At 61.4% G+C, this 56,817-nt stretch carries 54 protein-coding genes (1 of these 54 running past the window's edge); 24 read left to right on the top strand and 30 right to left on the bottom strand.

What is annotated here, in order from left to right:
* Positions 1–203 precede the first annotated feature (203 nt).
* Positions 204–644: a thioredoxin family protein gene (locus tag AB7C87_RS18255; protein ID WP_369730936.1), complete on the bottom strand. Its 441-nt coding sequence runs from the start codon at positions 642–644 to the stop codon at positions 204–206.
* Between the two features lie 160 nt (positions 645–804).
* Here AB7C87_RS18255 and AB7C87_RS18250 point away from each other — a divergent pair, with 160 nt between their 5' ends.
* Positions 805–2,850, top strand: coding sequence for a heavy metal translocating P-type ATPase (locus tag AB7C87_RS18250; RefSeq protein WP_369730935.1), 2,046 nt, complete (start codon positions 805–807; stop codon positions 2,848–2,850).
* Between the two features lie 135 nt (positions 2,851–2,985).
* Here the strand turns inward: AB7C87_RS18250 and AB7C87_RS18245 are convergent, their stop codons facing one another.
* A complete protein-coding gene (locus AB7C87_RS18245) occupies positions 2,986–3,351 on the bottom strand; it encodes a thioredoxin family protein (RefSeq protein ID WP_369730934.1) in 366 nt (121 codons plus the stop codon).
* Between the two features lie 287 nt (positions 3,352–3,638).
* On the opposite strand from AB7C87_RS18245, the gene AB7C87_RS18240 reads away from it, so the two are divergent.
* Positions 3,639–3,992, top strand: a complete 354-nt coding sequence (locus AB7C87_RS18240; protein WP_369730933.1) for a DsrE family protein — start codon at positions 3,639–3,641, stop codon at positions 3,990–3,992.
* 304 nt (positions 3,993–4,296) lie between these two features.
* Here AB7C87_RS18240 and AB7C87_RS18235 read toward each other — a convergent pair whose 3' ends face one another.
* Positions 4,297–5,133: a universal stress protein gene (locus AB7C87_RS18235; protein WP_369730932.1), complete on the bottom strand. Its 837-nt coding sequence runs from the start codon at positions 5,131–5,133 to the stop codon at positions 4,297–4,299.
* A 459-nt stretch (positions 5,134–5,592) separates the two neighbouring features.
* Between AB7C87_RS18235 and AB7C87_RS18230 the strand changes: the two genes are divergently transcribed.
* The 8 genes from AB7C87_RS18230 (at position 5,593) to AB7C87_RS18195 (ending at position 12,138) form a co-directional block, all read left to right on the top strand.
* Positions 5,593–5,742, top strand: coding sequence for a DUF7512 family protein (locus AB7C87_RS18230; RefSeq protein WP_369730931.1), 150 nt, complete (start codon positions 5,593–5,595; stop codon positions 5,740–5,742).
* Positions 5,742–6,779, top strand: a complete 1,038-nt coding sequence (locus AB7C87_RS18225; RefSeq protein ID WP_369730930.1) for a sulfite exporter TauE/SafE family protein — start codon at positions 5,742–5,744, stop codon at positions 6,777–6,779. The genes AB7C87_RS18230 and AB7C87_RS18225 overlap by 1 nt, the downstream gene beginning before the upstream one ends.
* 85 nt (positions 6,780–6,864) lie before the next feature.
* Positions 6,865–8,715 (top strand): cation:proton antiporter domain-containing protein, encoded by a 1,851-nt coding sequence (locus AB7C87_RS18220; protein ID WP_369730967.1) that lies wholly within the window; start codon positions 6,865–6,867, stop codon positions 8,713–8,715.
* 453 nt (positions 8,716–9,168) lie between these two features.
* Positions 9,169–9,444 carry a hypothetical protein gene (locus AB7C87_RS18215; RefSeq protein WP_369730929.1) on the top strand — a complete coding sequence of 92 codons (276 nt, stop codon included), beginning with the start codon at positions 9,169–9,171 and terminating at the stop codon, positions 9,442–9,444.
* A 94-nt stretch (positions 9,445–9,538) separates the two neighbouring features.
* Complete coding sequence (locus AB7C87_RS18210; protein WP_369730928.1) at positions 9,539–10,339, top strand: IclR family transcriptional regulator; 801 nt, start codon at positions 9,539–9,541, stop codon at positions 10,337–10,339.
* 396 nt (positions 10,340–10,735) lie between these two features.
* Positions 10,736–10,909, top strand: coding sequence for a DUF5786 family protein (locus AB7C87_RS18205; RefSeq protein ID WP_369730927.1), 174 nt, complete (start codon positions 10,736–10,738; stop codon positions 10,907–10,909).
* Between the two features lie 50 nt (positions 10,910–10,959).
* Positions 10,960–11,094, top strand: a complete 135-nt coding sequence (locus tag AB7C87_RS18200) for a hypothetical protein (RefSeq protein WP_369730926.1) — start codon at positions 10,960–10,962, stop codon at positions 11,092–11,094.
* A gap of 72 nt (positions 11,095–11,166) precedes the next feature.
* Entirely contained in the window at positions 11,167–12,138 is a 972-nt protein-coding gene (locus tag AB7C87_RS18195; protein WP_369730925.1) for a deoxyhypusine synthase, read from the top strand.
* A 49-nt stretch (positions 12,139–12,187) separates the two neighbouring features.
* Here AB7C87_RS18195 and AB7C87_RS18190 read toward each other — a convergent pair whose 3' ends face one another.
* Positions 12,188–13,468, bottom strand: a complete 1,281-nt coding sequence (locus tag AB7C87_RS18190; RefSeq protein ID WP_369730924.1) for an RNA-guided endonuclease InsQ/TnpB family protein — start codon at positions 13,466–13,468, stop codon at positions 12,188–12,190.
* Between the two features lie 652 nt (positions 13,469–14,120).
* Between AB7C87_RS18190 and AB7C87_RS18185 the strand changes: the two genes are divergently transcribed.
* Positions 14,121–15,431: a polysaccharide deacetylase family protein gene (locus AB7C87_RS18185; RefSeq protein WP_369730923.1), complete on the top strand. Its 1,311-nt coding sequence runs from the start codon at positions 14,121–14,123 to the stop codon at positions 15,429–15,431.
* Between the two features lie 98 nt (positions 15,432–15,529).
* Here the strand turns inward: AB7C87_RS18185 and AB7C87_RS18180 are convergent, their stop codons facing one another.
* The 7 genes from AB7C87_RS18180 to AB7C87_RS18150 form a co-directional block, all read right to left on the bottom strand.
* The gene (locus AB7C87_RS18180; protein ID WP_369730922.1) at positions 15,530–16,558 is read right to left on the bottom strand and encodes an NAD(P)/FAD-dependent oxidoreductase; all 1,029 of its coding nucleotides are present in this window, start codon (positions 16,556–16,558) and stop codon (positions 15,530–15,532) included.
* Positions 16,555–16,914 carry a thioredoxin gene (gene trxA / locus AB7C87_RS18175; protein WP_369730921.1) on the bottom strand — a complete coding sequence of 120 codons (360 nt, stop codon included), beginning with the start codon at positions 16,912–16,914 and terminating at the stop codon, positions 16,555–16,557. Before trxA ends, AB7C87_RS18180 begins: the two co-directional genes overlap by 4 nt.
* Positions 16,915–17,308: 394 nt before the next feature.
* Entirely contained in the window at positions 17,309–17,671 is a 363-nt protein-coding gene (locus AB7C87_RS18170) for a hypothetical protein (protein ID WP_369730920.1), read from the bottom strand.
* A 26-nt stretch (positions 17,672–17,697) separates the two neighbouring features.
* The gene (locus tag AB7C87_RS18165; protein WP_369730919.1) at positions 17,698–18,534 is read right to left on the bottom strand and encodes a VOC family protein; all 837 of its coding nucleotides are present in this window, start codon (positions 18,532–18,534) and stop codon (positions 17,698–17,700) included.
* A gap of 500 nt (positions 18,535–19,034) precedes the next feature.
* Positions 19,035–19,244 carry a HalOD1 output domain-containing protein gene (locus tag AB7C87_RS18160; protein ID WP_369730966.1) on the bottom strand — a complete coding sequence of 70 codons (210 nt, stop codon included), beginning with the start codon at positions 19,242–19,244 and terminating at the stop codon, positions 19,035–19,037.
* Between the two features lie 29 nt (positions 19,245–19,273).
* Positions 19,274–19,882 carry a DsrE/DsrF/DrsH-like family protein gene (locus AB7C87_RS18155; RefSeq protein WP_369730918.1) on the bottom strand — a complete coding sequence of 203 codons (609 nt, stop codon included), beginning with the start codon at positions 19,880–19,882 and terminating at the stop codon, positions 19,274–19,276.
* A gap of 1 nt (position 19,883) precedes the next feature.
* On the bottom strand, positions 19,884–20,129 hold the full coding sequence (locus AB7C87_RS18150) for a sulfurtransferase TusA family protein (RefSeq protein WP_369730917.1): 246 nt from the start codon (positions 20,127–20,129) through the stop codon (positions 19,884–19,886).
* Positions 20,130–20,376: 247 nt separating this feature from the next.
* Here AB7C87_RS18150 and AB7C87_RS18145 point away from each other — a divergent pair, with 247 nt between their 5' ends.
* The 4 genes from AB7C87_RS18145 to AB7C87_RS18130 all read left to right on the top strand — a co-directional run bounded on the left by AB7C87_RS18145 (position 20,377) and on the right by AB7C87_RS18130 (position 23,403).
* Positions 20,377–21,570: an MBL fold metallo-hydrolase gene (locus tag AB7C87_RS18145; RefSeq protein ID WP_369730916.1), complete on the top strand. Its 1,194-nt coding sequence runs from the start codon at positions 20,377–20,379 to the stop codon at positions 21,568–21,570.
* A gap of 17 nt (positions 21,571–21,587) precedes the next feature.
* On the top strand, positions 21,588–22,145 hold the full coding sequence (locus AB7C87_RS18140) for a YeeE/YedE family protein (protein ID WP_369730915.1): 558 nt from the start codon (positions 21,588–21,590) through the stop codon (positions 22,143–22,145).
* Positions 22,146–22,147: 2 nt separating this feature from the next.
* The gene (locus AB7C87_RS18135) at positions 22,148–22,609 is read left to right on the top strand and encodes a YeeE/YedE family protein (RefSeq protein ID WP_369730914.1); all 462 of its coding nucleotides are present in this window, start codon (positions 22,148–22,150) and stop codon (positions 22,607–22,609) included.
* A 194-nt stretch (positions 22,610–22,803) separates the two neighbouring features.
* Complete coding sequence (locus tag AB7C87_RS18130; RefSeq protein WP_369730913.1) at positions 22,804–23,403, top strand: nitrous oxide reductase accessory protein NosL; 600 nt, start codon at positions 22,804–22,806, stop codon at positions 23,401–23,403.
* Positions 23,404–23,426: 23 nt separating this feature from the next.
* On the opposite strand, the gene AB7C87_RS18125 is transcribed toward AB7C87_RS18130, so the two are convergent.
* Genes AB7C87_RS18125 through AB7C87_RS18115 form a run of 3 tightly spaced genes read right to left on the bottom strand, consistent with a single transcriptional unit; the run spans position 23,427 to position 27,042 of the window.
* Complete coding sequence (locus AB7C87_RS18125) at positions 23,427–24,326, bottom strand: ABC transporter permease (RefSeq protein WP_369730912.1); 900 nt, start codon at positions 24,324–24,326, stop codon at positions 23,427–23,429.
* Positions 24,323–25,117, bottom strand: coding sequence for an ABC transporter ATP-binding protein (locus tag AB7C87_RS18120; protein ID WP_369730911.1), 795 nt, complete (start codon positions 25,115–25,117; stop codon positions 24,323–24,325). The genes AB7C87_RS18125 and AB7C87_RS18120 overlap by 4 nt, the downstream gene beginning before the upstream one ends.
* Positions 25,114–27,042, bottom strand: a complete 1,929-nt coding sequence (locus AB7C87_RS18115) for a NosD domain-containing protein (RefSeq protein ID WP_369730910.1) — start codon at positions 27,040–27,042, stop codon at positions 25,114–25,116. The genes AB7C87_RS18120 and AB7C87_RS18115 overlap by 4 nt, the downstream gene beginning before the upstream one ends.
* Before the next feature lie 111 nt (positions 27,043–27,153).
* Here AB7C87_RS18115 and AB7C87_RS18110 point away from each other — a divergent pair, with 111 nt between their 5' ends.
* Both AB7C87_RS18110 and AB7C87_RS18105 read left to right on the top strand, forming a co-directional pair.
* Positions 27,154–28,407 (top strand): glycosyltransferase, encoded by a 1,254-nt coding sequence (locus AB7C87_RS18110; protein WP_369730909.1) that lies wholly within the window; start codon positions 27,154–27,156, stop codon positions 28,405–28,407.
* Between the two features lie 84 nt (positions 28,408–28,491).
* A complete protein-coding gene (locus AB7C87_RS18105; protein WP_369730908.1) occupies positions 28,492–29,391 on the top strand; it encodes a universal stress protein in 900 nt (299 codons plus the stop codon).
* Positions 29,392–29,412: 21 nt separating this feature from the next.
* Here the strand turns inward: AB7C87_RS18105 and AB7C87_RS18100 are convergent, their stop codons facing one another.
* Complete coding sequence (locus AB7C87_RS18100) at positions 29,413–30,387, bottom strand: nucleotidyltransferase family protein (protein WP_369730907.1); 975 nt, start codon at positions 30,385–30,387, stop codon at positions 29,413–29,415.
* A gap of 364 nt (positions 30,388–30,751) precedes the next feature.
* Here AB7C87_RS18100 and AB7C87_RS18095 point away from each other — a divergent pair, with 364 nt between their 5' ends.
* Positions 30,752–31,192: a DUF7522 family protein gene (locus AB7C87_RS18095; RefSeq protein WP_369730906.1), complete on the top strand. Its 441-nt coding sequence runs from the start codon at positions 30,752–30,754 to the stop codon at positions 31,190–31,192.
* Between the two features lie 68 nt (positions 31,193–31,260).
* Here AB7C87_RS18095 and ppsA read toward each other — a convergent pair whose 3' ends face one another.
* Positions 31,261–33,537, bottom strand: a complete 2,277-nt coding sequence (gene ppsA, locus AB7C87_RS18090) for a pyruvate, water dikinase (RefSeq protein WP_369730905.1) — start codon at positions 33,535–33,537, stop codon at positions 31,261–31,263.
* A gap of 202 nt (positions 33,538–33,739) precedes the next feature.
* Between ppsA and AB7C87_RS18085 the strand changes: the two genes are divergently transcribed.
* Positions 33,740–35,128, top strand: coding sequence for an ADP-dependent glucokinase/phosphofructokinase (locus AB7C87_RS18085; RefSeq protein WP_369730904.1), 1,389 nt, complete (start codon positions 33,740–33,742; stop codon positions 35,126–35,128).
* Between the two features lie 4 nt (positions 35,129–35,132).
* Here the strand turns inward: AB7C87_RS18085 and AB7C87_RS18080 are convergent, their stop codons facing one another.
* A complete protein-coding gene (locus AB7C87_RS18080) occupies positions 35,133–36,491 on the bottom strand; it encodes a sulfatase family protein (RefSeq protein WP_369730903.1) in 1,359 nt (452 codons plus the stop codon).
* A gap of 204 nt (positions 36,492–36,695) precedes the next feature.
* Between AB7C87_RS18080 and AB7C87_RS18075 the strand changes: the two genes are divergently transcribed.
* Positions 36,696–37,187: a pyridoxamine 5'-phosphate oxidase family protein gene (locus tag AB7C87_RS18075; RefSeq protein ID WP_369730902.1), complete on the top strand. Its 492-nt coding sequence runs from the start codon at positions 36,696–36,698 to the stop codon at positions 37,185–37,187.
* Between the two features lie 497 nt (positions 37,188–37,684).
* Complete coding sequence (locus AB7C87_RS18070; protein ID WP_369730901.1) at positions 37,685–40,513, top strand: cation-translocating P-type ATPase; 2,829 nt, start codon at positions 37,685–37,687, stop codon at positions 40,511–40,513.
* Positions 40,514–40,583: 70 nt separating this feature from the next.
* Here AB7C87_RS18070 and AB7C87_RS18065 read toward each other — a convergent pair whose 3' ends face one another.
* Positions 40,584–40,988 carry a helix-turn-helix domain-containing protein gene (locus tag AB7C87_RS18065; RefSeq protein WP_369730900.1) on the bottom strand — a complete coding sequence of 135 codons (405 nt, stop codon included), beginning with the start codon at positions 40,986–40,988 and terminating at the stop codon, positions 40,584–40,586.
* A gap of 791 nt (positions 40,989–41,779) precedes the next feature.
* Here AB7C87_RS18065 and AB7C87_RS18060 point away from each other — a divergent pair.
* The gene (locus AB7C87_RS18060; protein ID WP_369730899.1) at positions 41,780–42,415 is read left to right on the top strand and encodes a vitamin K epoxide reductase family protein; all 636 of its coding nucleotides are present in this window, start codon (positions 41,780–41,782) and stop codon (positions 42,413–42,415) included.
* Positions 42,416–42,646: 231 nt separating this feature from the next.
* Here the strand turns inward: AB7C87_RS18060 and AB7C87_RS18055 are convergent, their stop codons facing one another.
* The 3 genes from AB7C87_RS18055 to AB7C87_RS18045 form a co-directional block, all read right to left on the bottom strand.
* Positions 42,647–42,862 (bottom strand): hypothetical protein, encoded by a 216-nt coding sequence (locus AB7C87_RS18055; protein WP_369730898.1) that lies wholly within the window; start codon positions 42,860–42,862, stop codon positions 42,647–42,649.
* 101 nt (positions 42,863–42,963) lie between these two features.
* Positions 42,964–43,518, bottom strand: a complete 555-nt coding sequence (locus tag AB7C87_RS18050; RefSeq protein WP_369730897.1) for a class I SAM-dependent methyltransferase — start codon at positions 43,516–43,518, stop codon at positions 42,964–42,966.
* A gap of 771 nt (positions 43,519–44,289) precedes the next feature.
* Complete coding sequence (locus AB7C87_RS18045; protein ID WP_369730896.1) at positions 44,290–44,595, bottom strand: Rieske (2Fe-2S) protein; 306 nt, start codon at positions 44,593–44,595, stop codon at positions 44,290–44,292.
* A 750-nt stretch (positions 44,596–45,345) separates the two neighbouring features.
* Between AB7C87_RS18045 and AB7C87_RS18040 the strand changes: the two genes are divergently transcribed.
* Positions 45,346–46,719: an MATE family efflux transporter gene (locus AB7C87_RS18040; protein ID WP_369730895.1), complete on the top strand. Its 1,374-nt coding sequence runs from the start codon at positions 45,346–45,348 to the stop codon at positions 46,717–46,719.
* Between the two features lie 41 nt (positions 46,720–46,760).
* Here the strand turns inward: AB7C87_RS18040 and AB7C87_RS18035 are convergent, their stop codons facing one another.
* The 5 genes from AB7C87_RS18035 to AB7C87_RS18015 form a co-directional block, all read right to left on the bottom strand.
* Positions 46,761–47,156, bottom strand: coding sequence for a VOC family protein (locus AB7C87_RS18035; RefSeq protein ID WP_369730894.1), 396 nt, complete (start codon positions 47,154–47,156; stop codon positions 46,761–46,763).
* Positions 47,157–47,360: 204 nt separating this feature from the next.
* Positions 47,361–48,119 (bottom strand): ABC transporter ATP-binding protein, encoded by a 759-nt coding sequence (locus AB7C87_RS18030; protein WP_369730893.1) that lies wholly within the window; start codon positions 48,117–48,119, stop codon positions 47,361–47,363.
* On the bottom strand, positions 48,112–48,936 hold the full coding sequence (locus AB7C87_RS18025; protein WP_369730892.1) for an ABC transporter ATP-binding protein: 825 nt from the start codon (positions 48,934–48,936) through the stop codon (positions 48,112–48,114). Before AB7C87_RS18025 ends, AB7C87_RS18030 begins: the two co-directional genes overlap by 8 nt.
* Entirely contained in the window at positions 48,936–50,927 is a 1,992-nt protein-coding gene (locus AB7C87_RS18020; protein WP_369730891.1) for an ABC transporter permease, read from the bottom strand. Before AB7C87_RS18020 ends, AB7C87_RS18025 begins: the two co-directional genes overlap by 1 nt.
* A 94-nt stretch (positions 50,928–51,021) precedes the next feature.
* Entirely contained in the window at positions 51,022–52,269 is a 1,248-nt protein-coding gene (locus tag AB7C87_RS18015) for an ABC transporter substrate-binding protein (protein WP_369730890.1), read from the bottom strand.
* Between the two features lie 539 nt (positions 52,270–52,808).
* Between AB7C87_RS18015 and AB7C87_RS18010 the strand changes: the two genes are divergently transcribed.
* Positions 52,809–54,236 carry an FAD-dependent oxidoreductase gene (locus AB7C87_RS18010; RefSeq protein WP_369730889.1) on the top strand — a complete coding sequence of 476 codons (1,428 nt, stop codon included), beginning with the start codon at positions 52,809–52,811 and terminating at the stop codon, positions 54,234–54,236.
* Between the two features lie 33 nt (positions 54,237–54,269).
* Here AB7C87_RS18010 and hcaB read toward each other — a convergent pair whose 3' ends face one another.
* From hcaB to AB7C87_RS17990, 4 genes are all read right to left on the bottom strand, one after another.
* Positions 54,270–55,067: a 3-(cis-5,6-dihydroxycyclohexa-1,3-dien-1-yl)propanoate dehydrogenase gene (gene hcaB, locus AB7C87_RS18005; RefSeq protein WP_369730888.1), complete on the bottom strand. Its 798-nt coding sequence runs from the start codon at positions 55,065–55,067 to the stop codon at positions 54,270–54,272.
* Positions 55,068–55,916: a VOC family protein gene (locus AB7C87_RS18000; RefSeq protein WP_369730887.1), complete on the bottom strand. Its 849-nt coding sequence runs from the start codon at positions 55,914–55,916 to the stop codon at positions 55,068–55,070.
* A 249-nt stretch (positions 55,917–56,165) separates the two neighbouring features.
* On the bottom strand, positions 56,166–56,630 hold the full coding sequence (locus tag AB7C87_RS17995; protein ID WP_369730886.1) for a hypothetical protein: 465 nt from the start codon (positions 56,628–56,630) through the stop codon (positions 56,166–56,168).
* A 2-nt stretch (positions 56,631–56,632) separates the two neighbouring features.
* On the bottom strand, positions 56,633–56,817 hold the end of the coding sequence (locus tag AB7C87_RS17990) for an aromatic-ring-hydroxylating dioxygenase subunit beta (protein ID WP_369730885.1). It continues 340 nt past the right edge of the window; the window shows 185 of its 525 coding nt (coding positions 341–525); the start codon falls outside the window, past its right edge; its stop codon occupies positions 56,633–56,635.

The following is a 56,817-nucleotide window of genomic DNA, read 5'->3' as shown; positions in this document are numbered from 1 at the left end:
ATCCACCGTGCAAACCGGGACTGTGATATAATATCGAAATGGAGATAAATTGGGATAGGTGTATGAATTCTATTAATTCTATCTCAATACTCTTGGAACTGACAAAAATCACAACGGCTGAACGATTGACACACCATCAAAATTACGGTAATGGAGAAGACGCCAACGATCCGTTTGCCGATTGGGAGGCGGACGATCTCTGCTTACTCGAGGTCGTCGTGTCGATCGATCAGCTGTTCGAGTTGGCCCTTGCTCTGTGCACCAACCGTCCGCTCGACCGGTTCGCCACCGGCATAGAGGATCAGCGTCGGCACACCCTGTGCACCCAGTTGTTGGGCCAGTCGCTGGTGACGGTCGACGTCGACCTTCGCGACCGCCGCCTCGCTCTCTTCGGCTAGGGTCTCGATCGTCGGCTCGAGCATCTGACACGGACCACACCAGTCGGCATAGCAGTCGACGAGGACGACGTCGTACTCCTCGATGACCTCCTCGAGATGGGCGTGGCCCTCGATCGAGATCGGTTCGGATGGTGTCGTTTCGGTGGTCACCTCACCCAGTGCGTCCTCGTTGTCGAGGCGTTGCTGAAGATCTCGCTTTTTTCGTTCGCGAATCCGTTCCCGTTCATCCTCGAGTGAGTCACTCATCTAGTCCCCGTACGGACTCGACACGGATAAATTGTGCGGAACATACAATACTGACGGTTGGACGGGTATCGATCCTGCTGTTATCGTCGGGTACAACCAGCCGTTCCCACGCTGATACAATTTCGTGAACGCTTATCCAAGATGCGTTCAAATGTCCCGTATGGAGGCGCAATCGAGTCCGGCGTCAGCCACCATCGATGAGCCAACGGCGCTAGTGGAGCGTTTGGAGATCAAGCGCCAGGGGCTCTTCGTCGTTCTCACGTTTCTCGGAATGGCTGGTGGACTCCTGGGCAGTTGGAGTGGTGCGCCATCGTGGTTCGTCTGGGGCTGTTACGGGGCCGCCTACGTCTTCGGCGGCTGGGACGGATTCAAAGCGAGCGTCGAAGCGCTGCGAGTACCCGAAGTGGAGATCGACCTCCTGATGATCGTCGCCGCACTCGGTGCGCTCTACATCGGCGCGCCGTTCGAGGGGGCGATGTTGCTGTTCCTGTTCTCGCTGTCTGGAGTCCTCGAGGAGTACGCCATCGGCCGTTCGCGGACCGCGATCGAGTCGCTCGTCGAGATGCGACCGGAGTCGGCCCAGATTCTCCGGGACGGGACGGAAGTAACGACCGACGTCGACGAGGTCGAGGTCGGCGACGTGTTCGTCGTTCGCCCCGGTGATCGACTGCCGCTCGACGGTGTCGTGGAGGCCGGCGAGAGCACGGTCGATCAGTCGTCGCTCACCGGCGAGTCGGTCCCCGTATCGAAGGAACCGGGAGACGAGGTGTACAGCGGGACGATCAACGAGACGGGCAGTCTCGAGATACGGGTCACTCGAGCGGCCACGGAGTCGGCGATCTCCCGACTCATCGCCATGGTCGAGCGGGCCCAGGAGAAGCGAGCGCCGACCCAACAACTCATCGATCGGTTCGAACAGCCCTACGTTCTCGGCGTCTTCGCGATGACCGTGATCGCGATCGTGGTCCCACTCACGGTCCTGAATCACACGTTCGAGCCGACGTTCTACCGGGCGATGACGCTCATGGTTGCCGCGTCGCCGTGTGCGGTCATCATCTCGACACCGGCGGCCGTTCTCTCGGCGATCTCCGCCGGCGGTCGACAGGGTGTCCTGTTCAAAGGCGGTGAGCACATCGAGACGGCGGGGAACGTCGATGCGATCGCGTTCGACAAGACCGGAACGCTGACCGAGGGGAACACTCGACTCACTGACGTGACCGCCCGCGAGAACGCGTTTACCGTCACCGATGGCGGTTCCCTCGAGAGCGACCTGTTCGACGGGTCGGCCGAAGACGGAACGCTGACCGACGATCAACTGCTGGCGCTCGCCGCGGCCGTCCAGTCCCGATCGGAACACCACCTCGCCGAGGCGACCGTCGAAGCCGCCGAAGACCGCTCGCTCGAGATTCCCGCCGCGACCGAGTTCGAGGCAGTCGTCGGAAAGGGCGTCAATGCGACTGTCGGCGGGCAGACGATCCACATCGGCAATCCGAGATACGTCAAAACCGTCTTAGACGGACGGCCGGTCGACGGCAAAGCGGCTGGACTCGAGGTCGTCCGTGACCTCGAGGCCCACGGGAAGACGAGCGTCCTCGTCGTTAGCGAATCCGCTGACGGCGCTTCCGTCGACGACCCGCTCTCCGTTCTCGGCTGGCTCGCGTTCACCGACACGATTCGGCCCGACGCGGCCGAGATGATCGAGAAACTCCGCGAGCGCGGCGTCGAACAGCTCGTCATGCTCACCGGGGACAACGAACGGGTCGCCCGGTATATCGCCGAGGAACTTGGGATTGACGAGGTATACGCGGAGTTGCTTCCCGAGGAAAAAGTCGCCCACGTAGAGGCGCTCCAAGAGCGCCACGAGGCCGTCGCGATGGTCGGCGATGGAGTCAACGACGCACCCGCGCTCGCGACGGCCGATATCAGCGTCGGCATGGGCGGCGCCGGGACCGACGTTGCCCTCGAGACGGCCGATATCGTCCTCATGTCGGACAAACTCGATCGACTGCCGTACGCGTTCGCACTCAGCAAGGAGACGCGACGAACCCTGTACATCAACTTCGCCATCGCGTTCGGAGCGATCGCGATCATGGTGATCGCGATTCTCACCGCCGGGATTCCGCTCCCGGTCGCCGTCATCGGCCACGAGGGATCGACCGTCCTCGTCAGTCTGATCGGCCTACGTCTGCTCCGTTTCGACGGCTGACGACGCGACCGCCCGGACAAACTCGAGGATCTGTCACGGTACCGATTCGGTTCGCGCGAGCGACTGCTCGAGATGCTTGCTCTCGAATTCGACGTCGTTCCCGATCTGGGGGATCCGAAGCCAGTCTCTTATGCATCACGTGTGTGTCTCGAGTAGTTCCACGAGCGTCTCGGCGGGCTGAAATCCGTCGTCCAGCCGATCGACCTCCTCGCCGTCTTTCACCACGACGAGGGTGGGGACGCGCCGAACGTCGAACTCCTCGGCGAGGTCGAGCGCGTGACCGGCATTGAGTATCCCAACTGTGCCTGGGGCGCTCCGTGCGACCGATCCGAGCACCGGCTCCATCGACGCACAGATCCCACACCCGTCGGTGACGAACTCGAGTAATACGAGGTCACACGTCTCGAGGAGGGCCGTTGCATCGGCTGTGTCCTCGAGTCGAACCGGCGTCTGCGATGCGTTCGTCTCGGTCTCCATAGGTTCGTCCACGTCGTCGGTCATTGGTATTCCTTCGTGCCGAACGCATTTTAGTATTGTGGTGGAAACACAATTTGAACTTCGAGATGCCGTCTCTCAGCTGTGTCTCTCCTGGCCTGTCACTCGAGGGTGCCGTTGCGAGCTAAGAGATGGCGGTGTACAGTTTCACCCCCTACGAACGGACCGAAATCGGGAATATCGTGGTTCAGGCGGAGTAGAGATCTCGCTTCGCAACCGGGCGTTCTCCGCCGATTCCACTCTCACAGTTGAGCAGTCGAGCGTTTTATGGTGTTGTAGGAACACCACAATATATGAGTGATTATTCCCAGCGGTCAAAGATTGACAGTATCGGAATCGTCCTCGAGACGGCGGATCCAGAACGTGCCTGGAACGCGTTCCGGTTCGGGATCACGGCCCTCGAGGATGGCCACGAGGTGTCGGTGTTTCTCCTCGGGGAGGGCGTCGAAGCCGAGGAGATCACCGACGACGAGTTCGACGTACGCGACCGAATGGCGGCGTTCGTCGACGCTGGTGGTGATCTCGAGGCGTGTGGGACCTGTCTCGAACTCCGCAACAGCGAGGAGAGCGAATTCTGTCCGATGTCGACGATGACGGATCTCCTCGAGGTCGTGACGTCGTCCGATCGAGTGCTGACCGTCGGCTGATCGAGTGACGCCCCCTCGCGATCACTCGTCGCGTCTCGGTTGCTCGCGTCGCCGTTCGGACTCTTCGCCTGAGGAGGTTGGCGCCGCACCTGTGTTCCTCGAGTACCGAATCTTCGGCGTCCACAGAGCGACCGGCGGCTCTGTCCACGAGCTATCCTCCGACGACGAGCAGTTGGAACGGGAGCCAACTGATCAGCCACATCACGGTCCGTTCCACACGGCATCGGTCTTCGTGTAGCCGCCCCAGGGGCCCGTTATTCGAGTGTGCCGGGGGATCCGGAGCGTCACCAGTTGTCAGACCGTCTTAGGTTGGTGGAACGAGCATCACGTTTCCGTTCGCTCGAGCGACGAGATCCTCGGAGACGCTGCCGAGCAACAGCCTGCGAAGCCGGCTGTGCCCGCGCGAGCCGACGAGAATCGTCGTCGGGTCGACGGCGTCTTCGACGGCGAGGATTTCGTCGGCGGGGTCGCCCTGACGTACATCGATTCGCGTGTCGATGTCCCACTCCTCGAGCCGGTCGGCGAGCGATGCGAGCCGTGTTTCGGGGTCCGCACTGTCCGACGGTTCCGGATCCTTGGGCGTCTCGACGTGGACGAGCGTCGCCTCCTGGGTCGCGTGGCGGAGATAGGAGAACGTCTCGAAGGCACGCTCGGCGTTTTCGGAGAAGTCAGTCGCGTACAGCATGCGCTGGAAGAGGTGCTGTCTGACGACGGACGGTTCGTCGGCCTCGCGTTCGACTCTGTTGACGAGCAGCGGCGTCTCGGTCGTCCGCGCGAGGTTGCGCGCCGTCGAGCCGATGACGCGGTTCTCGAGGGGACTTTTCCCACGCGAGCCGACGACCGTGATGCTCGCACCGACCGTCTCCGCGATCCCCCTGATGCGTCGGTGGGGTGTCCCGCGGACGACGTGTACCTCGACGTCGAAGCCGGCGGCCTCGATGACGCGCTCGTAGCTACTGATCGCATTTCGACGACGCTTCTCGAAGTCGATTCCGGGCATGCCCGCGTGGACGTTCGATGGGATCACCGTCACGAGGTGCATCTCGTCGACGCCGATCCGACTCAAACACTCGAGACAGGTTTCGTTCTCGATGGTCGCCTCGCTGGCGGCCGAGAGGTCGGTGGCGAGTACCGCTTTCATACCGGTAGTAAGGGCCGACGGTATAATATTGTTTGGGTATCCCAATATAGCGCCGCCTCGAGACGGATATCTCCGTCGAACTTTCTGTAGATCGTTCCCCGGGGTCGTTCGGCCGTGATTCAGTAACAGTTGTCGAGAACACCATATTGGTTCGTTCGATACCGTCACGAGGTGATCGAATGTCGCGACAGTGGCCGTCCCAACGGTGACCGTCCGGACAGCGACCGTGCCCAAACACGTATCACGCGCATGAAAGGAAATGGCGGCGAAAATCAGGCCATCTCTGGGCCGTCGATATCTCCATAACGTATACAGATATTCTCGTTGGATAGCGGTGCCATATCTTGCAGTAATATTGTACACCAGTCCCAAAAGCGTTATACATGCCCTCCGGGTAGAAGAGAGTGAGTAGAAATCCATGACCCGCACACAACTGAACGCCGACGGAAGGTGGAGGGGATGATCGAACCCGTGGCGCTCCCCGCACCGATACAGGCGACGCTCCTCGTGGGCGTCATCCTCGTTCAAGCGGTCGCCCTCTACGCCGGCTATGGCGTCCTCGAGCGAGTTGCAACACCACTGATCGAAACGATCACAGACGCACGATAATGGAGATACTGGGACTTAGCCTGACCCTGTTGGTGCTGTTCGTGAGCTTCGGCTTCATGGTCGGGGTGTTGTTCGGATTCTTCGGGATGGGCGGTTCCTTCCTGATTACGCCGACGTTGTTGATCCTCGACTACCCCGCCTCCGTCGCGATCGGGAGCGGGTTGGCGTTTTACTTCGGGACCTCCGTGATCGCCGTCTTGAAACACTACGACATCGGCCAGGTCGACTACAAACTCGGTGCGATCCTGTTCGTCGTCCTCTCACTCGGGATCGAACTCGGCAGTCGGCTCGTGTTCGGCCTCGAGGCGCTGGGCGTTGCGAACCTCATCACGGGCGTCGCGTACGTCGTCTTGCTGGGGGGGATCGGCGCGCTGTTCCTGCGCCGAGCCGCAAATCTGGACGCCGAGGACCCCGACGGCGAGGGCGACGAAGAGGACGTCGACGACGACGATATTCCGGCGATCGGCCAGAAGATCCAGTCGTACACCGTTCCGCCGATGATCTCGTTGACGTCGGGCGGCCGGGCGTCGCTGTGGACGATTTCGGGCGCTGGGGGGAGCGTCGGCCTCGTCTCGGGGCTGATCGGCGTCGGCGGCGGCTTCATCCGCATGCCCGCGATCTACTACCTGATCGGGACGCCGCTTTCGGCCGCTGTCGGGACCAGCCTCTTCGCCGGATTGTTCTCGGGCGCGTTCGGGACGTTCACCTACGGCATGTCCGGCAGCGTCGACCTGACGGTCGTCTCCCTGTTGCTGGTCGGGAGCGCACTCGGTGCGCGGATCGGCTCGGCGGCGACCACGATCGTCGAGGAGGACGACGTGATCGTCTACTTCGGGCTGATGATGGTGCTCGCGAGCGCTGGAATCGCGCTGTCCGAACTCGCGAACTGGCTGGGCACGGGCGCGCTCGATCTGGTGAGCGTTTTCTTACTCGTCGGCTCGTCGTTCGCCGTCGCATCGATGATCCTCTATCAGGTCGTCACATCGGTCGGCGGAGACGACATGGACTCCCAGCCAGCCGCCGACGGAGGTGACTGAGTTCAGTGGCGCCTCGCCAGTACCGTTTCGAACTGCTCGCACTGCGTGTGCCTGAACTCGGCGTTTCGACCCAACGACGGCCATGATGCTCGTCGCCACCGTCGCGCTCGTGCTCACCCTCGGCGTCGCCTCCCGCGTCCTCGCGGACCGACTGCAGATTCCGAGCGTCCTTTTTCTGATCGTCGCCGGAATCGCGATCGGTCCCGAGATGCTCGGACTCGTCTCCCGGGAGACGTTCGGCGGCGGCCTCTCGGCGATGGTTGGTGTCAGCGTCGCGATCATCCTCTTCGAGGGCGGCTACCACCTCCGCCTCGAGAAACTCCGCGAGAGTCCCACGGCGCTCACTCGCCTCGTCACCGTCGGCGCCGCGATCACGTGGCTCGGGACGGCCGCCGCCGTCGTCGTCTTCCTCGAGACGAGCCTCGAGGTCGGTCTCCTGGTCGGCGCGCTGTTGATCGCGACCGGGCCGACGGTGATCGGCCCGATCCTGCAGGTCGTCACCGTCCGAGATCACGTTGCGAGCGTTCTCGAGGGTGAGGGTGTGATCAACGACGTCACGGCGGCGATTCTGGTCGTCGTCATCTTCGAGGTCTTCGTCGCCGGGAACGGGACGCCGGCCGCGCTCGTCGGCGACTTCGCGATGCGGCTGTTCGTCGGCCTCGCGGTCGGCGCGCTCGTCGCTGGGGCCGTGTGGCTGGTACTCGACCGCGCACGCTCGCGACCCTGTGCGGCAGCGCTTCACGGTCGGTTGATCGTCCTCGCGGGCGTCGTCGTCGCCTACGCCGGCGCCGAGACGATCGCCAGTGAAACGGGAATCGCCGCCGCCGCGATGGCCGGCTTCGTCCTCGGGAACGTCGACCTCCCCTCCCACGAGGAGATCATCGATTTCCTCGACGACCTCTCGGTCGTCGTCCTCTCGTTTGTCTTCGTCGCGCTGGCGGCGTTGATCGACTTCGCGGACATGCGCGCGCTCGGACTGGCCGGTCTCGCCATCGTCGTCGCGATCACACTAGTACTCCGACCGGCCGTCATCTACCTCTCGACGACCGACGCGCGGTTTACGCACAACGAGCGGCTCTTCCTCTCTGCGGTCGGCCCGCGCGGAATCATTCCCGCGAGCGTCGCGACGCTGTTCGCCGTCGAGTTGCAGGCGATCGGCCGGCCACGGGAGGCCCAACTACTCGCCGGCACCGTCTTTCTCATCATCTTCGCGACGGTCGTCCTCCAGGCCGGCCTCGCACGACAGATCGCGGACTCCCTCGAGGTGTCACCAATGCGCACGATAATCGTCGGCGGGGGCCGAGTCGGCCTCTCGCTCGCACAACGACTCGAACAGGACGGAGAGAACGTACTGCTGGTCGATCACGATCCGGGTGCGGTCGAGAAAGCCCGAAAACGCGGTCTTCGCGCGCTCGAGGGCGACGGTACTGATGCCGACGTTCTCGAGGACGCGGGCGCGGACGACGCGAAGACGGTCATCGCGACCACGCCGGACGACGACGTCAACCTGCTGGTGTGCCAGCTCGCGAAGACGACCTTCGACGTCGGCGAGGTCGCGTCGCGAGTCAACCAGCCCGACAACGTCGGCGCGTTTGAATCGCTCGGCGTCCACGCGATCGACCTCTCGATGGCGACCGCGTGGTCGCTCGAGAACGTCCTCGAGCGACCGTCGCTCTCGGCGTGGATGAACGAACTCGGTCGCACCGGCGACGTCCAGGAGATCGAAGTGACGGCCACGGACCTCGTCGGCAAGACGATCGCCGATCTCAACGCCGAGATCCCAGAAGGCGTCATCGTCGGCTTGCTCACCCACCGAAACGGCACGACCGAAGTCCCAACGGGCGATCACGAACTCCGCGATGGCGACCGCGTGACGTTCCTCGGCCAGACCGAGGCCGTCGATCGTGCCACCAAGCGGTTCCATCCCCACGACTGATCCGATCTACTGTACCGAGATCTTGGTTGGAATCACAGGACGGATCGCGGTCGCGCCGGAACTGCCGGACAGCGCCTCGTCTGACCGGGCCATTGTCACAACGGTTTTCGAGTCCCGAGTCGGAGTCCGAACAGCTCGTGGCGCATCCTCTGGCTCGGAGTCGAGTAACGTGAAATTCTGAACCGGTCAGTATGGGGCTCTCTCGAGCGTACCGTTTCATAATAGACCAACGGTACCGTGCCGAGAGTATCGTAACAACTGCAAGATGTACACGCTGATCGCAGACCACTCTGGCGATCAGGTGTGCAACGACGTGCAGTGGCTACGATACTTCTCAGACAGCCGTCCGGAGCGAATGTCGTGGCTCGCCGCCACCAACATCGTTTTGTTCGTTCGGGGAAACTCACCGGTAGGCGCGCTCGAAGCTGTGCCCACCGGAGACTCTTCGCTATCATGAACGAACTCCCCGCTCGATTACAGTCGTTCGATATTTCGCACGCGGACGACGTCGTGTGTGAGTACCTGCAAACGACGTACCTGAATCATCCGACGAGAGGCCCCTACATCAAATCGAGAGTGCTGTACGAGGGTGTCGAAGACGACATCGACGACCGATTCTCACTGGAACTGTTCGGACTCTTCTGTGAGAGTCGACCGTATCTCGAGAAGTGGTCGAGAGGCTACGGCGGATCGTACCGATATCGCATCCTCGAAGAACATCTTCGGTGATCGTCGGTTCCGGATAGGGAGTGACGAGCGTTAGACCTATATAAAAGTCCCACTGTAGCGAACGTTTATACTGTCCGATCCGATACGAACAGCTATGACTAGACTGACGGCGAAAACGACGAAACGATCGCTGGACGTGATCGATACGATCCAGACGTTAGACGGTGCAACACTCGAGGAGTTGACCGGTGAACTGGAGATATCACGAAGTACGATCCACCTTCACCTCCGGACCCTCCTCGAGGAGGGGTACCTCACGAAGGAGGGTGCGGTCTATCACGTTGGATTGCGATTTCTCAACCACGGTGAGTACGCACGTTCACGGAAGACGGCGTACACGCTCGCGAAACAGACCGTAACGGAACTGTCGGACGAGATCGACGAGGAGGTAGAATTCGTCGTCGAGAACGATAACCGTGGCATCCTGGTCTACGAATCCTTCCACCCGGACAGCCACTTTCCGTCCAAGGAACGTCATATCTCGACCGCCCAAAGTTCCGCGGGAATCTACTACTACCTCCACTGCGTCGCGACCGGCAAAGCGATTCTCGCCTCACTCCCCGACGACCGCGTCGAAGCGATCCTCGACGATTGGGGGCTTCCCAGACAGACAGCCCAGACGATAACGGATCGAGACGACCTCCTCCGGGAACTCGAGCAGGTTCGCGAACGAGGTGTCGCGTTCGCGGACGAAGAGTACGTCGACGGTCTCAGAGAAGTCGGGCGATGCGTCAGGGGACCTGGCGGGCGCGTACTTGGGGCGATCGCGATCATCGGACCGAAGTATCGGTTTACGGACGACCGGTACACCACCGAACTGCCCGCCATCCTCGCAGAGTCCGTCGACGACCTCGAGGAAGAGATCCAGGACTCGTATCTCGAGGAGTTTCGGTAACGCCCTACGGTCGTATGGGTGGAATACGTCCGTCACTCTCCGGATAGCGCCGGAGGTGAGCCGGTACTCTCGATTGCGTAGCGGACTTGCCTCCAGTACCCGTTATTTGAATCCGGAATACGTGGATCTTTATATTATCGACGGCTTATAGACGCCGTGTTCGGCGTCCGGTCCAACGCTGTACCCTGCGAAATAGACCGAACATAGTCGCCCTATGATTACAATCATACACCTGTAATACACCATCGGACGAATCCGGTCGAGGCCGATGAATCCGACCATATTGGACTTTTATGTTTGCAAGTAGAATCTACCGCCACGGAGTCTGTATCGTTGCTCTCCCAGTGACCGATATCTTGATTACGACTCTCGACAACGTATCCAATTCACATGGGAATGGGTAACTATGACCAGCGTGAGTACGAGCGTCGTGAACGAACGATCTCGGAGTTCGAGTCGGACTCGGAGGACCAGCCGACCGAGTACCGGGGGGAGATGACGTTCGACGAGGGCAGTTCGATCGGCGAACTCCTCGAGAATCTCGAAGAAATCAGGTCGGACGAGTCGTGATCGCGGCGGAGACCAAACGCTTTATCTCGGGTTGCTTGCTAGTATCGACTATGGCGCTCGACGAAGTGCTTAGCGGTGACCAGCTTACAGGCCGTCAAGCAACAGTGATCTTCTTCGCATGGATAACGATCGTGATCGCGGTTGGCATTCTCCTGCTCGTCTATACGAGAGCGACGATCGGATAGCCGCGATCGTCTCGGCGCGTCCACTCGTCTCGAGACGAGGCATTCAAATCAGTCGTCGCACAACGAGCGCGTATGACCGACGACGACTCTCGCGAACACGTCCTTCCGGGGAGCGACGACGAACTCTCCACGGCGGACGTCCGCGGATACGATTTCCGCGGCGAGTTCGACTTCCAGGACCTCATGGCGTCCTACGAGACGACGGGGTTCCAGGCGACGCAACTCGCCGAGGCCGTCGATATCGCCGAACGAATGCAAGAAGACGACGCGACGGTTTACCTCACGTTCACCTCGAACATCGTCTCCTCGGGGCTACGCGAAGTGGTTGCGTACTTGGTTCGGGAAGGGTACGTAGACGTACTCATCACGACGTCGGGTTCGTTGACCGAAGACGTCATCAAGACCGCAAAGCCGTTCAAGATGGGCGAGTGGGACGCCGACGAGGCGACGCTTCGCGACCACGGAATCAACCGTCTCGGGAACATCTTTGTTCCGTCCGACCGATACGTGTGGCTCGAGGAGTACCTCTACGACTTCTTCGAGGACTTCTTTGCGGAAGAAAAGTTGCGGACGCCGACGGCGTTCGCTCGGGAACTCGGGGAGACCCTCGACGACGAGGATTCCGTCCTGAAACAGGCCGCGGACAACGACGTTCCCGTCTACTGTCCGGCGCTGACGGACGCGGAGGTCGGGAACTTCCTCTATTATTACCGGCAGGGGTACGACTCGGCGGTCGGTATCGAGATCTTAGACGACTACGACTCGCTCATCGAGGACGGGTTGCTCGCGGATACGACGGGACTGATCGCCGTCGGCGGCGGGGTGCCGAAACACCACGCGATTATGACGAACCTGTTCCGGGGTGGCGCCGACTACGTCGTCTACATCTCGACGGGGATGGAAGGAGATGGGTCGCTCTCGGGTGCACCACCCAACGAAGCGGTGTCGTGGGGCAAGATCAAAGAACGGCGGACGAACTACACGCAAATCGAAGCCGAAGCCACGCTCGTGTTCCCGCTTTTGGTCGCGAGTGCGTTCACTTGACATCCTCCCCGCCCAGAAGGGCGAGGATTCCCACTTGGGATATTGTGGTTTACGACGTGACCTGTTCTTGAGGTGCATACGCACCAATTTCCTTGTCAAACAGGAACGTCGATGGCTGTGCCAACCAGCCGTTACTCCTATCACCGCCATCCGTGGCGGGACTCGGAGATACTTTCTGCCGAATGTTCTCAGCACCGTTCACATCAGCGTTCACCACCAAACCGCACTCATCACACACGTACAATCCACGTTCAACACGGTTCGCCTTGCGTTCCCGACCACAACACGAACACGACTTCGACGTACCCCGCTCGGATACATCCTCAACCGCGATTCCTTCCATCTCGGCCTTGTATTCAAGGAGGTCGGTGAACCGGTCGAACGCCCACGAGTGCAAGTCCAAATTACCGTGTTTGCCCCAGTTTTTCGACTCGCCGTCCTCTTCGTCCTCGCGGATTCCAGAGAGGTCTCCCACTACAATCGTTCCAACACCCTCCTCAACACACCGTTGAACGATGTGCTTTGAGAGCGTGTGGAAGTAGTGGGTTCGCCGTCGAGACTTCTTCTGGTTCAATCGTGTGGCCTGCTCGGAGTCTGAGTCGTCACAGCGAGCGATTCGCTTGCTGAAGTAGTAGTCGTCCTGCTTCAAGCAATTCAACGGGTATAGTTCGCTGTGACCGTCCTCGTAGGCGAGTGCCGCGAAGTTGTTGATTCCGAGGTCAACCCCTACGGTCTTCTCACCGGGTGACTCGGCCACTTCGATTTCGACTTTGCAGACGAAGTGCAGCTCCCATTCATCCCCTGTCCAAACACCCCTGACTTGTTGAACGTTATCCACCGTGGAGAGGTCAATATCGGGGCGGGTCTGGTACTCGCAAAGGATGAAGTCCGACCAGTATTCCTTGAGGTTTGAGCCTTTGGAGAGTCGGACGCGGTTGTACTGGGTGTCGAGTTTGAAGCCTTTGTTCTTGAACGTTACTGTGCTTCGTGGATGTTCGTCGCCGTGTTTGCGGTAGCCGGGCGGGTTCGCTCTCGTATCTCCGTTGCGTCGTTTACCGTACCAGCCGTTGAACGCCTCAGCGAGTTCTTGAAGGACTCGCTGACTTGACTGAGAATGCAGGTCATCGTAGCGTTTGTGGCTCTTGAGGTAGGCGGTGAGTTCGTCGTGTTCAGGGATGTGGTCGATTTCATCCCAGATACGACTGATTGTCCACCGTCCAACGTTCCAGAGCTTCGACGCGGCGAACCCGAGGGCGTCGAGGTCGTCTTGCACCTGTTGCTGATTCCTGATGGAAGCAGTGATGGTGCGGGTGACGACCTGTTTCGCCATACGTAACCTATGTTGATAAACCTACTTGAAGGGATGGATTACGCGGCGTAGAATATCCAGCCGTGCCATCGAACGTGGCTTGTAACGCCGGCGATCGAACTGCACAGTGAGCATGACCAGGAGGGGGCGAGTGTCTACGATCCACACGTCTCCTACTGGAATTTGCCATCAGGCGAAAACTAATTGCGACGATGTCGCCGTACGCGAGAGCACGCTCGAGAAACGTCAATGTACACCAGACCGCATCGAAACTGTTCGATCGGGGCATAATTGTCGACGTCGTTACGGTTGTACACCCACTCCGGTGAACTCCTCGAGAGTTACTCGCTATCGTCGCTTCGCACTGTCGACCGACCGCTACGGAAACCACTGCAACGAATCCGTACTGATCGGCGATCCGTCTGGCGGTCAGGTGTGTAATGACGGAAGTGCTACTATAGTATCGGTTCCGATATATCGATCTCCTACTGTGTGGCGGTACAACCGTTCGTACTACGTGGCAGGAATTCACAGATCGAAGCTGTTGAGTCTGAGTAGACAGTTGGCTCTGTTCATTCCGGTTACCGATAATAATCTTCGGTGACAGAGACGGACACGAGAGATATTTTGCTCATAACAATTCGTATCAGCAGAAGCGTTTCGTACCACAGAGATGAGACGGCGAACGTACCTTACGACGACGACTGCAACGATAGCTGGACTCTCCATCGCGGGATGTGTGGGCGACGAGGCGACTGACGACGACCCTGAGGGCAACGGTGATCGTGACGACGACGACGACGAGAGCGAGGCTACCGACACGGAAGAAGACGACGTTGAAGAGGACGAAGCGGACGACGAGGAGGAACCGACTCCGGGGCTGGTCGGGACCTTCGACGACTTCGAACACCTCGAGGAGTGGATGGCATTTCAAGACATCGGCTCGCTGGAGGCCGATACGGACCGAGCATACGATGGCTCGCAGTCGGCCCTTCTCAGACCGCGTGAGGACGACGGCCAGGTCCGGATTCGGCGCTCGCTCGACGAACCGATAGACGTCCGCGACGTCGCGCCTGGACTCGCGATGACCGCCGACAACAATGGGATCGTGCGAGTCCAGCTTCAGGACGAAGACGGGGACTACATCGAGTACAGCCAGCAGGTGATGCCTGAGATGCCACTCGTTCGTAAGAACTTCGGGATCACACGTATTCATGGAGATCCCGATCCGAGCGAGATCATCGTTCTTCAGGTCATCTGTTGGTTTAGCGAGGACACTGACAGTCAGTTGTGGGTCGACGACTTCCACTTCGTTCCCACTCCCGACTCGGGGAAGGTGATGCTCCAGTTCCACGGTGGCTACGAAACGCACTATACGGACGCATTCCCGGTTCTCGAGGAGTACGATCTCCCGGCAACCGCGTTCGTCCCAACGAATCGGCTCCGTCCCGATGCCGCGGTCGCGGGAGATCGTCTCCTGTACGATCAGGTCGAAGAGCTCGACGACGCCGGCTGGACGATCGCCAGTCAGTCCGCCCGCGGCGTTCATCTCGGAGGTGTCGATGCGTCGGAGCTAGAATCGAATCTTTCTGACTCGGTCGACTGGCTCACGGAAAACGGCTACGAGGACGGTGCGCGTTTTTTCGCCTTCCCCGGTTCGGAGTATACGGCCGACTCCTACGAACTCGTACAGGAGCACTTCGATCTTGCGTTCGCAGGACAGACGCAATCGCAAGGGTACGCAGGGAACCCGCACCTCTGTTCGCTCGTCGCCGACCCCGACCCCGAGGAAGCGGCCGACCTAATCGACTGGACGGCCGAGTGGGGCGGAATCACGTCACTCGCCTTCTATCAACTCGAGGAGGGCGATGCACTGACTAGCGTCGAAGAGGCGGCTTCCGCCCTCAACGAGCGCGCGTCAGCAGGCGACGTGGAGGTGATCACTCCCGCCGAGATGGCAGACAACTACGTGTTCGAGGGCTGATTCGAACTGCTGTCGGTTCCCTCGTCCGGTCTGGCGTCCGTCAGTGCCGCCGCGACACGGACGGCGGTCGTGCCGGTAAATCGGTACAGTAACCCGTATCAGTCGTCGGCCGTCGCTTCGGCGACTGCTGGGGTTTCGCGAACGGCCTGTTGTTCGAGCCACGCTTCCGCGTCGAGGGCGGCCATGCTCCCGGTGCCTGCGGACGTGATCGCCTGCCGGTAGTCGGGATCAATCACGTCGCCGGCCCCGAAGACGCCCTCGACTGTCGTCTCGGTCGTCAGTCCCTCGCTGGTGAGGAGGTGGCCGCTGTCTGTTAATTCGATCGATGCGTCTACGAGGAAGTCGGTGTTGGGGACGTGGCCGACAGCGTAGAAGATGCCGCCGGCGTCGACCGTCTCGCGGGAGACCGCGGGTCCGTCGCGTTCCGTCGGATGGCCGTCGGGGTGAGAGACCAGCGTCGCACCGGTGACTCCCTCCGCTTGCGAGCCGTGGATTTCGACGAGTTCGGTGTTCCAGCGGAACGTGATCGCGTCGTGGTCCCGCGCTCGCTCGGCCATCACTTCGGAGGCGCGTAGCTCGTCTCGGCGATGGACCATCGTGACCTTGTCGGCGAACTTCGCGAGGAAGAGCGCCTCTTCCATCGCGGAGTCGCCGCCGCCGATCACGAGGACGTCGTTGCCCCGGTGGAACGCGCCGTCACAGGTTGCACACGTCGAGACACCGTAGCCCATCATCTCGTCCTCGCCGTCGGCGCCGACCCAACGCGCGCTCGCGCCGGTCGCGACGATCAGCGCACGCGTTCGCAGGGTGGTGCCGTTCGACAGATCGAGTTCGAACGGCCGATCTCCGAGCGTCGCCTCCTCGACGGTAGCGTGTACGAACTCGGCGCCGAAGCGTTCGGCCTGTTCCTTTCCGCGCTGGATCAGTTCCATGCCGCCGACGCCGTCGGGAAAGCCCAGAAAGTTCTCGACGTCGGTCGTCAGCGTTAGCTGGCCACCCGGTTCCGGTCCCTCGAGGACGATCGGCTCGAGGTCGGCTCGTGCGGCGTAGACCGCCGCCGAGAGTCCCGCAACACCGGAGCCGACGATCACGACTTCGGAGACGGAGTCGGTTGTGGCCTCGTTCATTCGGTGTATCCCTCGATCAGGTCGCGGAGTTGCTCCGCTGGCAACGCGCCGGTGTGCTGTTCGACCTGTTCGCCACCTGCGAAGAGGACGAGCGTCGGGACGCCCCGGACGCCGTAGGCACCGGCGAGTTGCTGGTGGTCGTCGACGTCGACCTTCGCGACGACGGCGTCCGTCTCGTCCGCCAGCGTCTCGAGGACGGGCTCGAGCATCTGACACGGTCCACACCACGTCGCGAAGAAGTCCACGAGCACGACGTCGTACTCGCCGACGATCGTGTCGAGGTGGTCCGCGCCCTCGACGGGGAGCGGGGCGTCGATCCTTGCGTCGGTCGATCCGGTGTGGGTCTCGGTTGTCATCACGCAATCGTACGTACCGACGATGTTTAAAGGTTTTGGACACACTGTACAATACTGTGGGGCAAGCGATTGCGACACCCTCTCCTCCGAGAGCGAATGCGCTGGCGCGGACGCCGCGACCACGACCTCCCACTCGCTTTCCAGGACCTCTATCGTAACAACTGAAACGGGTAACACACCGCTCACAGACAGCTTCCGGAGACCGAATAAACGGACCGGTCTCCGGGCCGACTATCGTGAGCGGGTTGCAATGACGCTCAGTGGCTACTATAGCAGTCGGTCGACGTCGCCAGCAGTGTTTACCGCGTGGACGGACGCTCGTATGGCGTTCGGCGAGGGTAACGGTCGAACGACGATTCCGTCGGCTATCGGGCGGTGGACGGTGGCGGCCGAGTCATCGACGAGGGCGAGTCACCGGTGTCATGAGCGACGTCGACCAGTTCGGCCACGGGAAGCGACGTTCCGGGGACCACGTCACCGCGCTGAAACAGACCGGGTCGACGCCGGAAACGGCTTCGACGAACCGATCGTGATCGATCCGAGCGCCGTCGGTGACGACGACGCGAACCTCGATGCCCTGGCGCTCGAGGCGTTGCCAGGGCAAGATGCCGGCGGGATGTTGGAGTACAAGTACGGACGCGATGGCATCTCCTTCGTCACCGCCGATCCAGCCGGAACGACCGGTGAATGTACGCCGTGCGTATCTCGACGGACAAACCGTTGTGGGCGTACACTCCATCCCATCGTACGGGTCCACCGCTGACAGGGAGAGAGAAACGACGTTCAGGCTCGAAACCGAACCTCGATCTCGTCCGGACCTGTGACGGCGAACTCCTCATCTGTTTCAGTCACCGAATACTGACTGTCCGCGGTTCGCTCACGAATCATCTCGAGTGCGTCTCTGTTGGGAAGCACTACTTCGAACCAAGAGAGGCCTCTGGATTCGACTGGATTGGACCGATGGTTCCACGTGTTCGCCGCGATGTGATGGTGATACCCACCAGCAGCGACGAAGAGCGCGGCCGGTATCTCCGTTTGTACGTCGAACCCGACGGTTTCCACGTAGAAGTCGCTGAATGCCGCAAGCGAGGACACCTCGAGGTGGACGTGCCCCACGTCCGTTCCAGCAGGAACACTCGAGGCGCCGGCGCCAGCAGCGTCCACCGACACCAGATTCAGGTGATTGGTCACCATTCGAATGCGGCCGTCGTCGCGAGGCCAGTCCTCACGCGGGTAGTCGCGGTAAATCTCGATGCCGTTCCCTTCCGGATCGGCCAGGTACAGCGCCTCACTGACGCCATGGTCGGATGCGCCCCCGAGTTGCCAGTGTTCGCGAACGCGAGCTAACGCATCACCCAACGCCGCACGCGACGGGACCCTGAACGCGTTGTGAAAGAGCCCGGTTCCCGACCGGTGTCGAGTAGGAGCGCCCGGGTCGTGCTCTAGGACGAGCAACGGAGTTCCCTCGACACCGAGAACGGCTGTCGTGTCGTCGTGGCTGAGCACGGAAAGTCCGACGGCGTCCCGATAGAAGTCGGTCATCTCCGTAAGCACCGACACCGTGAGTGCAGTCCGTCCGATGTGGGTCTCCGGAGGCAGTGTCCCTTCGTCTACGTGCATAGTGGCTCGATATGGGGTGTTCGAAGCGTCGTCAAGTTGGCCATTAGACCACCATCTCCGACTGCCTATCTGCGATATGGATTGTTTGACTAAACGTACGGGCCATCCTCTTGCCAAAATTGTACGCGACCGTGGCACCGTTTTGTCGTTCGATCATAGTACGTAGGCTGGTAGTAAATCCACTTATAGCTCAGGAAACACTCGTGTGAGTTGTCTATATCGACTAAACCACCCGACGTTACTGATGAGGGCAAACAAATCACTGAGTTGTTAAAGTCCGATATCTATAATCTAGTTGGAATAACCGAGCGAATCGGATCGAAGTAGAAATCCGTCGTGCTCGACGACTTACGAGATAGCCAAAAGAGTCTCAACGAATGTAATTATCCACTGGTGTAGGACCGTGATTAATCAGATAATGGACATATCTGGGGAAGTATGAGCTCCGCCGGTGATCCTCCCTCGAGTGAACGGTAAGACGACCGCGTTACGTATCGGAGTTAGCTCACGTCGGTGGTTCCATCGGACGAAACCGTCACGTCGTACCCCCAACAGTTGAACGCTATGCACCCACGCCGCGTCGAGCCGGCGGTAGCGGTCGATTCGAACACCCGGTCTGACGAAGTCGGATCGACCAGGTCGTTGAGCGGCGCCTCGAGGGAATCGGGAAGGACACCCTCCGCGTCGGCGACCTGTTCGACGACGCGCAGACTCGGTTTCGAGCGAGCGAATCCATGGACTATATCAGCAGTTGAACGTCGGATTCGGCCATGTGCTGTACTGCGGTCGCCGCGCCGACGCCCGTGGTGACGCCGTCGTAGAAGTCGTCCTCGTCGTAGTCCATCAACTCGATGGTCATCTGGCACGCCTGGAGATCGACGCCGCTCTCGAGTGAGAGTTCGATCAACTCCTCGATGGTGGCGGTTCCGTTCTCGTCGATCCGTTTTTCCATCATGCGCGTGGCCATCCGATCCATGCCGGGAATCGCGGCAACGGCGTTCGGAACCGGCATATTCGGGTTGCCGACGGCGCTCAGTTTGAGGTTCTTCGAGTTCTCCTCGTGGAGGATGTCGAGTCCCCAGAACGTGTGGAAGACGACGACGTCCCAGTCGAAAGCGGCCGCGGTACTCGCGAGGATCAACGGCGGGTAGGCCATGTCGAACGTCCCCTGGGTGGCGATGATCGTCATCTTCTTGGCGCCGTCTTCCGCGTCGCTCTCGGCGACGGACTCCTCGAGTTCGTCGACGCGTTCGCGCAGTGCCCGTAACTCCTCGGGGTCGATCTCGGCTTCGGGTTCCGGTTCGTCCTCGGCCTCGTCCGCTGGTGTCGCTTGTCTGTCCGTGCTCATGTTATGCCGTCTTCTCGACGTAGTGGGTGTAGCGGTCGTCTCCCTCGACCTGATCGAGGAGTTCGACGCCGCTGGTCCCATCGGCCCAGCCCTGGATGTCACTCATACTGCCCGAGTCGGTCGCCACAACCTCGAGCACGTCGCCGGCTTCGAGGTCGTCGATGGCCTGTTTGGTTTTGACGATGGGAATCGGGCAGGACTGTCCTTTCACGTCGAGCGTTTCCGTGGTATCGTATTCTGAACTCATGATCGATCTCTATGCTCTGTATTGGAGCTATCACACAATATCGGTGCCACCCATAAAAGCGTGTCGATTATTGCACTGTACTCAAACATCCGATGGCCGCCAGAGGGGATCAATTGGAATAGATTCAGACATCCAGCCTAGTCCAAACCGGTTTTTCCTTATCTCGTCGCGCCATGAGTATTGTGGTGTGTGGGAAATACTATACAAATCCTTAAGTGCCCGTAGCCAGTACTGGGCAGTGTACAACATGGACGAAATGGACTTTCCAACGCCGGCGGTCGAGATCGAATCGGTGACGCCGGACGGGTTGAAAGCACGTATCGACGCAGGGGAGGACGTCACGCTGCTCGACGCGAGGATGGAGTCGGACTACGAGGAGTGGCGGATCGACGGCGAGAACGTCGATTCGATCAACGCTCCGTACTTCCACTTTCTCGAGGACGAGATCGACGACGACGTTCTGGCAGCGGTGCCGAACGACCGCGAAGTGACGGTTCTCTGTGCGAAAGGCGGTGCCAGCGAGTTCGTCGCCGGTTCGCTCGCCGAGCGTGGCTACGACGTCAACCACGTCGAGGAGGGAATGAACGGCTGGGCACGTATCTACGAGCGCGTCGAGGTCGAACGCTACGACGGCAGTGGGACGCTCTATCAGTACCAGCGTCCCTCGAGTGGCTGTCTCGGCTACCTCGTCGTCGACGGGGACGAGGCGGCCGTGATCGACCCGCTCCGCGCGTTCACGGACCGATACCTCGAGGACGTCGACGAACGAGGTGTCGATCTGAAATACGCCATCGACACGCACATCCACGCGGACCACATCTCGGGCGTTCGGACCCTCGTCGAGGAAGGCGTCGAGGGCGTCATCCCCGAGGCGTCCGTCGATCGCGGCGTGACCTACGCCGACGAGATGACCCTGGCCGCGGACGGCGACGAGTTCCAGGTCGGGTCGGCGACGATCGAGACCGTCTACACGCCCGGTCACACCTCCGGAATGACCTCGTACCTGATCGACGGTTCGCTCCTTGCGACCGGCGACGGGCTGTTCGTCGAGAGCGTTGCCCGCCCCGACCTAGAGGAGGGTGACGACGGCGCGCCCGAGGCGGCGAGCCAGCTCTACGAGTCGCTCCAGGAACGCGTGCTCACCCTGCCCGAAGACACGCTGATCGGCGGCGCACACGCAAGCGACGCCGCCGAACCTGCCGAGGACGGCACCTACACCGCACCGATCGGCCAGCTCGAGGCGGAGATGGACGCCCTGACGATGGACGAAGACGACTTCGTCGAGCTCCTCCTCTCGGATATGCCGCCGCGCCCGGCCAACTACGAGGAGATCATCCCGACGAATCTCGGCCAGCAGGAGACCGACGACGAGGAGGCATTCGAACTCGAACTCGGCCCGAACAACTGCGCCGCCAGCCAGGAGTCCCTGGCCGGTGACTAACCACATTCAGCAACCGAATGGTCACTGAACTCTTCGCGCCCGCGCTGTACGAAGCCCTCTTTCCGGCGGGGATCAGCCGCTACGCGGTCGGGGGATTACTCGTCGGCCTCGGTGCCGTCGTCATCTATCTCGGCACGGGAATTCCCGCAGGGGCGAGTACGTTCCTCGAGTCGACGCTTTCGTACGTCTCGGATCAGTCGCGATTCCAGCGTTACGTCGGTTCGCGCGACTGGCGGGTCGTGTTCACGCTCGGGATCGTCGCCGGCGCGTTCGTCTACGCGCTTACCTTCCAGTCCGGGCTGATCTCGAGTGGCCTCTACGAATCGGGGACGACCGGCCAGTTGTACGATTTCGGCGGGTTCACGCTCTGGTTGACGGACGTCCAGCCGTGGCGGCTGTTCCTCGGTGGGATCCTCGTCGGAATCGGCACCCGGATCGGGAAAGGCTGTACGTCGGGCCACGGCGTCTGTGGCGTCGGCTCGGCGTCGAAGACGTCGATCGTGGGCGTGATCACGTTCCTGATCGTCGCGATCGGAACGGCCCAGGTCGTGATGGCGTTGGGGGTGAGTCCATAACGATGAACGGAAATCGTGCCCCCCTGTTCATGCCGCTGATCTTCGTCGGCGGTCTGATCTTCGGGTTCGGCCTCGGGTTCAGCCACATGGCTCGCCCCGAAGTCGTCCTGAACTTCCTGCAGTTCCAGGACTTCGGGCTGTTGTTCGTCATGGGCGGTGCGGCAGTCGTCACCGGCATCGCGTTCGCGCTCGTTCCACGACTGCTCGATCGTGCGCCGCTGACCGGTGACACTTACGGGCGACGGTTGAAGTCGTTCGACCGCAACGTCCTGATCGGCGGTGCGATCTTCGGCGTTGGCTGGGGGCTCTCGGGGATCTGTCCCGGCGCGGCCTACGCCAGCCTCGGCGTCGGCAACGTCACGATCCTCTGGGCGATCGCCGGTATGTTCGTCGGCGCCTACCTCCAGGGGTACTGGCGTAGTCAGCGCGCCGCCGCGGACACGACCCTCGCGGGTGCTGACTAGAACCGTCGAGTCTCGTCGTCCTCGAAACCGTCGTGATGTCGCTCTCGGACGGTCATACGGATTACTGTAACGATTTACCGGCGCAACCGCCACCTGGGTCGCGGTTGCGCCGAAAATGACTTACAGTAAACCGTATCAGTCGCTTTCAGCGATCGAACCAGACGAGTCTTACCGGTCGATTTCGAAGATCGAGCATGAGCGAACGTGGTGTGAGTGGACGGATGGGTGGGGAGTACCACCGGCGAGCAGTACTGGCCAGCGTCGGCGTCGCTGGACTCGGTGCCTTCGCCGGCTGTCTCGAGGGGGATTCGGCACCCGAAGCCCCCGATCCGATCACGATCGACTCGAGTGCGATCTGTGACAACTGTACGATGCCGATCGTCGATCATCCCGGTCCCGTCGGTCAGTCGTTCTACGACGATCCGGAGGCGGTTCTCGGCGGCGGCGACGATCGTCCGGCGCAGTTTTGCAGTTCGCTCTGTACGTACGCGTTTACGTTCGAGCACGACGATCACGAGCCGACGGTGACGTATCTGACCGATTACTCGACGGTCGACTACGAGATCGACACCGGCGGCGACGAGCCGGAGATCTCCAGTCACGTTGAGGCGGACGCGTTCGGTGAGGTGACGACGCTGACGTTGATCGTCGACAGCGAGGTCCAGGGGGCGATGGGAGCGTCGATGATCGGCTTCTCCGAAGCCGACGACGCCGAGGCGTTCGAAGCCGAACACGGCGGTGGTGCGTACGAACACGGCGACGTCGATCGCGAGCTCGTTATGTCGCTTATGTGATCAACTCGGAATCGTCGAACCGACTACAGCGTTTTCACCGCGACGAGAAGCGAGACGACGGCCCAGACGACGAGTCCGAACAGGCTGGCTATCGGCGACGCCGCCTGAGGCCCGGTGCCGGCGGCCGTCAGGACGACCGTTTCGAAGACGAGCCCCCGGTAGGCGCTGAGCGGACTGATCGCTAGCGTATAGACGAGTGATCCATCACCCACGTAGTTCGACGCGAATCCGTACGCGATCGCCAGATCGAGTCCGACCAACAGGACGACGAGCCCGCCGAGCGCCAGCGCGAGTGCGCTTCGTGCTCCATCAACCAGCGCCGACATCGCCAGCACGACGGCGAGGACGACGAGTGCGAACAGCGCCGTCAGCACGACGAAGCGGGCGAACAGGATCGGCGAGTCGGCGCCAACGTGGGAGGCGTACCGGCCGGTCGGGTCCGTCTGCACGACGAATCCGGCGGCGCCGACGAGGAGCAGGGGGACGACGACGACCACCAGGACGCCGACGGCACGTCCGGCGTAGATCCCCAGGACGAGTTCGCGCGCCGTAACCGGATACGTCGTTAGGACGTCGAGTTCGCCTCGTTCCCTGTCGCCGACGATCGCCCGGTAGCCGAACGCGACGGTGACGACCGGGACGAGCAACTCGAGGGGCGTGAGGAGGTCGACGACCGCCGGGACGAATCCGGCTCTGACCCCACCGCCGACCCACGCGGTCGCAATCAGAATTGCCGCGAACGCAACGCCGAGTGCCGCGAACGTACGCGTGCGGGCCACCGTCCGAAGTTCGCGGCCCATCACCCGACGAACGCGTCGGCTCGAGTCCGAGTCGACCGTCTGATCGGCCGGCGTCGATCGATCAGTTCCCGTCGTCCCCGCGTCCGGGGTGGTCTCCCCTGGGGACGGTTCGTTCTCGGTCACGACGTCTCACCCTGGCTCTGTACCCGAACGCGTCGCAGATCGCCTTCGATCGACGCCTCGTATGCGCCTCGAAGCGACGCGACGTCGAGTCGGTCCCGAACCGAGTCGGGACTGCCGCGCTCGACGATCTCCCCGCCGTCGAGCAGGAGGATCCGATCCGCTTCACTGTCGACGAGTTCGAGATCGTGCGAGCTCAATACGACGGCGGTTCCGGTCTCGGCGAGTTCGGACGCGATCTCGAAGACGCGCTTGCTCATTCCGGGATCGAGCCCCGACGCCGGCTCGTCGAGGACGACGACCGGCGGGTCACCGATCGTCGCCTGTGCGATCCCGACGAGCCGAGTCATCCCACCGGAGAGCGCGTCGACCTGGCGGTCATCCGCGTCGGCGAGTCCCACGCGCTCGAGTCGTGCGCTCGCGTCCGCTCGATCCCCGCCGACGAGCGACGCGTAGAAGGTGAGCGTCTCGAGGACGGTAAACCCCGGCCGGAACGCGGGCCGTTGGGGGAGGTAACCGACCCGGCGGGCGGCCGGCGGCCCACGATAGACGATCTCACCGCCGGTCGGATCGTGTAACCCCGCGAGTGTCCGTAACAGCGTCGTCTTTCCGGAGCCGTTCGGGCCGATTAGCGCCGTCACCGACGCCGCGTCGATCGACGCGGAAACGCCTCCCAACACGGCGACGTCGCCGTAGGAGAAGTCGATATCCGTCGCCTCGAGTCTCGGTTCACCGACCGCTGTGGTCGCTTCACCCGCCGTTCCGGCCGATTCGCGGTGGTTGTGCTCTGTCATGATTCGATAGCGCTCGTTCCGTGACACGTCCGTGCCTCGTCGGCCCACTCGGTCTGTGCCAGTCGGTCCGGGTTCTGTGGCTCACACGCCGGGCTGAGGTCGGTAATGCTTCCGGTCTGCATACCGGGGATCGACGCCTCGAGTCCGGCGAGTGCGTCGAGCGCCGGCGCTCGAGCGAGTGTGGCGGCGCCGTCGGTGGTGTGCAACTGGGCGTCGACGGTGTCCGTCGGCGTATACGCTCTGTCGGGTGGGAATCCGTCCGCAGGGGTCGTCCCACCCTGCCAGTAGTTGCCGATCCCGTCGTGAGTCCAGATGCGAAGCGGGCCGACGCCGGCGGTCGCGTGGGCGTCGTTCCCGACGAAGTCGTTCGCGACGACGCGGTTCGTCGGGAGCATCGCTCCGTCGCGTGCTCCGACGCCGTTGCCCGCGAAGACGTTAGACTCGTATATGGTCGACGACGCCTCCATTCGAAGGCCGACTTCGTTCGCCTCGAAGACGTTCTCCGCCACGTAGGAGTCGGACCCACCGATGTACGCGCCGACGTCGGAGTCACGAACCTCGTTGCCGACGACCGCGTTTCGCTCGGGACCAGTCATGATGTAGATTCCCGTGTTTTCGACGTTGCGAAACTCGTTGTTCGCGATGAGCGCCCCGTCGTTGTGCATTATGTGGGTCCCCAGAAGACTTCCATCGATCGTGTTGTTTCGGACGGCGATGCCTTCCGATCGGTACAGGTAGATCGAATCCCGGCCGTCGAGGATCGTCGACTCCTCGATCACGCCGGGTGAGCGAAACGCCATCACGCCGGCGAACCCGTCCGCCCAGTCGTCGTTACCCTGAACGGTCACGTTCCTGACAACGGCGTCGGGACTCTCCCGGAGAATAACGCCGTTCGACGGCGTCTCGACGGTGACGTTTGCGACCGAGATGCCGTCGGCGACGTGGGCCGAAATCGCCGCGTCGGCCCCGGTGTAGTGAGTCTGGAACTCGTCGTCCCACTCGCCTCCTTCCTCACCCGGAACCGTCTCCGCACCGGCGGTCATCGGCCCGACGCCCGTGATCTCGAGCGATCGGATGCCGACGTCGGCTGCGGTGACGGTGACGACCGAACCGTTCTCCGGGCCGACGATCGTCGCCGCGCCGTCGCCGGCGAGGGTGATCGGCCGATCGATCTCGAGGCGCTCCTCGTAGGTGCCGTCAGGAACGAACACGGTCGTGTTCGCGGGCGCTTCGTCGATCCCCGCCTGGACGGTCTCGACGTCCTCGCCGACGACGACCGACACGGGGCGTTCGTCGTGGATCGTCGCCGCTTCGACGGTCGCGTCGGCGTTCTGCTGGCGTTCACCGACGTGGTCTCTGACGGTCGCCGCGTCGTCGCGCTCGAACGGTTCGGCGAGGACGCCGTCCCACGATCGAACGGACCCGCCGTGGGCGGCCGCGAACGATTCCGCGTCCTCGCGGTCGGCGAACGACACCACCGTCGGTCCCGAAGGGGACCGAGCGTCGCTGTCGACGACGTACCACGCACCGTCGGCGTCGGTCCACGCCGGCGATCGATCGGTGACGGGATAGCCGTCGTCGTCCAGGTCGAAATCGACGCTGCCGTAATCGGTGACGTACACTGTGAGTGGATAGCCGAACTGTCGGTCGTGACCCTCCTGTTCTCGCTCTCCGCGGAACGTCTCGACGCCGTAGTAGCCGACGACGTACTCGTACTGGGAGTAAAACACCTGCACCTCGGGGAGTGTGACATCCTCGTCGAGTTGGCGTTCGGACTCGAGCGTGAGGCCGACGGTCACCGTCTCGTCGAACGGGACCGGCTCCGGCGTCGCCGATTCTGTGTCGGCGACGAACGGCGCGATACCGCCGATCACGACGAGAGCGAGTATCGCAAGCGTGGCGAGTTTCCGCGAACGTCCGGACACAGCTGTGATTCGGCGGTGACGCCGAATATATGATCTGGTTTGGAACTCGAACCCACAGCCAACCGGTGCCCCCACAACTGATACCTCGGGTCGTCGTACGACGGGTAGACGATGCACGCGCCATCACTCCCGGATCGGACGATCGACGCGTACGCCGACGTGGCGGGGCAGGATCGTCTCGAGCGGCTGCGAGCACTCGCCGATACGCTCTCCGGTAGCCGCATCCTTCACGTCAACTCGACTGCGACCGGTGGCGGAGTCGCCGAACTCCTCCGGTCGATCGTTCCGGTCTGTGCCGACCTCGGGATCGATACCGACTGGCTGGTCATGGACGCCACCGACGACTTCTTCGAGGTGACCAAGGCGATGCACAACGCGCTCCAGGGGAGCGGCCCGCCACTGACCGAGGAGATGAAAGCAACCTATCGGGCCGTCACCGAAGAGAACGCGCACGGACTCGAGGACGAGGGCGAGTACGACCTCGTCGTGATCCACGACCCACAGCCGCTTGGCATGCTCGATCACCTCGAGGAGACGATGCCGGAGACCGCGGTCGTCTGGCGCTGTCACATCGATCTCACCGATCCGAACCCCGAGTACCTCTCGTTCGTCTCCGAGTACACGGCGCGGGTCGACCACGCGATCTTCAGCCGATCGGGCTACGTCGGCGAAACGGCGGTTCCGGAAACGAGTATCATCTACCCGTCGATCGATCCCGTCGCGGAGAAAAACCGGTCGCTCGACCAAGAGACGGTAGCAACCGAGTGCGACCGGCTGGACCCACTCTCGTTCGAGCACCCGATCGTTGCCCAGATCTCACGGTTCGATCCGTGGAAGGACCAGTTCGGCACGCTCGAGGCGTACCGTCACGCCAGCGAAACCGTGGCGGACCTCCAGCTCGCGCTGGTCGGCGGGATGGCTGGCGACGATCCGGAGGGCCTGGAGTTGTACGAACAGGTCGCCGAGGAGGCGGCCGCCGATCCGGACGTTCACGTGCTGACCGATCTTCCGGATACCGGGGTGAACGTCATCCAACGCGAGTCGGACGTCGTCGTCCAGAAGTCGCTTCGCGAGGGGTTCGGGCTGGTCGTCTCGGAAGCGCTCTGGAAGCGAACGCCGGTCGTCGGATCGAACGTCGGCGGCATTCCGCTACAGATCGTCGACGGAGAGACCGGCTACCTCGTCGACCCGGACGATGCGACGGGCGCCGGCGATCGGGTCGTCGACCTGCTCCGTGACGACGCACGTCGGGCGCAGTTCGGCGAAAACGCCCGCGAGCACGTTCGCGAGCGCTTCCTCTTACCTCGCCAGCTCGTGGAGTTGCTGGACGTGATCGTCGCGGAACGACACTCCGACCAGCGATGAGTCGGGTCGAAACGTCGCCGGGAATCCCCCGCTGTGGCCCCACATAATTATCCATGGTGGCGGTGAACTCCGGCTGTAACAGCCATGAGCCGGCTCATCGACTCGATACTGATACCGACCGACGGCAGTGATGGGGCCCTCGAGGGAGCGAAACACGCGCTCGCCCTCGCGTCGCGGACTGACGCGGACGTACACGTTCTCTCGGTCGTCGCCGTCCGCAGTGACGTAGACGAGAGTATCGACGCGCCGGAGTCGGTGTACGCGTCGCTCGAGGCCGAGGCAGAAGACGCAGTGGAAGCCGTCGCGAGCATGGCACGCTCCCACGACGCGGATCTCGAGGTCACGACCACCGTCACGCGCGGGACGCCGTTTCAGTCGATTCGGGAGTACGCCACTCGACGCGGGATCGACGTCATCGCCATGGGAACGAAAGGCCGGTCGGGACTGGACAGAGTACTCCTCGGGAGCGTCACCGAGAACGTCCTCCGAACGGCTCGAACGCCCGTCCTCGCAGTCCCGCCGAACGCCGACGCGACCGAGATCGACGAGGTCGCCTTCGACGAGTTCCTCCTGCCGACGGACGGGAGCGACGGCGCGGCGATCGCGACCGACTGGGGGATCGAACTAGCGAGGCGACTCGGGTCGACGATTCATACGGTGTACTCCGTCGACTCGAGTCGCCTCGGAGTCGGTGAGCCGGCCGACCTCCTCTCCGCGCTCGAGCACCGCGGTGAGGATGCGCTGGATTCGGTTCGACAGCGGGCAGGCGACGCCGGCGTCAGCGTCTCCGGTGCGCTCGCGACCGGTTCGCCGACTGACGTCGTCCTCACGACCGCGGCCAAGCGCGAGGTCGACCTGATCGTGATGGGAACGCACGGCCGTACCGGTATCGGACAGTGGTTTCTCGGGAGCGTCACCGAGAACGTCGTTCGACAGGCCGACGTGCCGGTGTTTTGCGTCCCGGTCAGCACCGAGACTCCGTAACGGCGGCCGCGGGCCGCGAAATCACTCGATCGAGCCGCCCGGAATCCGCGTGTAGGCACCGATCATCGCGTCGTGCAGGTCGACGTCGCCGAGTCTCGCTCCCTCGTCGACGATCGACCGCTGGACGGTCGCCCCCTCCAGTTGCACGTCCGGAAAGATCACCGCTCGCTCGACCTCGGTATCGACGAGCGTCGCATCCGCCATCACGTGCGCGTCGTCGCCGACCGTCGCGTTCTCGAGCGACGCGGTATCGTCGACCCGTGACTCGCCGTCGAGGGACCAGGCGACGGCGTCGAGATAACTCTCTCGAGTGCCGATATCGAACCAGTCGCCCTCGAACGTGTACGCGTACGTCGACTCCCGCGACTGGAGCCACTGGACGAACCAGCCGGGTTCGTCGGGGTCGTTGCCGTCCTCGAGGTACGTCGGGAGCAAGCCGAGGGCCTCCGACGGAAACGCGTAGCAACCGATCGAGACGCGAGTCCCCGGTGGATCGTCCGGCTTTTCCTGAAAGTCGACGACGCGGTCGTCCTCGAGATCGACGACGCCGTAGGCAGTCGCTCGCTCCGGCGAACCGACGTCGTAGGCGGCGATCGTCGGTCCCGCGTTCTGCTCGTCGTACTCGAGGAAGTCCCCGATCGCGAAGTCGAAGACGTTGTCGCCGGCGATCACCAGCAGGTCGTCGTCGACGTCCTCGCGTTCGACGAGCTGGGCGAGCGCGCCGACGACGCCGAGTTTCTCGTCCTCGGCGTGAGTTTCTTCGACCGAGAGCCGCGGTTTCTCGTAGCCGCTGTCGGTCAGATGCGCCTCGAAGTCGTGGGCGAACCGTTCGTTCGTACTGACGTATACCTCGTCGATACGATCCTCCGTCTCGAGTTCCGCGTAAATACGGTCAATGACGGTGGTCTCCCCGAGCGGGAGAAACATCTTCGGGCGGTGTCTCGTGATCGGCCACAGCCGCGTGGCGTATCCACCGGCGAGGACGACGGCCCTCATCGGTTCAGATCACCCCCGACAAACCGCATTCGTCCCGGTTGTCGCTGTCCCGACGTACGTGGACCGCGTGTCGATCCGTGCTCATACGCGTCCCTGGCCGCTCCCTTCCACGACGCCAGGTATAACGCTTTCATCGGATCGGGTACGTGACGGGAGTGGTCGTCGTCGCTCATACGGACTACTGTACCGACGTACCGGCCAACCGCCACCCGGGTCGCGGTTGCGCCGGAACTGACTGACAGTAAACCGTATCAAACATCCCAGTTAGGCACATCAATCGCATGGTGTCAAATGATAGAAGGACAACAGATTCGTGTAACTGTAGGCGAAACCCTTGATACGGTATAACACCTCAAGGTCGTCGATGAATACGGAAACAAACAGCAAAACGATCAGTGACGACCTGGGGGCCGGTCTCGTGAGCGCCGCACGCACGAGCCTCGGTGACACACTCCGAAGTGTGGTGTACTTTACACCGTCGGCGTTCGACGTCCTCTACCTTCGCCAGGACCTCTACGACTCGACGGACGCGGCCAGGACGGCCAAAGAGCGACTGGTGGAACTCGAGCGGGTCGGATTTGCGGAGGTACCGGTCAGGACGACGATCACTCATCACGAAGACGGAACGGGAATCGGACCGTACGAGTTCACTGTCCGGTTCCATACGGATGGATTCGTCATCAGGGTACTGGAGGGCGACGTTGGATCGATCCTGACGACCGACAGTATGGATCTGAACGCGTTCGAAGACGCTGCCACCGCCGTCCGACACCTGCTCGCGGACGAACCGTCCGAGCAGAAGTGAACTCACCGACGAACCGACCGAAATCGGATTCGAAACCGGTTCTCAGGTGCCATCTACGACAGTTCTTCTCACGCGTGTTCGAGTTCGGCCACAGTGAGCAACGTCTCGACGGCAACGTCCGGCGATACCGAGATCGAGTCGATATCGGCCTCGAGCAGGAAATCGACGTACTCCGGGATCGTCGACGGCGCGTCGCCACAGATTCCGACCGGCCGGTCGTGGCGGTGGGCCTCCTCGATCAGCGAGGAGATCGATCGCGTGACCGATTCGTCCGTCTCGTCGAACAGCGGCGCGAGTTGTTCCGAGTTGCGGTCGACGCCCAGTGTCAACTGGGTGAGATCGTTCGATCCGATCGAGAAGCCGTCGAACAGTTCGGCAAACCGATCCGCGAGCACGATGTTCGAGGGCAGTTCCGCCATCACGTAGACGTCCATCTCGTCGGGTGGAAGACCGTACTCGTCCATCAGCTCGAGGACGCGTTCACCCTCCTCGGGCGTCCGACAGAACGGCACCATCACGGTGACGTTGTCCAGACCGACGTCCTCCCGGACGCGCCGGAGGGCTTCACACTCCAGTCGGAACGCATCGCGAAACTCCTCGTCGTAGTACCGGGCGGCGCCGCGCCAGCCGATCATCGGATTCGCCTCCTCCGGCTCGTACTTCCAGCCGCCCTCGAGGTTGCGGTACTCGTCGGTTTTGAAGTCGCTGAGCCGAAAGCGGACGTCGTCGGGGTAGAACGCGGCGCCGATCTTCGCGATACCGGTCCGTAACGCGTCGACGAAGCGCTCCTCCTCGCCGCGCTCGAGCAGTTCCAGCGGGTGAAATCCGACGTGGGAGGTCACGATGAACTCCTCCCGTGCCAGTCCGACGCCGTCGACGGGGAGGTCCGCGAGCGCGAACGCCCTCGCGGGATCGCCGAGGATTAGTTTGACCGCGGTGTCGGTTTCGGGGAGGTCGTCCACCTCCTCCTCGCGGACCTCGTACTCGAGTTCTCCCTCGTAGACGCGGCCGACGTCGGTCGAGCAGTCGACCGTTACGGAGTCGCCGTTCGACAGCGTCTGGGTCGCGCCACCGGTGCGGACGATCGCCGGTATACCGAGTTCCCGCGAGACGATCGCCGCGTGGGACGTCTTCCCGCCCCGATCGGTCACGATGGCGCTGGCCCGCTTCATCACGGGAACCCAGTCCGGGTCGGTCATCTCCGTGACGAGGACCTCGCCGTCCTCGACGCGGTCCATCTCGCGGTAGTCTTCGAGGACGCGGACCCGGCCACTCGCCACGGCGTTGCCGATCGCGATCCCGTCGAGAATCTCCTCGTCGGATTCTTCGAGGCTGTACGTTCGGAGGACGTTCCCCTCGGCCGCTCCGTGGACCGTCTCCGGCCGGGCCTGGACGACGAACAGCTCCTCGAGGTCGCCGTCGACGAGCCACTCGATGTCCTGTGGAACGCCGAAGTGGTCTTCGATGCGCGTCGCGTACGTCGCGAGTTCCCGGATTCGGTCGTCCGGGAGGGCGAACTCGCCCCGTTCGTCCTCTGGGACGGACTCGAGTTTCGTGCCGCCGTTTCGCCGAACCATGCGCTGGGTCTTCCCGCCGAGTTCCTTCTCGACGATGCCGTTCGTCGGCTTGAAGACGACGTACCTATCGGGATCGACCACGCCCTGGACGACGGGTTCGCCGAATCCGTAGGCCGCCTCGACGACGACGACCTCGTCGAAGCCGGTGTCGGGATCGAGGGTGAACAGCACTCCCGAGGACGCCAGGTCCGCCCGCCCCATCTTCTGGACGGTACAGGCGAGTTTCACCTCGAGGTGATCGAAGTCGTTGTTCTCGCGGTAGACGATCGCGCGATCGGTAAACAGGGACGCGAAGCAGTGTTTGATCGACTCGAGCAGTTCCGTCGTCCCCGAGACGTTGAGGAACGTCTCCTGTTGGCCCGCAAAGGAGGCATCCGGCAGGTCCTCGGCGGTCGCGGAACTCCTGACGGCGACCTCGGGGTCGTCGATCTCGAGTCGGTCCCCCAGTTCCTCGTACTGCTCGACGATCGCGGACTCGAGTTCCGCGGGCATCGCCGCGTCCGAAATCAGGGATCGAACTCGCTCGCCGCGCTGTTGCAGATCGGCGACGTCGTCGGCGTCGACTCCGGCGAGTTCCGACTCGATTTCCTCGCCGATACCGGTCCGTTCGACGTAGTAATCGTACGCGTCCGCCGTCGTCGTGAATCCGGGTAACACGGGCACGTCGAGGTCGGCGAGCTCGCCGAGGTTCGCGCTCTTTCCACCGACGGCACCCGTATCGTCGCTACTGACGTCTGCTACCCATCGGATGAACGTGCTGGCTTCCATCGATCTGTCGTGGCGACCACACGCACGGTAATAAGTCGGCAGGGGCTGATCGACGGGGTGGATGGCGCTCGAGCCGAGCGCCGGAACCCGCTCCGAACCGCCGGAGTTCCGATCGCGAGACGACGACCCACGACGTCGAATCGCGACGCCGTCGTCTGGCGACGCACAATATTAACTCAGTGGCGGTGGGACCACCCCGCACATGGTGGCCGATCACGCCCAGTTAGCGTCCGATATCCGAGCGCTCGAGGGATTGTCAGTATTTATCGCGTACAACGCGAACGTGGACGCGATCGTCCGGGTCGGCGAGGATCTCGAGCCGTTCCTCGAACGACCCACAGAACCCGGAAAGCGCCACCCGCCGAGTCCGCTGGATTCGAAAGGCGACCTCGCGACGGCGATTACGCATACGATGGCGGCCGGACGGGGCGACGAGGTTGCGATGACGGACGAGTTTTCCGCGACCCTCGAGTCGGAACTGGAGCCCGACAGCCAGCAGATGGGTGGTCAGACGGGAATTATGACGAACCTCGTCTCCGCGCTGGGGGCGTCGCCGGTGACGTACACGTACCTGATTTCGGACAGACAGCTCTCGATGTTCGACCACGCCGATGCGGTTGAGTACCCGACGGTCGTGGACGGCGAGGTCACGTTCCTGGCGCTTCGCGAGGCGGTCAACACGGACCGGACGAAGATCAACTGGGTGTTCGAGTTCCGCGTCGACGACGAACTCTTCGACGTCCGGGCGATCGAAGACACCCGGTTCATCGCGGCCTCACGGCCGCCGGAGTTCAACCTCGTCGCCGGTGATCTCGACGAACACGTCGATCAGGTCGGCGCGGCCGTCGACGGAGCACTGCTCGCTGGCTATCACAATCTCACACCCGAGCACGTCGAGGAGGGCTACGAGCAGGCCCACCGCCACGCTCGCGACGTGATTCGACGACTCAAATCCGGGAGCGAGAACGAGTTGCCGGTTCACATCGAGTACGCCGTGACCCACGACGACGACTTACGAGCGAGTATGTACGAGTGGATTCTCCCCGAGGCCGACGTCGTCGGCGCGGACACGCACGAACTTACTCTCCTTTACGACGACGCCGACCTCGAGGTGGTCGACGAGGAACCGACCGAAGAGACGCCGTTCGAGCGCGACGAAATCCTCGGTCACTACCGCATGCTCGAGGCGATCCGGGACGAACTCGGCGTCGGCTGCGTCCAGCTCCACGCGATGGAGTACCACCTCGCCGTGATGGACTCGTACCCCCGTCCAGATGCGGTCGCGCGCGGGCTGGAGTTTTCCGCCGTCAACGCCGCGACGAAGGCCGCGCTGGGCGACATCACGGGCCACGAGGACCTCGAGACGGGACTGGAGTACGAGCCCTCCACGAAGGGACGCGAGGCAATCGAACTCCTCGCGGACCACCTCGACGAGACGGCCGAAGACGGCGTCCTCTCGACCCCGACGGTCGCCGCCTGCCCCAACCGTGTCGTCGAGGATCCCGCTGGGACGGTCGGCATCGGCGACATCGTCTCGTCCTCGAGTTTCGTCCTCGAACTCGCGGTCGCCAACGACCGTGACGGGCCGTGATCCGTCAGGTCGATTCGTGTGGCCACGATTGAATCTCGCCGTAGTCACCCGGCAAGACCGGCCCCTCGAGGAGCGGGTCGTCGGTTTCGACCATCCACTCGTAGAGCTCCCGCGAGAGTTCCCGTCGGGCGTCCTGATACCGCGGTTCGTACACGACGTTGTCGTCTTCCTGTGGCGCATCGCGGAGGTCGTACAACTCTTCGTACTGTCGCGCTGGCGTGGCGTCGGCTTCGCGGACCTCGCGGCCCGATTCGCTGGCGAACACGTCCGCCGGGAGATACACTCTGGGAAGGTGCCAGAAATTCCGAACGTACTTGTACCGATCCGTCCGGATCGCTCGAACCGGGTTGTACATGTCGTGCCAGGTCATCTCGCCGAAAATCCGCTCGCGCGGCTCGTAGTCGCCGTCGTCGCCGTCGGTAATTCGGTCGGCGAAACTTCGCCCCGAAACCGCGTCGGGGACGTCGATATCGAGCAGTTCGAGCAGCGTCGGCAACACGTCGACGTTACTGAGCAGGTCGTCGTAGCGCTCGCCGGCGTCGATGACGCTCGGATACCGCATCACGAGCACCGCCTCCAAGCCCGCATCGTAGCAGGTCCCCTTCGCTCGCGGGAAGGCGATGCCGTGTTCGGTCGTGAAGATCACGAGCGTCTCCTCGTCGAGACCGGTGTCGGCAAGCGCTTCGAGGATCGTCCCGACGCCGTCGTCGATGGCGTACATCATCCCGTGCATTTCGCCGAGATCGTGGCGGTGTCCTCGTCGATCCGGGAGGTACGGAAGCGGGCGCACGTCGTCGGGATCGTCGGCGCCGTAGTAGTCGGCGTCGAACCCGAATCGGCCGTTCTCCTCCTCGGTGCGGTGACACTCGAAGAAGCCGATGGAGGCGAAAAACGGATCGTCGTACGCGCCCGCCTCGAGAAACGACGAGACGACCGACGCGACGTTTCGGGCTCGATTGGCCTGATGGACGGCCGGCGAGACGCCCGGATAGAGGTTCCCCTCGGAGTGGACTCGGTCGTACTCGAGGCGGTCCGTGTCCTGGGAGATGTGCTGGAGGCCGAACAGGTGGGTTTCGTAGCCGGCGTCGCTCAGGTACTGCGGCAGGATGCGTTCGTCCTCGTGGAGTTCCCAGTCGCCGTGGGCGAGGCCCATGAGGCCGTTGACGTGGGGGACGCGGCCGGTCATGAGGCTGCCGCGACTGGGCGAACACTGCGGTGCAGTCGCGAAGTGTCGTTCGAACAGTGCGCCGGCGTCGGCGAGTGCGTCGATGTGAGGCGTTTCGATATCGACACCGTAACAGCCGAGATACCGGCCGATATCGTGGACGTGGACCAGGAGAACGTTCGGCTGCGAGTCGTCCATGCCCCTGGTCTACAGTAACCTGCGGAATAACTATTTTCCGCCTGATCGACCTGACACTCCAGTTTCGGTGTGTTCGTACCCGGTTCGTCGACTCGAGTGGACGGCGTCTCGCGTGGACGGTGTCAGCAACTCGAACGATGGCTCGTGACGAGTGCGGCAGTGGTGTGCGAATTATGTCACTGGGCTACGTATCACACGGTACGGATGACAGTCGACGAACTCGCCGAATACGGGATGGAACGAATGGACGACGACGACATCGTGAGTTTCCTTTCGACGCGGAGTTTCGGCGTTCTCGGCCTCTCGACCGAAGCGACGCCGTATCTGATCCCGATGTCCTACGGGTTCGATGGAGAGTCGCGGCTGTATTTCGGCTACGTCGTGGGTTCTGAGAGCCGAAAAGCGGACCTCTCGGAACGGGCAGGTGCGGCGTCGTTTCTGGTTTACAACGCCGAAACGATGTTTCACTGGCGAAGCGTCCTCGCGACCGGGTCGCTCCGTGCCCTTCCACCGGACGAGACGTCGAGCGCGACGGCAGTCGAGGGGCCGATGTGGCGTCCCGAACTCCTCGAGACGGCGAGCGAGGAGGCCGGAAACCAGTACTACGAGTTACAGATCGAGGAGTGGACGGGAATTCGACACGCGATCGAGCCACCGTCGTTTACGCAGCGCTCGAGTCCCGACCGGTCGGAGTGATGCGGAGACCACCGTCGGTTCGCGACCGGCCACTCGTCGGCCGTCCTAACGACGCCAACTGCGGTCCGTGATCGGTCAGTCTCGAGACGGGTTCGTGTGGGTATTACAAGGCAAATCGTCGTAGGACGCCTCGCATGATCGTTCGGGTCACTGGTGTGGTCAACACGGTAGCTGACGGACGGGCCGAATCTTCGATGGCCGATCCGCTCGCTGGAACGCACACTCGAGGGACGCGGGGACGCGTCGTCGCTGGGAGATCTCGACGAGCCGTCCGACAACGCCGTCGTTGTCGACGTCTCGACCAGGGCCACACGGGGGCGGTGTTCGTCGGTTGCGTCGATGTCCGTCCGCTCTGCCCGAAGTTCGACGTGCTCGACCATCGAGTGGTCGGCGGTCACGTCCGTTAAGAGGGCGATTCGTGTCCGTGGCCCTCCACGGTCTCTCACGTGAGGTATCGAGACTGAATACGAGGGTGGGTTGTTGTGATCGAGCTATCCGTGTCACGATCAGAATACCACGAACGAACCGAATCGGACGCCGACAGTGACTGGCACGCGCGGCCGCTCGAGACGGTCTACGCGAAACTGGAGACGTCCGAAGAGGGGGTGACGTCTACGGAGGCCCGCGAGCGACTCGAGCGGGAGGGACCGAACGAGGTCGAAGCCAGTGAGGGGACCTCTCCGCTGTGGATTCTCGTAGAGCAGTACTCGTCGGCGCTGATCTGGGTGTTGATCGTTGCCGCTATCGTGATGGCCGGCGTCGGACACACGGTCGATGCGGCCGTCATCGCGGGGATCGTCGTCTTCATCACGCTGTTCGGATTCGTCCAGGACTATCGGGCCGAACAGAGCATCCAGGCGTTAAAGGAGATGTCGACGACGTACGCGCTGGTTAGACGCGGCGGCGAGAAGACGGAGATCGACACGAAGAGGGTCGTCCCGGGAGACGTGATCTTCGTCGAGTCCGGCGATATCGTCCCCGCGGACGCTCGAATCGTCGACGAATCGAACCTCAGCGTCGACGAGGCGGCCCTGACCGGGGAGAGCGTGGCCGTCTCAAAGGAAGTCGGGACAGTCGAGGAGGACGTCGCGCTCGCCGAGCGGGAGAACATGCTGTTCAAGGAGACGGTCGTTCAGCGCGGTTCCGGAACGGCGGTCGTCGTCGAGACCGGTCCGAAGTCAGAAATCGGACAGATCGCGACGGCTCTCGAGGAGGCCGAAGACAGAGAGACGCCGTTCCAGGCCGAGATGGGTCGCCTGGGGAAGATCATCGCCGGCGTCGTCATTCTCGCGGTCGCGATAATCGCGGTCGCAGAACTCGTTGTCGGTGAAACCGAACCACTGCAGGTCTTCCTGACAGCCGTCGGCATCGCCGTCTCCGCGGTCCCCGAGGGGCTTCCCGCGGTCGTCACGCTCTCGCTCGCACTCGGGGCTCGGCGGATGGCCGACCAGAACGCCCTGGTACGGCGACTGCCGATCGTCGAGGCGCTGGGTTCGGTCGACGTCATCTGTACGGACAAGACGGGGACGCTCACCGAAGAGGAGATGACGGTACAACGGATCGTCACAAATCGCGAGGTCTACGAGGTGACCGGCACCGGCTACGACACCGACGGCGAGTTTCTACAGGACGACGAGCCGGTCGACGAAGAGCGGGTCGCCGAGGTGCTTCGCTGTGGACTGCTGTGTAACAACGTCGATATCGGAACCCGCGAACGCACCGAAAACAGGGGAGCTGGCAACGGCGACGACGGGACCCACGACGCGGAGTCGGGCGAACAAGAACGAACCTACCTCGGCGACCCAACCGAAATCGCGCTGTTCGTCGCCGCACAAAAGGCCGGATTCGACCACGAGGAGCTCGACGAGGAGTATCCTCGACGCGGCGAGGTCGAGTTCACCTCCACGCGCAAACGGATGACGACCGTCCACGAAACGCCCGGCGGCGATCCCGTCGCGTACATGAAAGGAGCGCCGGAGACGGTCCTCGAGCGCTGTGAACGCGAATTCGTCGACGGAGAGATCGTCGAACTGACCGACGAGCGACGCGCGGAACTCGAGGCCAGAAACGAGAACTTCGCCGAGGACGCGCTGCGCGTGATGGGCTTTGCCTACCGGCCCGACGTGGCAGCCGACCAGGTCGACGACCCGGACGAGGGACTCGAGCGGGACATGGTTTTTCTGGGCCTCCAAGGGATGCTCGATCCCCCGCGACCGGAGGTGACCGACGCGCTCGCGGGGTGTCTCAGCGCCGGCATCGACGTGGTGATGATCACCGGCGATAACGCGGTGACGGCGCGGGCGGTCGGCGAGGAGGTTGGCCTCCGTTCGACGACGGTAATCACGGGACCCGAACTCGAGGAGATGAACGACGAGGAACTCGCCGCAGGAGTCGAGGACGTCGACGTCTTCGCGCGGACCTCGCCGGAGCACAAGACGCGCATCCTGCAGACGCTCCAGGCGAAGGGCCACACGGTCGCGATGACCGGCGACGGCGTCAACGACGCCCCCGCGGTGAAGAACGCGGACGTCGGCGTCGCGATGGGGATTCGCGGCACCGACGTCACCGAACAGGCGTCCGATATCGTCCTGCTGGACGATAACTTCGCGACGATCCGCGACGCGGTCAAGGGTGGCCGCCGTATCTTCGACAACGTCCGGAAGTTCGTCAACTACCTGTTATCGGGCAACGGCGGCGAGGTGACGATGGTCTTTACCGGCTCGATGCTCGGTTTCGGCCTGGTGATCACACCGATCCAGATCCTGTTCATCAACGTTGTCACCGACGGTATCCCGGCGCTCTCGATGGGAGTCGACCCGCCCGCTGGGGACATCATGGAACGCGACCCGCGACCCCCGGACGAGGGCGTCATTACGGACCGGATCGTTACCTCGATCGTCGGTATCGCGATCTTCATGACGGTCTGTCTACTGCCGCTGTTTACGCTGAACTTCTACGGCGAACTCGTGCCGGGATACGACGTGTTGGGTGCAATCACCGGCTGGAGTCCCAGCTACGAACCCGGCCGCGAACTCGCCCAGACCATGGTGTTTACCGGGTTCGTCGTCTTCGAGATCGTCCGCATCCAGGCGATCCGTTACCGCTACGGGCTCGGAATCTTCACGAATCGCTGGCTCGTGGTCGCGGTGGCCGTCGCCGTCACGCTCCAGTTTCTGGTTCTCTACACGCCGACCGGCCAGTTCCTGTTCGACGTCGAACCGCTTGCGCTCGTTCACTGGATCCAGATCGGCGTTTCCGCGAGCGTTTTCGCGCTACTGATGGCCGTCTTCGTGAAGGTACAGGATCGATATTTCGAGCGATATTGAACGTTCCACCCGCGAGTTTGCTCCCCAAGAATCAGCGAGGTCAGTCAGGTGGCGATTACAATAAAAAGGGTCAGCCTTCGACCGCCGCTCGAGCATCCTCGGTGTGTTCGTACTTGTCTTCGAACTCCTGGATGAGCTGTCCCATCTTCGCGTACCAGTCGTTTAAGGTTCGTTGCATCTCGCTTGCGATCTGATCCGGGTCGGTCGGATAGTAGACGTGGTAGTAACCGCCCTGGTCGTAGTTGATCTGTTCTTTCTGGATGAATCCACTCTGGAGGAGTCGCTGGATCGATCGGTACGCGGTCGATCGTTCGCGGTCGACCCTGTCGGCGACGTCGTCGATCGTCAACGGCTCGTCGCTTTCGACCATCACCTGGAAACACTCCTTGTCGAGCTGTTTCAGTCCGTGAATGCACTCGAGCAACCCCTCACACTCCATGTCCTGTTGCAGTAGTTCCGCCATCGATTGTGCCATTTTCTCGTATCGCGGTAGGAGCCGTACCGGTATAAGGGTTGTGCGAATATTGCGCAAGTGTGCTGAGCACCCATCTCAGGGTATCCAGCCGCCAACTCTCGCGTAGAAACGGCTCGTCGCGCGGACAGCACTCTTCGATCGTACCCACAGAGGTGTTGTTCGCCTGTCCGTGAGTAGAAGTGTATTGACTCCCGACGAGTATCGTATCCACCGCACGTCATTGCACACCTGATCGCCAGATGGAAGCGCGGTTCGGAGCGAGCGCGGTTCGGAGCGAGCGCGGTTCGGAGTGAACGGAGTGAACGAGAACCGCGGAACGGCGAACGGGGAACGAACGTGACCCGTGAGCGAACGAAGTCGTTCGAACGACCGCTGGTCGTTCGTGATGACGAAAATCTTTGATTTTCGAACCATGAGCGAGAACCGCGGGAAAGCGAACGGGGAACGAACGTGACCCGTGAGCGAGTGGACACGAGTGAGAACCGCGTCGATGCGAACAGAGAACGCAATGACTCGTGGGCTGTGTGACCAGCGTGTGAATCGTTTCAATTGGTACAATACGGTGACGTCCGGTCCGCTACCGACGCACAACCGCAAACGACACGAACCGAAATTGCGTCTGGTGTGGCGAAATCAAACAGTGCTCGAAAATTGATCTTGTGTTCAAACAGCAATGGCGATTCTCGAGAGGCACTCTTCTCACAATTTTCTAGACGATTGTCCGTTGTTGCGGCTGTGGAATTGGGTGTATTGCACAATACTTTTATATACGCCCGGCAAACCAGTATTGTATGACAACCGAAACACCACCTTCGATGTCGTTCGACTACGAATGGGAGTACTCGCCGCGTGTGTCGACTCTATTTGGCCTCTTTGCGCTTATCGCTGTGGTCGGCTGGTTCGTGACAGTCGCACTAACGGCGATCCACCTATTTGCAATTCCTGCAATACCGTCTGACGCGCCCGTCCAGGGAAGTATCGAAGTTATTACCAGTCCGTGGGCCTACGTCCTCGGAATCCCGCTTGCAACCCTCGGTGGGTTTTATTACTTGGCAACGATCGGATTCGCACTCTGGTGGTTCGATACCCGACACCCGTTGCTGATCAAGATTCTGACTCCGATTACGGCGAGTGGCGTCGCGTTCTCGGCGTACTTCGTCTACCTGCAACTGGGAGTCATCGGCGAAATCTGTCCGTTCTGTATGCTGTCCGCAGCGGCGACGGTCGCCCTCTTTGGTCTCGAGCTCGTGATCCTCCGACAAAGCACTACGCCGTCGCTCTCGCGAATGAGCAGTGACCTCGGCTACGTGTTGGCGGAGACGAACTTCGCCGTCGTGGTCTTCCCAGTCCTCGTGGGGCTGGTCACGATCGCGGGTCTGTTCTTGGTTCCGCAATTGCCGCTTCCAGACGCGGTTCAGTTCGTGTAAACCGCTCGAGCGACGTTTCGAGTCGAATCCCGTGGGCCAGAGACAGTGAAAAGAGGGCGGTTCGTCTTGACTCGAGGTGGACTACTGTGTCTATACCGGAATTTCGACGCGTCTATCCGCTACAGGGACCGCTCGAGAATCTCGCTGGCCCACACCACTCCGCGAAGAAGTTCACGAGGCCGAATCGGAGTCGGTGACCACCTCCTCGGGGTGATCGTCGAATTTGGGGACTTATCGATCGCAGGTCGAACAGTCACGTCGCCAGGAAACTACGAGCCCGATAATCGCAAGCGTCAACGCGGTTACGACGACCTGTCCGAGTCCGGCGGCCAGACCGACGGCGGCGCCACCACCGGCCGTGGCGACGGCACCCGGGGCGAGACAGCAGAGGCTTGCACCGCCCGCAAGAGCGAGGAGCGATCGATGCGATGCAGTCTCCGAATCCATCGACGCTGACTACGGGAACTGCACCAATATGCGTTGTGGAATGTCAACCAGTACGACGGGAAACGGAACGAGACCCGATCGCTACCGGCCCACCCCACCCATCACCGGCGGACGACAATCGCCATCGTCTCCGGCCGATCGTGTACCCGCTCGACTGTGAAGCCGGCTTCCTCGAGTTGATTCACGGCCTCGTTCGGACCGAACCGTTCGTCGACCGGCGGACCGTCCGCACCCGTTCCCGACGCTGACCAGTCAACGGTGACGAGGCGACCGCCGGTCCGGATTACGCGAGCGATTTCCAGGAGCGCCTCGTCCGTGGCGTACTCGTGGTGGGTCATCGTCGAGAACGCCGCGTCGAGTTCGGAGTCGTCGAAGGGCAACGAGTCGACCTCCGTCGTGAGAAGTTCGACGTTTTCCGCGACGCCCGCCTCTCGGTGGCGTTCGTGCATCGCCGCCTGAACGTCGACCGCGTACACCGTATCGACGAACGGAGCGACCTCTCGCGTGAAAAAGCCCGTTCCCGAACCCAGGTCCGCGACGGTGGCATCGGAGCCAACATCGAGCATCTCGATGAGTTCCTCGCGAGAACAAAAACGGTACCGTGTTGGATCCTCGAGGGCATCGGCCCGATCGATGGGGAAGGTGTGAAATCCCATATCGAGTGTTCGGGCGGCCACCATATGAGTCCAGTCGTTCGGGCGACGAGGAAACGCCGCTGGGATCGTTCGATCGCGTTTAGCCACGGCTGAGGAATAAGTCGAACGTATTTAAACCATTCATTTTGGTATTGAAAGTAAGTTTTCATCCGATCGCACACTCCGCGGTTTGGAGCGAGAACCACGCCCCCTATCGTACAGGTAGACCGATGACGTTCAGTGGCCACGATAGATATCCGAATTTTCCCAAAGCTATTTGATCGAAATACAGTAATTTTAGATTATACATTGTTGATCTGATGGCTGATAGATGTTGTCAATCTGGATATAGAAAATCGATCTACAGCCGGCCAACGGGGCGATGTGCATCCGCTCGAGACCATCTACCCGGGACAGGTCTACTCCAGGTAATCTCCGAGCGGTATTGCGATGGTGCGGACGAGTTTATTCTTCGATACGGTTCGTATTTTGCGATGGTCTAGCGCCGCCGACTTTTGACGGATCAGCCACCACTGGGTGGACAGAGAGAGGATAGTTTAAAAATAAAGGGAATAGGAACACATTGTGATTATTAAGGCCATACTACAGTTAACTAACAAACAGTACTGGACGCATACCGCTATCGATCCAGCGACGAACGAGGTGGCTCCGAGCGCCGATACGAACGCCATGGTAAATGTCCCTACAGCAAATGTACAATTCTAAAGATAGAAATCTGAATTTGGCAGTTTAGAAGAGTTTCGAAACAGCCGGTCCAGAAAGTCAAGGAGATTACGCAGTCTCATCGGGCAACTCATCGACTACGAGCGACCCATCCTCCCGTGTCACGGAGGACTCCCGAAGACGTTCGTCCGCGACGGTGAGACATTCTCCGGTCTCGGGATCGAACTCCCAGCGGTGATTGGGACACAAGAGCGTGCCCTCGCGAGCCATAACCCGCCCTCGTTGATGCGGACAGACCGCACTGTACAGCGTTACGTCGCCATCTTCGCGCTCGTGGAGTACGTATCGGTTCCCCTCGAGCGTGACGATACGTGGCGTCTGTGCGAGTAGTTCTACCGACCCGACGTCGATCATACTACAACCGAGAAAGAGAGCACTGATAACCGTTTGGTTCGGATCGTGATGTACCCACGAATCACGTGCTCACCGCTTGAGAGACGAGCGTAACCCACGTCGTTGATCGAAAATGAGACTGGGTTCGTGAGTAGAGTAGCCACTGTACCTCATTGCACACCAGATCGCCGAACGAATTGGCAATTGGTGTGTGAATCGTTTCAGTTGACGTTATAGAGTTGAACGCTCTCGTAGTCACGTCGATAATATCGTTGGGCCGTCGTATCGGTTCTACGGACAACGATTTACAACAGTAGGGGTGTCATGGATGCGATTTCAGGATGGCCGGCACTCGAGTGGGATGGGGTATTCAGCACCCAAACGAGAGTGACAAACGCGACGAATTATACGATGCAAACCGGTCTATCTGGAATTTGGTGTGCAATGGCGTGTAGTAGCTACGATACTTGTTTCGCTCGTGTAGTTTCTTCGAGGCAGAACTGTTTTGGTGGACCGGGATGCTGATTCGCGATTATGTCGAGGAAACGAATTGGCGAGTCAGCCTCGAGTACGGAGAGGCGTTGTCGAGGCCTGATACGGGTTACTGTAACGATGTACCGGCCCAACAGAGACCCGGGCGGCAATCCCACCGCTACATCGTTACAGCAAGTCTATACGAGGGGATTTCCTCCGAATCTGTCTCGTGATATCGCATTCCACGGAAGTGTCCGATCGACAGCCTGATTTGCCGGGTCGGCATACGACGAATACATGTCTTCGTTGCGTCGCCGTCTCTTCGCGGTGTGGCGTGAGACGCTCTCCCTTTCCTGGCCCATCGCAATTCAGGAGACGCTCTCGACGCTGATGCGAACTGTCGACATCATTATTACCGGTCTCTTCTCACCGGCCGCGGTCGCAGCGGTCGGCATCGCGGACCTCTACGCACAGATTCCGATGCGGATCGGATCCGGGTTGGGTGCCGGTGCAATCGCCCTCTCGAGTCAGGATACGGGACGCGGTGCGGAACTGACGCGTGATAGAGCAATTACGCATGCGATCGCACTCGGGTTTGCGACTGGATTGCCACTTATTATTCTGGGGTTCCTGTTCGGTGATTTCGCGATCGCAATCCTTGGATCTGCGCCCGACGTGGTCCAGATCGGCGGTCTCTACCTGATGATCGTCTTCGCCGCGTCGCCGATGCGAATCGTCGCACTGACCGGCTCGAGAGCGCTCCAGGGAACCGGCGATACGGTCACGCCGATGTATATAAATGGCGTGTCGAACGCGTCGAACATTCTGTTGTCGGTCGCGCTCGGCCTGGGATTCTGGGTCGTTCCCCAGTTCGGCGTCGTCGGCGTTGCACTCGCAACGGCGATCAGTCGGACGGGCGAGGCGCTGTTGATGCTCCTGGCGATCGCGAGCGATCGGACGACGATCGGCTACGCGTGGTCGACCGATTCGACGATCGCCACCCAACTCGTCGCTGTCGCCGTCCCGAATATCGCAGAGGGGATGACGACGTCGGTCGTGAGCTATCCGTTCAACGCGTTGCTTTTGCTCTTCGGAACGGAGGTCAACGCCGCCTACCACATCGCGCGTCGAATCTACCATCAGACGACCGGACCGTTGTACCGTTCCTACAGCGTCGCTTCGAGCATCATCGTTGGCCAGCAACTGGGCGAAGGCGACGCGGAGAGGGCGCGGTTTTCGGGGCTCTCGATCGCGGCATTTGGCGTGTTGACTCTCGGTGCTGGTGGTCTCGGATTGATCGGCTTCGCCGAATACCTGGCCACGCTGTTTTCGAACGATCAGACGACGATCGAATACGCAACCGTCTTTACGCAAGTGTTCGGTGTGATGTTGTTTTTCGTCGGGATCTTCTTCCCGATTGCCGGCGCGCTCCGTGGCGCCGGTGACACCAGGACCCCGTTCTACGCTCGCTTGACCGGCTCGTTCGGATTTATGCTAGGGTTTTCCTACGTCACGAGTATCGTCCTCGGATACGGCCTGTACGGAATCTACGCCGGAATGGCACTTACGTACGTCTGGTGGGCACTCGTCGTTTCCATCGGATTCCTGTGGGGCGGTTGGGCCGAGAAAGCGGAGGCGATGATCGCCGAACGTGCTGCGTCTTCGGACTGAACGGATAGACGAGCCAGTGCTTACCGGCGAGCGATGGTGGGTTACTGCTGGGCCGTTTTGATTTCGATGAGATAATCGAACGGATCGCGAGCGTAGACGGCCGGGGCTCGCCCGGTTGCACCGAGAGGGTTCCCGTCGCGCTCGATTTCGATGCCGGCCGCCTCGAGTCGATCTCTGATTTCGTCGATCGGTTCGTCGACGACGATCGCGAAGTGATCGAATCCCTTCCCGTCGGGCGGGGCAAACGATTCGACGGGGCGAACGTGCAGGATGGCCCGTTCGTTCAATCGGAACGAAAAGATGGTTCGTTCGCCGTCCCTGTACCGATCGAGGTTCTCGGGTTCGAACCCCAATCCGTCTCGATAAAACGCAACAGCCTCGTCGACGCTTCCGTGAGGAATTCGGATGTTGACGTGGTCGATGTCTAAAACGTCCATACTCCGTGTTGGGGCTTCGGGGCAAAAAAACGGCGGGTTGTGACATGGTGTGTGACGCGATAGTAGCCGCTGAACGTCAATGCACACCCGATTCGCCAGACGGATCAGCGATCGGTGTGTGAATCGTTTCAGTTGTGTATCGGTGTCGTCGGTGAGACACCAACGAAAAGCGGATCGTTCGAACGACAAACCCCGTGTAGGGTATCAGGAACTGATACCGAGATACTGATCGAGAATCTGTTGGTTCTCCTCGAGGTCGCCAGAAGAGCCCTCGTAGACGACTTCACCCTGGTTGATCACGTAGTGGGTGTCAGAGACCTCCATCGCAACCTGTACGTTCTGTTCGACGAGCAAGATCGTGATCCCGCTTTCGTTTAGCTCTTCGATCGTCTCCTCGACCGACCGAACGATGTACGGCGCGAGACCCTCGGTCGGTTCGTCGAGCATCAAGAGCTCTGCACCGCTTACGAGCGCCCGAGCGATCGCGAGCATCTGCTGTTCTCCGCCGCTCATCTCGCTCCCGAGGCTCTGTTCGTTCTCCTCTAGGTTCTCGAACATTCCGATGACGGCGTCGATGTCTCTCGCCTGGTCGTTACCAGCAGCGACCTGTGCGACCTCGAGGTTCTCCCGGACGGTGAGGCCCGGAAAGACGCGACGTTCTTCGGGGACGTATGCGATCCCCTGGCTGATCGTTTCGTCGTTACTGAGATCGGTAACGTCGGTTCCATCGAACTGGATGGAGCCGGTGATCTCGGGGACGTTACCGAGAATGCTCTCGAGCGTCGTCGTCTTTCCGGCGCCGTTACGTCCGATGAGCGAGACAACCTCGCCTCGCTCGACCTCGAAGTCGATGCCACGGAGAACCTGGCCGAGCCCGTATCCGGCGACGAGATCGTCGACTGACAGCAACACCTCGTCGTCTACCCGGCCCGACGCTTGGCGGTCGTAAGTCGATTCACTCATTGGAATGTCCTCCGAGGTATGCGTCCTGGACCTCTTGATTGTCCGCGATCTCCTCGGGCGTTCCGTCGGCGAGGATCTGTCCCTGGTGGAGAACGGTTATCTGATCGGACAGTTGCATTACGAGTTCGACGTCGTGTTCGACGAGAATTACCGTCGCATCCGCCAGGACGTCCTCGATCAGGTCGATCGTCTCGTGTTTCTTGTCGATGCTCATCCCGGCGGTGGGCTCGTCGAGCAACACGAGTTTCGGGTCGGTCGCGAGCACGATTCCGATCTCGAGTTTGCGCCGATCTCCGTAGGAGAGGTTCTGTGCCGGTAGTTGAGCCTGGTCATCGAGACCGACCTGTCGGAGAATCGAGTTCGTCTGTTCGTCGATCACGTCGTGTGATCCCACTGATCGCAAGAGCGTATCAACCTTCGAGAGTGAACCGTACTCGACGGCCTGGGTAGCGAGTCGGACGTTTTCGAAGACCGAAAGACCGTCTAGGACGCTCGTAATCTGGAACGACCGTGCGATCCCCTCGTGGACGAGTTCGTCCGAATCCAGGTCGCTGATATCCTCGCCGTCGAAGTATATCGATCCAGCAGTCGGTTTACGACCGCCGGTGATCAGGTCCAGAAGCGTCGTCTTACCGGCACCGTTTGGGCCGATGACGCTGTGGAAATCCCCCTCGGCGACGGAAAAGTCGACGTAGTCGACGGCGGCCAGTTCGCCGTACAACTTCGCGAGTCCGTCGGTTCGGAGGATCGCTGATCGTGCTGTGTTGTCGGTGCTCGCCGCGGATCGGTCGGTATCCGATTGATCTGTCGTTGCCATCAGTCTTCACCTTTCGTCGAAACGTCAGTCTGTGCAGTGCTATCACCAGCACCGGGCGTATCGCTCTGATACCGGTGCCAATATGCCTGGAGGCTTGCCGGGATGGACACCAGTCCGCGTGGGATGAAGACCACGAAGATGATGAACAATGCACCGAGCAGAAGTCGCCAGGAATCGATATACCCCGAGAGCCAGTCGGAAAATCCGACGAACACACCGGCTCCGATCATCGGACCGTACAGCGTTCCGGTTCCACCGAGGACGACCATCAGGATCAACTCCCCGGAGACGAGCCAGTGGAACAACGCGGGTGCGGCGTATCCTTGCACGACGGCGTATAAACCGCCCGCGAGTCCGGCTAACGCACCGCTGATCGTGAAGGCGCGGAGTTTGTATCCACGGACGTTGTATCCCATAAACTCCGTTCGCTTTTCGCTCTCTTTGACCGAGCGCAAGACGCTTCCGAACGGTGCGTTCATCAGCGTTCGCGCCACGAGGTACGAGACGACGACCAGTATCAGAACGAAGTAGAAGTAGAGGTCGTTACCGGTCAGAACCAGCGGCTCGAAGCCAACCTGAATGTTGTCGAAGTTGACGCCGACGCCGGCGATACCGAACTCCCGTTCAGCCCCGAACAGTCCGTTGGACCCCCCGGTAAAGCCGAACTTGTACACGCCTTCGTAGAACAACTCGGCGAATCCGAGAGTGATCAGGATGAAGTACGGCCCGGTGACCTTGATCGAGAGATGACCGACGACGATCGCGACGAGCGTACAGAGGAGTATCGTTGCACCGAGCGCAACGAATATCGACGGCGTCAGATGGATGAATATGAGCATCGAAGTGTACGCCCCGAGTCCGTAGAACAGGGCGTGACCGAGCGAGATGAGACCCGTATATCCCATCACGAGGTCTAAACTCAACGCGAGTAACGCCCAGATCATCAGCTCTTGCATCAGCGAAACGTAGTACGCCGAATAGAACGTACCCGCACCGAACGGAACGAGTGCCAACACTGCGACTGCGCCGATTCCCAGATACCGTCTCGTCTGTGGCTCTAGTACCCCACCACGAATCCCCGAGAGGAAATCGGTGTCGCCGCTTGGAACCTCCCAGTGTGGGTTTCCGAACAGTCCCTGTGGCTTGAGGAGCAACACGGCGATCATGATCAGGAAGATCTCGACACCGGAGAGAAACGGAAGGTACGTCGCCATAAAGCTCTGTAAGATACCGACGAGCAACGCACCGACGACGGCGCCTTTGAAACTTCCGAGACCGCCGATGACGACGATCACGAACGCGGGAATGATGATGGAATGACCCATATCGAGGTCGACGCTCTGGTATGCACCGAGTGCGACGCCACCGACACCAGCAAGCGCCATCCCGAACCCGAACAGCAGGGTGTAGTACCGATTGATATCGATTCCGAGGTCACCGACCATCTTTCTGTCCTGTGAGCCCGCGCGGATGATCAGCCCGAACTTCGTATAGTTCAACAGCGCCCAGGTCGCCGCGACGAGGACGGCACCGAACGCGATTACGAAGAGGTTATAGAGCGAATAGCTGAATCCCAGGATCTCGACGGTTCCGGACAGCGACGGCGGTGGCGACACGAACTTGCTGTCCGTTCCCCAGATCAGTCGTCGCGCGTCGTAGATGATCAGGAGGAACCCGAAGGTAACCAGCGCTTGATCGAGATGGCCGCGGCCGTACAACGGACGGAGCGCAACTCGTTCGATGAGCATCCCGATCAGCCCAACCACGATCGGCGCGATGAGTAACGCGACCCAAAACCCCATCCCCGTTCCGAGAGCGACCATGATCGAGAAGGCGAGATACGCACCGAGTGCGAAGAGCTCGCCGTGGCTGAGGTTGAGGACGTCCATCACGCCGAAGATGATGGACAGGCCAGCGGCAGCTAAGACGTAGATCATTCCGATAACGATACCGTTCAACATCATTTCGAACAACAACGAGCCTGATATCATGTATTATCTCTCTCTGGTCATTGATGGCACTAATCTGGGGGTTATGCGGTCGCGTGCTCGGTGGGTCGGGGCTGAGGTTCGAAATTCGCGAACATCACATCTCACAGTTTCCGGAACACTCCGGTGTAGTCTCTTCGGCGGGGATGTCGTTCAAGATGTTGAGTTCGGTCATCTCGTCGTCCTCCTCCTGCAGGACGATCTCCGACGGCCACACGGGATTCGCCGACTGGTGATCACAGTCCCGGAAGTGAGTCGCTCCGATGATCGTCTCCATCTCCAGATCGGCAAGCGCATCTTTAACCTCGCTGGGGTTCGACGTTCCAGCCTCCTGAATACCACGGGCCGTCATCCGAACTGCTTCGTATCCGACGCGAGAGAACGAATCGGGAAGTTCGCCGTGCATCTCCTCGTACTGTGAGACGAACTGCTCGTTGTCTCCGACCTCGAGGTCAGCGTCGTACAGCGCGGCGCTGTACGTGCCGGCGACGGCTGGGCCGAGGGCATTACGGACGACGCGGGCGAAGTTCGCCGTCCCGATAATGTCGACTTCATCTTTGAGACCAGCACTATCCGCCTGGCCGATAAAGTCGATCAGGCCGCTCCCGGTGAGGGGAATCGCGAGGACGTCCGCGTCCGAATCTGCGATCTGACTGATATACGGGCCGAAATCGTCCGTGCCCTGCGACGGAGTCGTCTCACCGACGACCTCGACGTCTTCTCCCTCGAGACTCGCTTCGATCTCTTCGATTGCGGAGTTCCCGTACGCGTAATCGGCTGTATGGATCCAGACGTTCTCGTATCCTTCGTCGATGATCCACTCGGAGACGCCACTCGCCTGTTGTGCAGTGTTCGTCTCGTTTCGGAACGTGTACTCGTTGCACTCCTCTTCGGTGATTTCCATCGCGGCTCCGCCCGACGTGTAGATCACCCCTTGACTGCCGGCGTACTCCGCAACCGCCAGCGCGACGGCGGAGTTGACGGTACCGACGATGTACTCCGCTTCGTCCTCTTCGACGACACGCTGGGCGCGTCTGCGACCGACCGATGGTTCGGTTTCGGTGTCTTCGTACACTGGCTCGATCTCGAAATCGAACTCGTCCGACTCGTTGACGTACTCGACCGCTGTTTCGGCACCCTGCCGTTGTGGACCACCCTGTGGACTAAACCCTCCGCTAACCGGTGAAAGGATGCCGAACGTGACCGTTCCGATCTCGCCGCCGTCACCACCGTTACCGTTGCCGTTGCCGTTTTCTTCAGTTTCCGAGACACACCCTGCGAATCCGGCGACCCCAGCAGCCCCGGTGGCCTGAAGCAGACGCCGCCTGCTGACGGTACGGTTCACTATCTGAGACTCGCTCCCATGTGAGTCATTTGGACGCATACGCGTCTGGTGGATTCCCAACAATATAAAATCGGGGGATAAAACATGATGTATTCGAATCGGCTATTCCCGTTAGCCAACGACACATCTCGAGCAGGGACCGGGGCCTGGGTTAACACCCTTAGTCCGTTATTGTAGCCAGTGGTTTTGGGATATAAAAGCACCCATTTTGGATATTAGCGGAATATTTTTCCGTTTGTTGGACAGAGTGTGAACAATACCCATGGTGTTTGTGCACAGTCAATTCGAAGCCGTAACCTGCTCGTCGGATCAGCGGTCGGTACGCCACGTACAGTCGCGGCCGCCGGGTCGATCCCGTTCGGTCCGTCTCGACCATCGGGTCGTAGGGCCGATAGAGATCAGTGAAATTATCTCCCACAGATCGTCGACACGGCGCTGACGATCGGTGGCAATAGTCACACTATAGCGTAACATCGGCTCCGCCGCGAGCCGTTCGTCACTGAAAAAACGTAAATCCGAGGCCGCCGAACGTCAGTCCGATGGCAACTGAGACGCGACAACGAGACATCGTTATCGTTGGGGCCGGCATGGCCGGGCTCGTAGCCGGCGTTCGGGCGACCGAACTCGGGGTCGACGTGTGCGTCCTCGAGAAGGGGACGCGACCCGGCGGCTCGATGTACCTCTCCGCCGGCCTCATTTGGTCGTACGAGACGATCGACGACGCACGAGAGAACGTGCCTCGCGGCGATCCCGATCTCCAGCGAACCGTCGTCGAGGGGCTCGATCCGGCGTTCGAGTGGCTCGAATCGCTGGGCGTGACCGTTCGCGAACCGCCGGTCGAGTTACCAACCGGCGAGACGGTCGTCGCACCGACACCGGGTGCTAACTGCGGAAAGATCGATCCGGAAGCGTTTACGGACCGACTGCGCACACGGATCGAAGACGGCGGTGGTGAGGTTCTCGTCGAAACGCCTTTGCGGTCGCTTCGGACCGACGGGAACGCCGTGGTCGGTGTCGACGCGACGACCCCTGACGGCGAGGACCTCGAGATCGAGGCCGACGCCGTCGTCCTCGCCACCGGCGGGTTTCAGGGGAACGAACGTCTCCTCCAGGAGTACGTGACGCCGGCGATCGAGAACCTCTGGCTTCGATCGAATCCGTGGAGCACTGGCGACGGGCTAACGGCCGCCCGAGACGTCGGTGCGAAGACGACGGGCGGAATGGAGACGTTCTACGGGCACAATCTCGCCGCGCCCCCGGCGAACGTCACCCCCGACCGGTACCTCGAGTTGACCCAGTACTACGGACCGTTCGCCGTCGCGATCGACGAACGCGGCGAGCGATTTACCGACGAGTCGGAGTCGGAACTCGAACACACGCTCGCACAGGATACGGCACACGAAGCCGACGGACGCGCCTACTACGTCTTCGACAGCGATCTCTACGACGACGAAGTGTTCAGTATGGGCCACATCGGGACGATCGTCGAACGGTCGGCCGATCGCGGAGCCGAAGTGATCCGCGCCGATTCTTTCGACGGGTTCGAAGAGAAACTGTACGCGGCAGGCGTCGACGGCACGAACGCGATCGAAACGATCGACGAGTACAACGAGGCAGTTCGGGCGGAGCGTGGCGATCGACTCGACCCACCCCGAAGAGACTACCAGCGTCCCGTCGACACGCCGCCGTTTTACGCCGTGGCCGTCCAACCCGGAATTACGTTCACGATGGGTGGGCTCCACGTCGAGGAGGGCGGTCGCGTCCTCGACGAACGCCGGAGCCCGTCGACGCTCTTCGTCGACGAGGGCCACGACGAATCGGTCGAAAGCGAACCGATTCCGGGTCTGTACGCCGCCGGTGTGGACATCGGAAACGTGAACAACCGACACTACATGGGTGGCCTCGCGAACGCGCTCGTGATGGGGCGACGCGCAGTAGAAACCGCCGTGGACGATCGAGTCGAGTGATCTCGAAAATCGAGTCGAGTGAGGCGAGTCTCGCTACAGATCAGTTCCGCCCGCCGGTTCGTCCGCACCGCGGATCGAGAGGCCGCTGTCGGCCTCGATAATCGCTCCCGTCGATGCCCGACTGTTTTCTTCCGAACCGAGCAGTACGTAGTAGCCGGCGTACTCCTCGGCTTCAGGGATCCGAAGCGGATACCGCTCGTCGATCTCGTCGGGATCCGCCGCGCTCTCTCCCTGACCGAGGGCGTTGACGCCCGAGAGGTTCGTCGGACTGTATCCCGGTGCGACACCGTTGACCCGAATCTTCGGGGCGAGTTCGTACGCCAACTCCCGGATGATGCCCGCGATCGCGTGTTTCGACGGCGTGTAGACGACTCCGCCGGTCGCCGGATAGAAACTCGAGTACGACGCCGTAAACACCATACAGCCCTCGGTCTTCAACAGTTCAGGAAGTGCCGCTTTCGCCCCGAGCATGTATCCGAGTACGTTCACCCGGAACACCTCCTCGAACGCCGTCTCCAGTTCCTCCGGCTCGAGGTCGGCCAACTGAACGACCTTATCGAAGATACCGGCGTTGCCGACGAAGATATCGAGCTTACCGAACTCCGAGACAGTCTCCGCGACGGCACGCTCGTTGTCCTCCCACTCGGAGACGTCGCCCTGGACGGCGTGGACTGCATCGCCGTACTTCTCGTTCAGCGCCGTGACGCGGTCGCCGTCGAGTTCGAGCACTCCGACGGTTGCACCCTCCTCGACGTAGCGGTCGACGACGGCTCGACCGATACCGGATCCGCCGCCGGTGACGAGCGCCGTTTTTCCATCGAGCCAGCCCATCTATGATCCCTCTTCGAGGAACTCTTTGGTCGGGACGACTCCGCCCCACGTCGAGACGGTATTCGTCTCGCGGTCGATCTCGCGGACGCCGGTTTCGGCGTCGGGATCGACCGTCGCCATCTCCGCGGTGAGTTCGATCCGATTCCCGCCGGGTGCCCAGAAGTACGCAAAGAGGTTGCCACCGGCGTTGTGACGGCTGGGCCCGATTTCGAGGCGGTAGCCCTTGCTCGCCAGTCGATCACAGAATTTCTTCATGTGGTCGAACGAGTCCATCTGGAACGCGAGGTGATGGAGCGTCCGGACGACGTCGTTGCCGTTCGACAGGCCCACGTCGTGGTGGAACCGGCCGTGGCGAAGCCACGCCTGGATCGTAAACTCGGACTCGCCGAGGATCTTGTCCGAGACGGCAAAATCGAGGTGGTCCTCGAGAAACGCCATATCGCTGTCGACGTCGTGGGTCATGAGATTGATGTGATCGAGGTCACGCGGCGTGACGGCGTTTCGGTCGGCTTCCGGTTTGACCGGGTGATGATACGAGGAGTCAGCGACGGTCACGAGTTCCATATCGACGTCGCTCGGGAGCGAAAATCGAAGACCGTCGGTCTGTCCCGGTTCGTCGCTGACCCGTTCGGTCTCGACGCCAACGTCGTCGAGGTGGGTCGCGTACTCCTCGAGTTCGTCGGCCGTGACGCGTAACGCAAAGTGTTCGACGCCAGTCTGACCCTCGACCAGGCCGAGATCGTAGTTCTCGTCGAGGCCACAGCCGAGGTAGACGACGTCATCCGCACGCTCGAGTTCGACGAGGCCGACGACGTCGGTGTAGAACTCGACCGCTTCGTTGAGATCCATTACTTCCAGTACCGCGTGTTCAATTTTCTTAACTCCCGACATAGTTTGTCTTTCGTTTGTAGGTTCGTAGGTGCTTCGATGTTCGTAAGCCGTCTCGTTGCGGATCGATTCGGACGAGCCGCGACGATAGCCGTGATCTCTGTCGTGTGTCCGCGTGACGCGGCGGCGATCCCGCCCGATGGTCCGTGTAGTCGGACCGAACTCGATCCGATCCGATTCGGATCAGTGGTGGTCCCGATGGGGTTCGGATCAGTGGTGGTCGTGTTCGTCGGCCGGTCCGAACGGCTGTTCGAGGAATTCGGTGAACGTCTCGTGGTCTTGGACCGTGAGCCACTCGAGTTCCCCAACGCCGAGCGTGATATCGTAGCCGAGCTTGGGTGCGCTGACGTGCACGCCGTCGTCGCCTTCCTTCTCGAGGACGACCTGTCCGTACTCGTTCGCGATCATCAGTTCGGACGTTCCGCCGTTCCAGTCGGTGCCGCTCTCGACCGAGTCTTCGGTGTCAGCCGAGAGGGCTCGCTCGGCCATCTTTTCTGGCTCTTGCCACGTGACGCTCTCGAGGGCGACCGCGTCCAGATGGGTAACCTCGTCGAGGCGAGGTGCCTCGAACTTGAGACGTTCTCCGCGTGGCGTGTGGATCTTCTGAATAACAACGCCTCGTCCGTCACGGGCGGTCACGTAGAGCGCCTCGCCGGTTGTACGCGTCCGGGACATGGTTAGAAGAACACCGAGATGTTCTTCATCGGAAGGACGGTGTGATCGAGGCGGATATCCCGCTCGGCCAGTTTCAACGAGCCGTCGACGCGACGCAACACGTCGTGACGTTCCGCCGACACCGTCGTTCCCTCGGCCTCTTCTCCCTGAGCCAGGAACAACAGTAGGTTGTTTTTCACCGAGAGCT

This window comes from Natrarchaeobius versutus (assembly GCF_041205745.1).
GTDB lineage: Archaea > Halobacteriota > Halobacteria > Halobacteriales > Natrialbaceae > Natrarchaeobius > Natrarchaeobius versutus.
This window is presented reverse-complemented; position numbering and strand designations above follow the sequence as displayed.

Excerpts from the sequence above, each read along its gene's own strand:
- AB7C87_RS18255 (WP_369730936.1), bottom strand. The coding sequence starts at position 644 with ATGAGTGACTCACTCGAGGATGAACGGGAACGGATTCGCGAACGAAAA.
- AB7C87_RS18250 (WP_369730935.1), top strand. The coding sequence starts at position 805 with ATGGAGGCGCAATCGAGTCCGGCGTCAGCCACCATCGATGAGCCAACG.
- AB7C87_RS18245 (WP_369730934.1), bottom strand. The coding sequence starts at position 3,351 with ATGACCGACGACGTGGACGAACCTATGGAGACCGAGACGAACGCATCG.
- AB7C87_RS18240 (WP_369730933.1), top strand. The coding sequence starts at position 3,639 with ATGAGTGATTATTCCCAGCGGTCAAAGATTGACAGTATCGGAATCGTC.
- AB7C87_RS18235 (WP_369730932.1), bottom strand. The coding sequence starts at position 5,133 with ATGAAAGCGGTACTCGCCACCGACCTCTCGGCCGCCAGCGAGGCGACC.
- AB7C87_RS18230 (WP_369730931.1), top strand. The coding sequence starts at position 5,593 with ATGATCGAACCCGTGGCGCTCCCCGCACCGATACAGGCGACGCTCCTC.
- AB7C87_RS18225 (WP_369730930.1), top strand. The coding sequence starts at position 5,742 with ATGGAGATACTGGGACTTAGCCTGACCCTGTTGGTGCTGTTCGTGAGC.
- AB7C87_RS18220 (WP_369730967.1), top strand. The coding sequence starts at position 6,865 with ATGCTCGTCGCCACCGTCGCGCTCGTGCTCACCCTCGGCGTCGCCTCC.
- AB7C87_RS18215 (WP_369730929.1), top strand. The coding sequence starts at position 9,169 with ATGAACGAACTCCCCGCTCGATTACAGTCGTTCGATATTTCGCACGCG.
- AB7C87_RS18210 (WP_369730928.1), top strand. The coding sequence starts at position 9,539 with ATGACTAGACTGACGGCGAAAACGACGAAACGATCGCTGGACGTGATC.
- AB7C87_RS18205 (WP_369730927.1), top strand. The coding sequence starts at position 10,736 with ATGGGTAACTATGACCAGCGTGAGTACGAGCGTCGTGAACGAACGATC.
- AB7C87_RS18200 (WP_369730926.1), top strand. The coding sequence starts at position 10,960 with ATGGCGCTCGACGAAGTGCTTAGCGGTGACCAGCTTACAGGCCGTCAA.
- AB7C87_RS18195 (WP_369730925.1), top strand. The coding sequence starts at position 11,167 with ATGACCGACGACGACTCTCGCGAACACGTCCTTCCGGGGAGCGACGAC.
- AB7C87_RS18190 (WP_369730924.1), bottom strand. The coding sequence starts at position 13,468 with ATGGCGAAACAGGTCGTCACCCGCACCATCACTGCTTCCATCAGGAAT.
- AB7C87_RS18185 (WP_369730923.1), top strand. The coding sequence starts at position 14,121 with ATGAGACGGCGAACGTACCTTACGACGACGACTGCAACGATAGCTGGA.
- AB7C87_RS18180 (WP_369730922.1), bottom strand. The coding sequence starts at position 16,558 with ATGAACGAGGCCACAACCGACTCCGTCTCCGAAGTCGTGATCGTCGGC.
- trxA (WP_369730921.1), bottom strand. The coding sequence starts at position 16,914 with ATGACAACCGAGACCCACACCGGATCGACCGACGCAAGGATCGACGCC.
- AB7C87_RS18165 (WP_369730919.1), bottom strand. The coding sequence starts at position 18,534 with ATGCACGTAGACGAAGGGACACTGCCTCCGGAGACCCACATCGGACGG.
- AB7C87_RS18155 (WP_369730918.1), bottom strand. The coding sequence starts at position 19,882 with ATGAGCACGGACAGACAAGCGACACCAGCGGACGAGGCCGAGGACGAA.
- AB7C87_RS18150 (WP_369730917.1), bottom strand. The coding sequence starts at position 20,129 with ATGAGTTCAGAATACGATACCACGGAAACGCTCGACGTGAAAGGACAG.
- AB7C87_RS18145 (WP_369730916.1), top strand. The coding sequence starts at position 20,377 with ATGGACGAAATGGACTTTCCAACGCCGGCGGTCGAGATCGAATCGGTG.
- AB7C87_RS18140 (WP_369730915.1), top strand. The coding sequence starts at position 21,588 with ATGGTCACTGAACTCTTCGCGCCCGCGCTGTACGAAGCCCTCTTTCCG.
- AB7C87_RS18135 (WP_369730914.1), top strand. The coding sequence starts at position 22,148 with ATGAACGGAAATCGTGCCCCCCTGTTCATGCCGCTGATCTTCGTCGGC.
- AB7C87_RS18130 (WP_369730913.1), top strand. The coding sequence starts at position 22,804 with ATGAGCGAACGTGGTGTGAGTGGACGGATGGGTGGGGAGTACCACCGG.
- AB7C87_RS18120 (WP_369730911.1), bottom strand. The coding sequence starts at position 25,117 with ATGACAGAGCACAACCACCGCGAATCGGCCGGAACGGCGGGTGAAGCG.
- AB7C87_RS18110 (WP_369730909.1), top strand. The coding sequence starts at position 27,154 with ATGCACGCGCCATCACTCCCGGATCGGACGATCGACGCGTACGCCGAC.
- AB7C87_RS18105 (WP_369730908.1), top strand. The coding sequence starts at position 28,492 with ATGAGCCGGCTCATCGACTCGATACTGATACCGACCGACGGCAGTGAT.
- AB7C87_RS18100 (WP_369730907.1), bottom strand. The coding sequence starts at position 30,387 with ATGAGGGCCGTCGTCCTCGCCGGTGGATACGCCACGCGGCTGTGGCCG.
- AB7C87_RS18095 (WP_369730906.1), top strand. The coding sequence starts at position 30,752 with ATGAATACGGAAACAAACAGCAAAACGATCAGTGACGACCTGGGGGCC.
- ppsA (WP_369730905.1), bottom strand. The coding sequence starts at position 33,537 with ATGGAAGCCAGCACGTTCATCCGATGGGTAGCAGACGTCAGTAGCGAC.
- AB7C87_RS18085 (WP_369730904.1), top strand. The coding sequence starts at position 33,740 with ATGGTGGCCGATCACGCCCAGTTAGCGTCCGATATCCGAGCGCTCGAG.
- AB7C87_RS18080 (WP_369730903.1), bottom strand. The coding sequence starts at position 36,491 with ATGGACGACTCGCAGCCGAACGTTCTCCTGGTCCACGTCCACGATATC.
- AB7C87_RS18075 (WP_369730902.1), top strand. The coding sequence starts at position 36,696 with ATGACAGTCGACGAACTCGCCGAATACGGGATGGAACGAATGGACGAC.
- AB7C87_RS18065 (WP_369730900.1), bottom strand. The coding sequence starts at position 40,988 with ATGGCACAATCGATGGCGGAACTACTGCAACAGGACATGGAGTGTGAG.
- AB7C87_RS18060 (WP_369730899.1), top strand. The coding sequence starts at position 41,780 with ATGACAACCGAAACACCACCTTCGATGTCGTTCGACTACGAATGGGAG.
- AB7C87_RS18055 (WP_369730898.1), bottom strand. The coding sequence starts at position 42,862 with ATGGATTCGGAGACTGCATCGCATCGATCGCTCCTCGCTCTTGCGGGC.
- AB7C87_RS18050 (WP_369730897.1), bottom strand. The coding sequence starts at position 43,518 with ATGGGATTTCACACCTTCCCCATCGATCGGGCCGATGCCCTCGAGGAT.
- AB7C87_RS18045 (WP_369730896.1), bottom strand. The coding sequence starts at position 44,595 with ATGATCGACGTCGGGTCGGTAGAACTACTCGCACAGACGCCACGTATC.
- AB7C87_RS18040 (WP_369730895.1), top strand. The coding sequence starts at position 45,346 with ATGTCTTCGTTGCGTCGCCGTCTCTTCGCGGTGTGGCGTGAGACGCTC.
- AB7C87_RS18035 (WP_369730894.1), bottom strand. The coding sequence starts at position 47,156 with ATGGACGTTTTAGACATCGACCACGTCAACATCCGAATTCCTCACGGA.
- AB7C87_RS18030 (WP_369730893.1), bottom strand. The coding sequence starts at position 48,119 with ATGAGTGAATCGACTTACGACCGCCAAGCGTCGGGCCGGGTAGACGAC.
- AB7C87_RS18025 (WP_369730892.1), bottom strand. The coding sequence starts at position 48,936 with ATGGCAACGACAGATCAATCGGATACCGACCGATCCGCGGCGAGCACC.
- AB7C87_RS18020 (WP_369730891.1), bottom strand. The coding sequence starts at position 50,927 with ATGATATCAGGCTCGTTGTTGTTCGAAATGATGTTGAACGGTATCGTT.
- AB7C87_RS18010 (WP_369730889.1), top strand. The coding sequence starts at position 52,809 with ATGGCAACTGAGACGCGACAACGAGACATCGTTATCGTTGGGGCCGGC.
- hcaB (WP_369730888.1), bottom strand. The coding sequence starts at position 55,067 with ATGGGCTGGCTCGATGGAAAAACGGCGCTCGTCACCGGCGGCGGATCC.
- AB7C87_RS18000 (WP_369730887.1), bottom strand. The coding sequence starts at position 55,916 with ATGGATCTCAACGAAGCGGTCGAGTTCTACACCGACGTCGTCGGCCTC.
- AB7C87_RS17995 (WP_369730886.1), bottom strand. The coding sequence starts at position 56,630 with ATGTCCCGGACGCGTACAACCGGCGAGGCGCTCTACGTGACCGCCCGT.